We start from the raw sequence: 53,830 nt of genomic DNA, 5'->3' as shown, positions 1-53,830 counted from the left end.
GGCTCAGAACTCCAGATCTTTTTTGGCCTCGTCCTTCGAAGTTCCGTCCCCGGTCGCTGCGTACTCGACGGCCTTGCGCGCGTTCTCCAGGTGTCCCAACGGTTTCCCTGGCTTGACTGGCAGGTCGGGATCGTTCTTGTCGTGGCTTCGGAGCCCGACCTGCGACCGTGCCTCGTCCAGCAGCTTCCCGCCGGCGGTTTTCCCGAAACCGTCGGCGGCCCGCTTCGCGGTGGTCTTGCCGCCGTCCACGGCCATCTTGGCCACCGCGTCCTTGGCCGCCTTGAAGAACGTCTGGAACCGCGCGATCAAGTCCTTGATCATGTCGAGCAGCTTCTGCAGCTTGCTGACCTGCTTCGTCGCCTTGCCCGCGGTAGACGCCGCGCGCACCCCGGTGGCCGTGCCTGCCGCCGCGGTGGACGCTCCGAACGACGGGACCGCGGCGGCCAATGCCGGGATCCAGATCATGATCAGCCAGGTGATCAGCTCGGTCAGCAGCGCCTTGATGAAGTCCTCGATGACAGTCATTGCCATGCTGCACACCTGCAGCATCGTCGCGATGTCACCGGCTTGGTCGGCGGTGCCGGTGATCCCGGTCGAGAACTTGGCCAGCTTCTCCGCCGCGGTTTCGGCCGCGCCGCCTTCCCACTGCGAGAGCGACGTCTTCGCCTGCTCGCTGAACTGGTGCGCGAACTGCTCCAGCCCGCGCCCGATCGCCGTGAAGTTCTCGGCCGCTTTGGACAGTGCCGGGCCGTCGCCGCTGACGAAGTGGATCGCGTCCTGGAGCGGGTCGCAGACGGCCAGCAGGAAGTTCAGTCCCTGACCGACCAGCCAGCCGATCGGGTCGGTGCTGATGCTCATCGCGGTTTCCGCGCACGACTGGACGAAGTTGGTGGTCTCGGAAACCACCCCGCTCAGCCCGGTCGCGGTGTCGCCTGCCTTGATCGCGTCGCTGGTGCCCGCGTCGTAGATCTTCACCGCGCCGCCCACCACCGGCAGCGCGTTGACGATCTTCTTGCCGGTGCCGTCCTCCGGCTTGATCTCGATCTTGCCCAACGGATCAGACATCCCGCCCCCTACTTCCGTCCGCCGCCGAGGTTGTCGATCTTGCCCATGACGTCTTTCCAGCTGCGGCAGTGATCCTCTTCGGTCTGGTCGTAGAACTGACCGGCGCGGTTGATCTTGTCGGACGCGGACTGCAGGCCGGTTTCCATCGCGGTCAGCAGGTCTTTCAGGTCGTCGACCATGCTCGTGTACTTGCTCTTGACGAAGATGCCGACGACGCCCCAGGACTCGTCGCCGACGTCGGCCTGGGACACCTTGCCCTTGACCCCGGCGACCGAGGTCTTGTTGCCCGCCAGCTGGCGGGAGTAGTCGTAGAGCTTCGCCGTCTGCACCTGGTAGCCGGCCATCAGCGGTGGTCCTCGTCGTCGAACAGGTTCTTCAGGAAGTCGTCCCCGGCGGACCCGGCCGAGGACGGCGGTGGCGGCGGGGGAGGGGTCTTCTCCGCGGGGTCGGCCAGCAGTTCGCGCTCGGAAAAGTCCTCGTGCTGTTCTTCCTCGACGCTCTGCTGCGGCGCGGGCGCGCCCCGCTCCATCGCGGCACGCAATTCCTCGACGTCGGTGCCCAGCAATTCGGCCTGGGTTTCCAGCACCTGCTCGGTGAGCTGCATCGAGTTGCCCGTGTGCTGGTCCACCAGCACGGCCTGCTGCCGCGCGGACTCGGCGACCGCCTGCCGCAGGGTAGCCATCACCATCCCGGACAACTCCGCCCCGCCGTGGCGCAGCGCGGCATCGGTGACCCGGATGTCCTTGATCGACCCGCCCGGACCGGCGACCACGGTGACCGACTGGTCCGGCGACGTCGCTGTCGCTTCGAGCGCGACCAGTTCCTCCTGCATCTGGGCGATGCCGGAGAACTGGTCGTCCACCCGTCGCAGCCTTGATTGGAACCGGTCGAACTCCGCGACCAGCCGGTCGAACTCGTCGGACATACCGTCTCCCCTGTGCTCGGTTGCCTGCCGTTATGACCCAAACCAGCATTTTACGGACGGTGTCTGGCTAAACACGCAAACTGCGAAAACCGCTGCCGCGCGGCCTCCTGGCCACGGTTACGGTGCGTAACGAGTCCGGAGACGGCACTTGTACGGTCGTGCCTCTTCTTCGGCTGGCTTACGTTCGCGCGCGTGGCTGATGTCGTGCCGTTCACGGACAACTTCTCGGATCTCTCCAATGCCCAGGGCTACCAGTTCGAGTTCAGCTGCGAGCGCTGCGGGAACGGGTACCGCTCGGCGTTCCAGCGGGACGCGATGGAGACTGGGCGCAGTATGTTGCGCGCGGTGGGCTCGTTTTTCGGCGGGACGCTGCAGCAGCTGAGCAGTTCCGCGGACCAGTGGAAGTACGACCGCGCGACGAACTCGTCGGCGAAGGACCGCGCGCTGACCGCGGCCGTCGAAGAGATCACGCCGCGCTTCCGGCAGTGCCGCGGCTGCGGCGACTGGATGTGCGCGGATCAGTGCTGGAACGAGGAAATCGGCCAGTGCCTGCGGTGTTCGCCGAGCGTGGCCGAGGAGATGTCGCGCGCGCAGGCGGCGGCGCAGCGGGACCAGATCTGGGACGAGGCCCGCGAGAAGAACTGGACCAAGGACCTGGATCTGGGCACCCGCACGAAACTCACCTGCCCGGACTGCGGGCTGAAGGTGGCAGGCGGAAAGTTCTGCACGGGCTGCGGGAGTTCACTGGCCCCGACTGTCCATTGTGGAGAGTGTGGCAAGGAATCCAAGGCGGGCGCGGTGTTCTGCGCGGAGTGCGGGCACCGGCTCTGACCGGTCCGGGCGCGGCCGGACTACCCGGCCGCGCCCGTTCCCTTACATGTCCAGGTTTTCCTTGGTGTCCTTGGCGGAATGCTCCCCGGCCTCGTCGCTCGCGCCCTGGGATTTGGTGATGTCCCGCGTATTGCTGATCGTCTTGTCGACGAAGTCGAAAGCGCCCTTGCCGACGTAAGACGAGCCCTTGCTGAGGTCGGACGGGTTCACGCCGATGACCTGCTTGACCGCCTCGCCCGGGGCGTTCTTCAGCGCGTCGACCGCCGCGGTGCCGAAGGCGCTGCCCTTCGTCCCGGTGGCGTTGGCGACCGCGCCCGCGAGCGCCTTTTCCGTGCCGGGGGTGATGCGGGCTCCGGACGGGGTGAGCTTCGAGCCCTGCTTGATCATCTCGTCGGCCCACTTGGCGAGGAACGTCAGGAACTTCTCGATCAGCTGGCCGAGTTTGCCGAGGTGGCGCGTGACCCGGCTGACCGTGCTGGCCACCCGGGCGACCGACGCGGTCATCGCGGCCGCGACCGACGAGCCGAGGCTGACGACGGACGCGGCGAGCGCGGGCAGCCACAGGTAGATGAGCCAGCTGACCAGCTCCGAGATCAGGGCCTTGACGACCTCTTCGATGACCGTCATGACCATCGACCACATCTGCAGGGTCTCGGCCACCGCGCCCGCGCTGGAGCCGATGCCCTTGATGCCCTCGGAGAACTGGGCCAGCGCCTTCTTGGCCGCGTCGCCGCCTTCGCCCTGCCAGTCCTTGAGAGCTTCGTCGCCCTCCTTGACGAAGTTGTCCGCCAGGGTGACGAAGCCCTTGCCGATCTCGACGAAGTTGCCGGAGGCTTCCTTCAGGGCAGGACCGTCGCCGGTGACGAAGTGCAGGGCGTCCTGCAACGGCTGGATCAGTTCGATCAGCATGTTCAGGCCGTTGCTGACCAGCCAGCCGACCGGGTCGAGCGCGAAGCTCGCGAGGTCCACCGCCGCGCCCGCGACGAAGCCGGCGCCGTCCTGCACCAGCTGGCCGCTGGCCGAGGCGAAGTCGCCGAAGCTCTTGGCGTCGCCGTAGTTGTCGATGGCGCCGGAGATCGTGTTGACGCCCTTGCCCACGAACGGCGTCTTCTTGGCCGCTTCGAGCGCGTCGTGGCCGAACCCGTCTTCGTGCTTGATTTTTACGCCGTCGGCGACGCTGTCCTGTCCCATGAGTTCCCCTTGCTCAGAGCGGTCCGTCGATCTTCGCGTCGAACTTGCCGAAGGTCATGACGGTGTCCTTCTCGTGCCCGTCGTAGATCTCCGCGGCTTTGCCGAGCTTGTCCTGAAACGTCTCGACGCCGCTCTTCATCGCTTCGAGCAGCTGCTTCAGCTCGTCGAGCTTGCTCGTGTAGGTCTGCTTGGCGACCAGCCCGATCAGGCCCCACGATTTGTCGCCGACGTCGGCCTGTCCCACGAGGTTGCCGAACTTGCCCGCCTCGGTCTTGTACTGGTCGAGCCCGGTGGAGTACTTCGTGATGGCCGTGGTTACCACGCTGTGGGTCATCGGTGGTCCTCCTCGTCATTGAACAAGTTCTTGAGGAACTGGTCGCCCGCCGAAGCGGAAGGCGGCGGGGGAGCCTGCGCCTGCTGCTGCTCGGCGCGCAGCAGGTTGTTGTTCGCGAAGTCCTCCTCGTCGCGAACCGGCGCCGCCAGCCGCTGCGGCTGTGCCTCCGGGAGGTTCGACTCCAATTCCTCCACCGTGGTTCCCATGCCGGCGGCTTGGGCTTCGAGAACCTGGTCGGACACGTTCAGGCCGAAGGCCGTGCCCACCGCCTCGTCGACGATCCCGGCCTGCTTGCGCGCGGATTCGGCGACCGCCTGGTGCAGGGTCGCGAGGATCGTGGCCGCCAGCTGGTCCGGCTGCTGGCGGAGCGCGTCCGGGGAGAGCCGGAGGTCCTTGACCGAACCGCTCGGGCCCGCGATCACCGTGACCGACCGGTCCGGCGACATCACCTGCGCTTCGAGCGCGTTCAGTTCCTCCTGCATGTCGCCGACCTTCGCGAACTGCGCTTCGGCCTGCTTGAGCTTCGTCTGGAACTTCTCGAACTCCGCGACGAGTCGGTCCATCTCATCGGACACGGCGGTCACACCTTCCCTGCACCTCGCTGATGCCGGGGATTATGCCGCTTCTGTCGCCTTCGTGCTTCAAGAGCGCGGAATCCGGGGCGGGTGATCACCGCAGGTCAGCAATCCGGCACGGTCAGGACGCGGGCGGTCCGACGTCGATCTGCCGGGATTCGCGGATCTCGCGCAGGATGCGGACTCGCCGGGGAGCCCTCGGCCGGAAGATCGTCTTGAAGAACAGCAGCCCGAGCGCGACCGGGGCCAGCGCGGCCAGGATGGTCAGCGCGACCGCGTCGTTGCTCTGAAAGACCGTGTTCCACCAGATCGGGCCGATCCGCACGTCGGCGACGTCGCCGCGCTCGGGCAGCCGGCCGACATGCCAAGTGGTGACGACTTCGTGGGTCTCGCCGCCGTCCTGGTAAGTCCCGCGGACCGCCGGGGACTGGCTGTCGCAGATTTGGGTGCGGTTGAGCCCGCCGCAGGAGCGGCCGGGATCGCCCGCGGTGGAATCAGTGACGGTGAGCTGAACTTCGGTGGCGAGACCGGCTACCGCGGCCACGCCATTGATGATCGGCAGCAGGCCGAGCACCACCATGGCGGTGGCGAGCAGGGTGCGGGTGAGCACCGTCGTCGGCGAGAGCGGTTGGCGGTCCATCGCTTCGCGGTAGCGATTCACCCGGGTCCGCACGAAACCTCGGTGCTCGCCGAACCACTGGTCGTAGCCGGTCTCGGCGCGGGCGGTCACCCGGGCGAACTCGGTGGCCGGCCAGAGGTTCGGCGTTAAGGCGGTGGCGAAGATCGCCAGCCGGCGGGCGTTGCCGAGGAGTCGTTCCTCGTTGAGCCCGTCCGCTTCGGCGGTCCACAGCGCGTCGCGCTCGAGTACGACCTCGTGGACCCGGAACCACAGGTCGCCCAGGATCAGTTCGCGCACTTCCGGGGTGAGCACCCGGGCGGCGAACTCCGGGTCCGCGGCGGCGACCTCGAACCGCCGGTCGAATTCCGGGTCCACCGCGACCTTTTCCAGCTCCGCTTGGGTTTTCGGGGTGCCGACCTGTATCCGGGTGATCCGGGCGTCCTCGAACGGGGTGGGGTGGTCCGGCTCGAACGCCCCGGTGCGCGGGGTGATCCGCAACGTCGGACTCTCCGGGATCCGGAGTTCGGTCAGCGTGTAGATGCCGCCGATGCGATCAGCGACCCGGTCGGCGGCGGAACCGCGCTCGGTGAGCGGGTACTCGACGCCGAGGAGCTGATGTCCTTGGTAGCCGAGTTCGACCACCCGGCGCAGCGACAAGCTGTCCTGCCGGTCGAACGCCACGGTGCGGCCGCCCTGGGGAAGGACCCCGAACGTCGCCTCGCCGGTGGCGCCAAGGCGGCGCAGCCGGTCGCGCTGCCGGGCGGATTGCCCGAGCACGAAGGCGATGAACACCACCGGCGGAGCGATCCAGACCGCCAGCGGCGCGTGGATGTCCATGCTGACCCGGAACCAGGCCATCGTCGTGCCGAAGAACGCCAGACCGGTCGCGATGTTGCTGAGCGCCGAGGCGGCGGTGCCGCCGCCCTCGACCCGGCCCGCTATCCACAGCAGGACGAACCCGGCGAGGTAGCCGACGGCGATGTACCAGGGGAACGGGTCTGCCATTGAGCGGATTATGCCGCTTGAGCCCGGTTCGCGCCCTCGAGTCGCGGCCCCGTCGGCGGCGAAGAGCCGGAAGTTCCCGGGATTCGATCACGAAAAGGTAACGAACATAACGGGCGAACAGCCCCGTCCCGGACGCCGAAGTGCCGAACATACTTTGGGCCGAACGGAGCATCGCAGGTCAGCGCGGCGGACTCCGGCGATCGGCCGCGCGGGGCGCGGCAAGTCGGCCCAGTTTGTGGGATATTCACCCCTTCGGTCGATGTTCTCACGATTGATCACCGCATTGACAGTGCGTGCGGTTCGCCAGAGTATTTCGCGCATGTCCTTTCCGGTTGCCCTGGTGTGGCGCCTGCACGTTGATCTGCGGCAGCAGGCCAGCGCGCTGTGTAGGAATTCCTGACTTTTTCTCCCGGCCGCGCTCGGCTGGCTGATTTCTCTTGCCCCGCAACGGGTTTCGAACGCCCTAGGGGATGAACGCTTTCCTTGTTCCGGGCGGGTTTCGTGCTGCCCGCGGAACGGGGAAAGAAGTGCCTTCGCGGGCGCTTCACGGGAACACGAACAGGGAGACACAATGCGATTCAGCTCCTCCTCGGGCGCCCCGCCCCGATGGCGGAAAGTGCTGACCGTCGCCGGTGCGGCCGCGCTCGCGGTCGGTGCGGTGACTTACACCGGGTCCAGCGCCTACGCCGACGTCCAAGTGGTCACCGACGCCAAAACCGCGTCCGACGGCAAGCAGTACTGGGTGCAGAACCACCTGGTCGGCAAAGACCTTGCCGCGCAGGCGCGTTCGGCCGACGGCACGCCGAAGAAATGGCTGCTGGTCTGGGCCGGCGACGAGAACATCGCCGACACCGCCGTGAAGGACGTCAAAAACCTGCCGGGTTCGCTCGGCGGCGGCCTCGGCAAGATCAAGAATGCCTTGCCCGGTCCCGATTTTCTCGCGGTGATCGACGCGACGCAGGGCTCGCCGACGTACGGCAAGGTGGTGAACACCGCGACCGTCGGGCCGCTCGTCGAGAACGAGCCGCACCACATGCAGTACGTGTGGCACAAGGGCGACACGATCTACGCGGGTGCGTTGTTCGCCGCGGCGACGTACGCGTTCGACGTCAGTGCGTTGCCCCAGTTGAAACTCAAGGGCATCAGCCTGCCGACGCAGACGCTCGGCGGTTCCGTGCCTGACGCGTACTGGGTGCTGAAGGACGGCACCGCGTACGGCACGTACATGGGCGGCCCGGTCGTGCCCGGTCCGTACGCGTATCAGGACGGCTCTACGCAGATCGGCAACGGCTTCGCCGGCAGCCCCGGTGAGGTTGTGCGCTTCGACCAGAACGCGCAAGTGCTGTCACAGAGTCCGGCAGCGACACCGCAGGGCGACAACGCGAAGCTGTGCGACAACCTGCCGCAGCTGGGCAAACCGTCCTGCGCGAACCCGCACGGCGTCCAGGCGCGCGAGGACCTCAACACCCTCGTCACCAGTGACTACGCCGAACCGCGCAACATCATTCTCGACCCGGTGAAGCAGCCGTCGCCGTACCTGCGCCGTCCGACGATCCGCACCTGGGACATCTCCGACCGCAATCACCCGAAGCTGAAGGCGGTGTCCTATCTGCAGGACGGTCCCCGGGCGAACCCGGCGGACCCGCTGCACTCGGAAAGCCGCGCGGTCATGGAGACCACGGTGACGAACCTGCCTGGCCACAAGGGCGCGTTCGCCGAAACGATGCAGGGCGGCGCGATCTTCTACACGCCGGACATCACCGCGAAGGATCCGCACTGGATCGAGGTGTTCGACGACGGGACCGCGGGCAAGCCGATCTACTCGCAGAACGACTCGAACGGAGCCAGCTCCAACGGCGGCTGGCTGCAGACCAGCCCGGACGACCGGTTCCTGTACCACGCGGTGCAGGGCAGGCAGAAGGGCGCGCTCGGCCCGGACGACCCCGGCACCACCGGCGGCGTCTACGTGCTCGACATCCAGAAGCTGGTCGCCGCGGGCGACAAGGTCGAGGACATCAAGGGCCGCGTCGACACCAAGGAAAAGGCGCAGCAGGGCGGCGGGGGAGACCTGCCGACCGTCGTCGGCTCCGCGCCGATCAACCCGGGCGTGCCCGGGGCTGGCCCGCACTGGGGCGCGTACGACAACTTCGCGCTCGGCCAGGACGGTTTCTACCACGAAACCCAGCAGCCGCAGCACATCGCGGTGTCGAACTACTTCGTCGCCCGGTCCGGTTTGGACGGTGACCACAAGGTCAACCTGCTGAACCTGGCTCCGGACGGGAAGGTCGCGGTCGATCCGAACTTCCGCGACGAGTTCACCGGGCAGGTCGGCATCAACTTCAACCGCAAATCGTGGCCGCACGGGGACTTCGGCAACGCCAAGCCGCACTCCGAGCTGTTCGTGGTCGCCGACCAGCACGTGAAGTAACTCCCGCCGGGCAGCTGTCCGTGAGGGGAACCCTGAGGGACTCAGAGTCCGTGAAGGTTCCCCTCACGGACCGGCCCGGGACAAGACTGGAAGGTCTCCATGGATCACCACGTCACTCCGGCCGCCACTGGATCGTCCGGTGTGGACAGTGCGGCGCTCGTGCTGCGGCTGATACTGCTGCTGGCGACGGCATTCCTCGCCGGTACCGGGATTCTGCGCCCACTTGTCGGTCCGCTGCCGCGCAAGCTGTGGGTCACCACCGGGGTGCTTGGCGCCGGGTCGGCGGTGCTGGCCGCGGTGTCGGCGGCGACGGTCGACGTCAACCTCGTCGCGTTGATCGTCCACGTCGTGCTCGCGCTGGCGGTCCCGGTACTGCTGCGCTGGCCCTCGGCCGGCCGTTGGGCTTCGCTCGCGCTGGTCGTGCTCGTGGTGCTGGAAACCTCTGTCGACGGCACGGGCATCTCCTTCGCCATCGACACCGTGTACGTCGCCGCGGCCGCGCTGTGGTTCGGCGTGACGCTGCTGTCGGCGTGTGTGCCGGTAGAGCAGTGGCGGTCGACACCGTTGCGTGTCGGGCCGCTGTCGGTCAGCCTCGCCGGTCTGTTGACACTCGCGGGCGTCGTGCAACTCGGCGTCTCCGGGGTCGCCTTCGACCGACGGCTGTACGAAACGCTCTTCGGCGTCTCGTTGATCGTGGTGGTCCTGCTTCCGGCAGCGGTCACCGTGGTATCGGCGATCCTGTTGTCTCGCAACGCTTCTATTCGCGGCTACCGCTACGGCGTCGCCGGGGTCGCGCTCGGTTTCGTCGCGTGGAGTGCGCTTGCCGCGGTGCCGCAACCAGCGCCGTTGCCCGTGCCCGGCGTACCGGTGCTGGCGGACGCGACAGTCGGCGGCGCGACCGTGCCGGTGCTGGTCAGTCCGCACCGGCCAGGGCGCAACCTCGTGCACTTTCCGGCCAGCGCGGGCACGGAGCTGTCCGCGGGCGTCGAGGGCGGGATCGTGACCACCGCGGCGGCTCGGGCCGGTGCGGAAGGCAGCTGGGCTGAGGTCGAGCTGCCACCGGGACGCAGCACTCTCGTGGTGCGCAAGGGCGACGCGACCACGACGGTCGACGTCGACGCGGGCACCGAAGCGGGCCCGGCGGTGTCGGACGCTGACGCGCCGGAATGCGCGGAAGCCGCGCTCGGCGGTCTCGTGGCGCAGAAACGCGACGTGCTCACGAGCTGCCCCTCAGCCGCGCTGTCGCCGGAGGACCGCGGTTCGCTGGTGAAGCTGGTCGAGTTCCTCGCCTCGCGGAAGCCGTCGGCGATCACGCTGGTCGAGGACAAGTCGCCGCGTGGCGTCCAAGCGGCGCAGCTCGTCCGCGAAACCGCCGCGCGCGCCGGTCTGCCGGTGCGCCCGGATGCGGCAGCGGACACCGCGCTGGTGGTCGTCTCCGGCTGGAGCGACGGGTACCTCGCGATGAGCCGCGCCGCCGAATCGCAGCGGCTCAAGCCGACCCACCAGTTCGGCCTGTACCTCGCGCCGTGGCTGCTCAACGGACCCATCGTCAACACCGTGGCCAGCGCGGCCATGCCGCTGCGCTTCGACCCGCGCGACCAGCTCGCGGTGAGCTACGCGGTGGCCGTCGGCAACAGCTTCGGCGGGGAAAGCCCGTCGCTAGGCGGTTTCCGGACCTGGCTCGGTCCACAGTGGACAGCGGTGAACGGCGAGGTGCAGCTGTTCGCGGCCGCGCAGGTCAACGCGATGCCGATGTACCCGAACGAACCGCACGCGCCCGGCATGCAGGCCGCGCGCGACTACGCCGGGCAGTGGATCCCCGACGGAACCATCGTCCCGATCAGCGGCGCGCTCCGCTGACCACAGTTCCCCGAAGAAAGGAAAACCCCTGATGAAACGCATTGCCGCCCGGATCCTGCTGCCGCTCGCCGCGGCCGGGGCGTTCGCCGGATTCGCCGGGGGAGCGGCCAGCGCCGCCACCCCCGGCACGTTCGCCGCCGGCCAGCCCGCCGCTGGCTTGCCGTCCCTGCCGACCGGCGGGTTGCCGTCGCTCCCGACCGGCGGGCTGCCCTCGCTGCCCGGCGGCCTGCCGACCCCGAACCTGCCCGGCGTCCCCGGAGCACCGACCGGCGGCGGCCCGTCGGTCTGGGTCGTCCCCGGCCTCGACGCGGGCAGCCTCCTCGGCCCGACCACCCAGGCTCCGGCGCAGCTCCTCGCGCCGGTGTTCAACCTCGTCACCGCCGTTTCCTGAGCACTGAAGGAGAAACCCGTGAAGAAGACTGTCGTCCGAGCTATCGCCGCCACCGCGCTCGCCGGAGCCGCCGTGCTTGGCGCCGCCGCGCCCGCGCTGGCCGCCACGCAGGACCAGCCCGGCGTCACCGTCGTCGACGAGCCGGACACGTCGAACCTGAACAACATCTGGACGTTCGCGCCGCTCGGCGTGCCGGTGCTGGGCCTGATCCAGTCGCTGAACGGCGTCCCCGGCCGGATCCTGCCCGGCTGACCCCGACTCCGCCGGTGGTTCCCCTCGTCCCCGGGAACCACCGGCGGTCTCCTGGAAAGAAGAAACATGGACAGACAGCTGATCGGCCGGCTCGGGATCGCGGGAATCGCCGTAGCCGCCGTCGCCGCGGTGGTAGTGATCCTCGGCACTGGCGACGACCCCGCGCCCGCTCCAGCCGCCGTGGCCGCGCCAGTGACCTCGGTGCCGCAGCGCGCCCCGGACCGCACCGTCACCCGTACGCTGGCCCCGACGACCTCCACCGCCCCGGCCGCGCCCGCTCCGTCCAGCTGGCAGATCACCTACGAACTCGGCGGCTCCGGCACCGCCACCGTGGTTTACGACGACAACGGCCTCGGCCTGGTGCATCAGGAACTGTCCGTGCCGCTGCCCTGGCGCAAGACCCTGACCTGGCCGAAGACCGCCGTCGCGCCGACCGTGCAGCTGATGGGCCAGTCAAGCGGCCCGGTCGAATGCCGGGTGTCGGTGAACGGCGTGCTCGCGCGGTCCGCGAAAGCCACTGACGGGGAGGTCGCCAGCTGCGCGGGACGGCTCAGCTGAGGTCCTTGGAGAACCAGTGCTCGGCGTACTGGTCGTCGTTGAACGCCTCGACCTCCGCGTAGCCCATCGACGCGTACAGCGCGCGGGCCTCGACCAGGTCATCCCGGGTGTCGAGCCGCATCCGGGCCGCGCCCAGCCGCTTCGCCGCCTCTTCGGCCGCCGCGACGATCAGCTTGCCGCCGCCGTGCCCGCGATGCTCCGGGCGCACGTACACCTTCGTCAGCACGCTCAGCCCCGGCTCCACCAGCCGGACCCCGACACAACCGGCCGGTTTCCCGTCGCGATAGGCCAGCAGGAACGCGCCGGTCGGCGCGACCAGGCCGTCGCTCGGCTCGTCGGCCAGCGCCTCGTCCACCTCGGCGGGCGTGGCCGGGCGGCCGTAATACCGCGACGCCAGCTCGTCCATGTACTCGCGCAGGATCGCCGTCGCGTCGGGGTGTTCGGCCGGGGTTTCGGTGATTTTCCAGTCCACGTCCCTCATCTTGGGGAGCCCGTCCACCGAATTCCCCGGCAGGTACCGTGCAGAACGGCAGGGGAACCGAACGAGGAGGCGACATGGACGGCAGCGAGAACGTCGACCAGCCGGGGGACAAGAAGACCGGCGGCAGCCATGCCGCGCCGGAGGGGGCTGGAGTGCACCCGCTGATCGATCTGTCGCGCGACCCCAACCCGGGCAAGCCCGACCACGCGAAGCCGGACGAGGACTGACCCTCGGCCCGGCCCGGCGGGCGCGCTCCGCCGGGCCGGGTTCCGCTGCTCCGTCCCGATGAGGCGATCGTCACCCCGGGACGTGGTCCATTGTGGAACATCCGGCGGCTCTTCTCCTTGCCGCCGAAGAAATTCTCTCGCGTTCTTAACGCCGGTCGAGTCTCGTCGGCCGTGCCTGGGCCCTGGCGCGCGGTCCAGACGTCCGTGAGGGGAACCCTGAAGGAATCAGATTCCCTCAGGGCGGCCCTCGCAGACCTGCGCAACCGGTCAGGTGGGTATCAATCGGGCATTTCGGTTGCTCTGGCGTCCTTTGTGGACAGGTGGCTGGCGTGGGGTCGCGCAGCTGAGGCGCCTCGCGGGCGGCTGCGGGAGCGAGGCCGCGCGGGACCGTCTCGTCTCAGCCGCTGCCGGTCCATCCGTTGGTCGCCGCGTCCCGGCAGGCGGACCGAGAGCGCTCTGACCGCGGGAACCTCGCCGGGAATAGCGTCCCGGAGGCAGGCGTTCCCTCTCCCGGGAAGTCCCGCGCGGCACCGTCCCAACGCCCCGATCTGGGGTTACGATGACCGGTCGGCGACCGTAGCGACCCCCCGCCCGGACCGCTCCGCGAGTGGACGGGTATCTTTGGAGACCGTGCCCGGCAGGCGTCGGGCCGCTCCGCGTGCCGTTGGGCATGAGCGGGGTGCTTTTGCACCCGGTTCACCGGCCTCGCCACGTGGGGTTCCGACGGAAAATCCCTCCGGGAAGTTACCGGTCGCGAGACCGTGACGCGGGCCGACACGCCCGACCGCGGGGACCGGTGAAGACACGAAGAAGCAAGATCACGACAGGAAGCTGGTCCATTGCCCACGATCCAGCAGCTGGTCCGCAAGGGCCGCCAGGACAAGGCTGCCAAGCAGAAGACCGCGGCCCTCAAGGGGAGCCCGCAGCGTCGTGGCGTGTGCACCCGCGTGTACACCACGACCCCGAAGAAGCCGAACTCGGCCCTGCGCAAGGTTGCTCGTGTGAAGCTGACCAGCGGCATCGAGGTCACCGCGTACATCCCGGGCGAAGGCCACAACCTGCAGGAGCACTCCATGGTGCTCGTGCGCGGTGGCCGGGTTAAGGACCTGCCGGGTGTTCGCTACAAGATCATCCGCGGTTCGCTCGACACCCAGGGTGTGAAGAACCGTAAGCAGGCGCGCAGCCGGTACGGCGCGAAGAAGGAGAAGAGCTAATGCCTCGCAAGGGTCCGGCACCGAAGCGGCCGCTGATCTCCGACCCCGTCTACGCCTCCCCGCTGGTCACCCAGCTGGTGAACAAGGTGCTGAAGGACGGCAAGCGGTCCCTGGCCGAGCGCATTGTCTACGGCGCTCTCGAAGGCGCTCGCGAGAAGACCGGCACCGACCCGGTCGTCACGCTGAAGCGCGCGCTCGACAACGTGAAGCCCACCATCGAGGTGAAGAGCCGCCGCGTCGGTGGCGCCACCTACCAGGTGCCGATCGAGGTCAAGCCCGGCCGCTCCACCACGCTGGCGCTGCGCTGGCTGGTCTCCTTCTCGCAGCAGCGCCGCGAGAAGACGATGATCGAGCGCCTGCAGAACGAGCTGCTCGACGCGAGCAACGGCCTTGGCGCCAGCGTCAAGCGCCGCGAAGACACGCACAAGATGGCCGAGTCGAACAAGGCCTTCGCGCACTACCGCTGGTGATGACAGCCCGGCTGCCGATAGAAGCCATGCCGGGCCCCACGTTCGAGACAGGGGAACATTCTCGTGGCACGTGAAGTGCTGACCGACCTCAACAAGGTCCGCAACATCGGCATCATGGCGCACATCGACGCCGGTAAGACCACCACCACCGAGCGGATCCTGTTCTACACCGGGATCAACTACAAGCTCGGCGAAGTCCACGACGGCGCCGCCACGATGGACTGGATGGAGGAGGAGCAGAAGCGGGGTATCACCATCACCTCGGCTGCCACCACCACCTTCTGGAACGACTACCAGATCAACCTGATCGACACCCCCGGGCACGTCGACTTCACCGTCGAGGTGGAGCGCAACCTGCGGGTGCTCGACGGCGCGGTCGCGGTCTTCGACGGCAAGGAAGGCGTCGAGCCGCAGTCCGAGCAGGTCTGGCGGCAGGCGGACAAGTACGACGTCCCGCGCATCTGCTTCGTCAACAAGATGGACAAGCTGGGCGCGGACTTCTACTACACCCTGCAGACCATCACGGACCGTCTCGGCGTCCGGCCGCTGGCCATCCAGCTGCCGATCGGCGCGGAGAACGACTTCGAGGGCGTCATCGACCTGGTCCGGATGAAGGCCCTGGTCTGGCGTGGCGAGGTCCAGAAGGGCGACGACTACGCCGTCGAGGACATCCCGGCCGAGCTGGCCGACCGCGCCGCCGAGTACCGCGAGAAGCTGGTCGAGGCCGTCGCCGAGACCGACGACGCGCTGATGGAGAAGTTCCTCGAGGGCGAGGAGCTGACCCAGGACGAGATCAAGGGCGGCATCCGCCACCTGGTCGTCACCCGCGAGGCGTTCCCGGTCCTGGCCGGCTCCGCGTTCAAGAACAAGGGCGTGCAGCCGATGCTGGACGCGGTCATCGACTACCTGCCGTCGCCGCTCGAGGTGCCGCCGGTCGAGGGCCTGCTTCCGGACGGCGAGACCCCGGTCACCCGCCACGCGACGACCGAGGAGCCGTTCTCGGCTCTGGCGTTCAAGATCGCCGCGCACCCGTTCTTCGGCAAGCTGACCTACATCCGGGTCTACTCGGGCAAGGTCGCCTCCGGCGCCCAGGTCGTCAACGCGACCAAGGAGCGCAAGGAGCGCATCGGGAAGATCTTCCAGATGCACTCCAACAAGGAGAACCCGGTCGACGAGGCCCTGGCCGGCCACATCTACGCGGTCATCGGCCTGAAGGACACCACGACCGGGGACACCCTGGCCGACGCGCAGAACCCGGTCGTCCTCGAGTCGATGACCTTCCCGGACCCGGTTATCCGGGTGGCCATCGAGCCGAAGACCAAGGCCGACCAGGAGAAGCTGTCCCTGGCGATCCAGAAGCTCGCCGAGGAGGACCCGACTTTCCAGGTCCAGCTCGACGAGGAGACCGGTCAGACGATCATCGCCGGCATGGGCGAGCTCCACCTCGAGGTGCTCGTCAACCGGATGAAGTCCGACTACAAGGTCGAGGCGAACATCGGCAAGCCGCAGGTCGCCTACCGCGAGACCATCAAGAAGACGGTGGACAAGCTCGACTACGTCCACAAGAAGCAGACCGGTGGTTCCGGCCAGTTCGCGAAGGTCATCGTGAAGCTGGAGCCGCTCGAGCGCACCGACGGTGCTCTCTACGAGTTCGACAACAAGGTGACCGGTGGCCGCGTGCCGCGGGAGTACATCCCGTCGGTCGACGCGGGCGCGCAGGACGCGATGCAGTACGGCGTCCTGGCCGGCTACCCGCTCGTCGGGTTGAAGTTCACCCTGTTGGATGGCGCGTACCACGAGGTCGACTCTTCCGAAATGGCCTTCAAGATCGCCGGCTCCATGGCGATGAAGGAAGCCGCCCGGAAGGCCGGCCCGGTCATCCTCGAGCCGATGATGGCCGTCGAGGTCACGACTCCCGAGGACTACATGGGTGACGTGATCGGCGACCTCAACTCCCGCCGTGGCCAGATCCAGGCCATGGAGGAGCGCGCCGGTACCCGTGTCGTGAAGGCACTGGTCCCGCTGTCGGAGATGTTCGGCTACGTCGGCGACCTGCGGTCCCGTACCCAGGGCCGGGCGAACTACTCCATGGTGTTCGACTCCTACGCCGAGGTTCCCGCGAACGTCGCGAAGGAAATCATCGCGAAGGCGACGGGGGAGTAATCCCCTCCGCTCGCGGGCATTAAGGGACTCTCCTGAACGTCCGCAGCAACGACGAAGGAACATTCGCGGGGCGGCAGCCACGCTGCCCCGCGAGCACAAAGCAAATCCAGTCCAGGAGGACATTCCAGTGGCGAAGGCGAAGTTCGAGCGGAGCAAGCCGCACGTCAACATCGGCACCATCGGTCACGTCGACCACGGCAAGACCACGCTGACCGCGGCGATCACCAAGGTTCTGCACGACGCGTACCCGGAGCTGAACGAAGCCCGTGCGTTCGACCAGATCGACAACGCGCCGGAAGAGAAGCAGCGCGGTATTACGATCAACATCTCGCACGTCGAGTACCAGACCGAGAAGCGTCACTACGCGCACGTGGACGCCCCCGGTCACGCTGACTACATCAAGAACATGATCACCGGTGCCGCGCAGATGGACGGCGCGATCCTGGTGGTCGCGGCCACCGACGGCCCGATGCCGCAGACCCGCGAGCACGTGCTGCTGGCCCGCCAGGTCGGCGTGCCCTACATCGTCGTGGCGCTGAACAAGGCCGACATGGTCGACGACGAGGAAATCCTCGAGCTGGTCGAGCTGGAGGTCCGCGAGCTGCTGTCCTCGCAGGAGTTCCCGGGCGACGACGCGCCGGTCGTGCGCGTTTCCGGCCTCAAGGCCCTCGAGGGCGACCAGAAGTGGGCCGACGCCGTGCTCGAGCTGATGCACGCCGTCGACGACAACGTGCCGGACCCGGTGCGCGAGCTCGAGAAGCCCTTCCTGATGCCGATCGAGGACGTCTTCACGATCACCGGCCGCGGCACCGTCGTGACCGGTCGCGTGGAGCGCGGCCAGGTCAACGTCAACGAAGAGGTCGAGATCGTGGGTATCCGCGAGAAGTCGACCAAGACCACCGTCACCGGTGTCGAGATGTTCCGCAAGCTGCTCGACTCGGGCCAGGCGGGCGACAACGTCGGCCTCCTGCTGCGCGGCATCAAGCGCGAGGACGTCGAGCGCGGCCAGGTCGTCGTGAAGCCGGGCACCACCACCCCGCACACCGAGTTCGAGGGCCGGGTCTACATCCTGTCCAAGGACGAGGGCGGACGGCACACCCCGTTCTTCAACAACTACCGCCCGCAGTTCTACTTCCGCACCACGGACGTGACCGGCGTCGTGACGCTGCCCGAGGGCACCGAGATGGTCATGCCGGGCGACAACACGGACATCAGCGTCGTGCTGATCCAGCCGGTCGCCATGGACGAGGGTCTGCGCTTCGCCATCCGCGAGGGTGGCCGGACCGTCGGCGCGGGCCAGGTTACCAAGATCAACAAGTGACGTCGGCGCCCTGAATTCGGGTCAATACACCCCCGAGTTCAGGGCGTCAACTCACGTGTGCGACACTATTCAGGTTGCTCGTCCTGGGGCGGCCGAATCCTTATCGGTTTTCAATCGACTGGGTTCCGGCCGCCCTGGTATGAGCGGCCACGGTCCGTGGAGCTGTTCCTTCGGGTGAGGCTAGCGGGCAAAGGCCAGTAGGGACGACCCCGCGTCGGCCCGCGGCCTCCTCACGTAGAGGAAGACCAGGCAAGACGACGATCCTTAGGGATCCGTCTGTGCGGCGGGCGCGACACGCCCGACCGCGTGGACCGGGGACAGGGCCGTTGAACTGCTGAAACCCGGGCTCCGGCCCAGGTTGACGAGACAAAGCGGCACGAGACGACAAGGAACGCAGCCACCATGGCGGGACAGAAGATCCGCATCCGGCTCAAGGCCTACGACCACGAGGCGATCGACACCTCGGCGCGCAAGATCGTGGAAACGGTCACGCGCACCGGCGCCCGTGTTGTCGGGCCGGTGCCGCTGCCTACCGAGAAGAACGTTTACTGCGTCATCCGCTCGCCGCACAAGTACAAGGACTCGCGCGAGCACTTCGAGATGCGCACGCACAAGCGTCTGATCGACATCCTCGACCCGACGCCGAAGACGGTGGACGCGCTCATGCGCATCGACCTCCCGGCGAGCGTCGACGTCAACATCCAGTAAGCGTTGGGCGAGCGGCGGAGATAAGAACTCATGTCTGACAGGCAAATGAAGGGCATCCTGGGCACCAAGCTCGGCATGACCCAGGTCTTCGACGAGCAGAACCGGGTCGTCCCGGTCACTGTCGTCAAGGCCGGTCCGAACGTGGTGACCCAGGTCCGGACCACCGACAAAGACGGCTACGCGGCCGTGCAGCTGGCGTTCGGCGCGGTCGACCCGCGCCGGGTGAACAAGCCGCGCACCGGCCACTTCGACAAGGCAGGCGTGACCCCGCGCCGGCACCTCGCCGAGCTGCGCACCACCGACGCCGAGACCTACGAGGTCGGCCAGGAGATCACCGCCGAGGTGTTCGAGGCCGGGACCTCGGTCGACGTGACCGGTACCAGCAAGGGCAAGGGCTACGCCGGTGTCATGAAGCGCCACGGCTTCAAGGGCCAGGGCGCGAGCCACGGTGCGCAGGCCGTGCACCGCAAGCCGGGTTCCATCGGCGGCTGCGCCACGCCGGGCCGCGTGTTCAAGGGCCTGCGGATGGCGGGCCGGATGGGTAGCGACCGGGTCACCACGCAGGGCCTGACCGTGCACGCCGTGCGCGCCGAGGACGGCCTGCTGCTGATCAAGGGCGCGGTGCCCGGTCCCAAGGGCGGCCTGCTGTTCGTGCGCAGCGCCGCGAAGGGTGGAAACTGACGATGACGAGCGTCGAGCTGAAGACTCCGGCCGGTAAAGCCGACGGCACCGTCGAGCTCCCCGGGGAGATCTTCGACGTGCAGGCCAACGTCGCGCTGATGCACCAGGTCGTGGTGGGCCAGCTGGCCGCCGCGCGCCAGGGCACGCACGACACGAAGACCCGCGGTGAGGTCTCCGGTGGCGGCAAGAAGCCGTACCGGCAGAAGGGCACCGGTCGCGCCCGCCAGGGTTCGACCCGCGCGCCGCAGTTCGCCGGCGGTGGCGTCGTGCACGGCCCCACGCCGCGCGACTACACCCAGCGCACCCCGAAGAAGATGAAGGCCGCCGCTCTGCGTGGCGCCCTCTCGGACCGGGCTCGTGCGGGGCAGCTGCACGTCCTGACGGAACTGGTCACCGGCGAGAAGCCGTCGACCAAGACCGCCAAGACGGCGATCGCCGCCGCGACCCAGGCCAAGCGCGTTCTCGTGGTCCTGCACCGCGACGAGGAGCTCGCCTGGGTGTCCGCGCGGAACCTGCCGTACGTGCACCTGATCTGGGCTGACCAGCTCAACACCTACGACGTCCTGGTCAACGACGACGTCGTGTTCACCAAGGCCGCCTACGACGCGTTCGTGGCAGGTCCCGTCCGCGGGAAGGTCGTCAAGGCCCTCGCGCGTTCGAGCGAGGTTTCGGAAGGGAGTGACGAGAAGTGAGCTCGGTCGCCATTCCGGACCCCCGCGACATCCTGCTCGCGCCGGTGATCTCCGAGAAGTCCTACGGGCTGCTCGAGGACCACAAGTACACGTTCATCGTCCGTCCGGACGCCAACAAGACCCAGATCAAGATCGCGGTCGAGAAGGTGTTCGGCGTGAAGGTCGTCAGCGTCAACACGGCCAACCGCCAGGGCAAGCGGAAGCGGACTCGTACCGGCTTCGGCAAGCGCAAGGACACCAAGCGCGCCATCGTGACTCTTTCGCCTGAGAGCAAGGCGATCGAGATCTTCGGCGGACCCACCGCGTAAAGGACTGAGCTGACAATGGGCATCCGCAAGTACAAGCCGACGACCCCGGGTCGTCGCGGTTCGAGCGTCTCGGACTTCGCCGAGATCACCCGGTCCACGCCGGAGAAGTCGCTGCTGCGCCCGCTGAGCAAGACCGGCGGCCGCAACGCTTCGGGCAAGATCACCACCCGGCACAAGGGCGGTGGCCACAAGCGCGCCTACCGCGTGATCGACTTCCGTCGCCACGACAAGGACGGCGTGCCGGCCAAGGTCGCGCACATCGAGTACGACCCCAACCGCACCGCGCGCATCGCGCTGCTGCACTACGCCGACGGCGAGAAGCGCTACATCATCGCGCCGGAGAAGCTGAAGCAGGGCGACACGGTTGAGAACGGCCCCCGCGCCGACATCAAGCCGGGCAACAACCTGCCGCTGCGCAACATCCCGGTCGGCACCGTGATCCACGCGATCGAGCTCCGCCCCGGCGGCGGCGCGAAGATGGCCCGGTCCGCCGGCGCCCGCGTGCAGCTCGTCGCCAAGGACGGTCCTTACGCCCAGCTGCGTCTCCCCTCGGGCGAGATCCGCAACGTGGACGTGCGCAACCGCGCGACCGTCGGCGAGGTCGGCAACTCGGAGCACTCGAACATCAACTGGGGCAAGGCGGGCCGCAACCGCTGGCGCGGCAAGCGCCCGACTGTCCGTGGTGTCGTGATGAACCCGGTCGACCACCCGCACGGCGGTGGTGAGGGCAAGACGTCCGGTGGTCGCCACCCGGTGAACCCGAACGGCAAGCCCGAAGGCCGTACTCGCAAGAGCAAGCCGTCCGACAAATTGATCGTCCGCCGCCGGCGCACCGGCAAGAAGCGCTGAGCAGGGAGGTAGAAGCACATGCCACGCAGCCTTAAGAAGGGCCCGTTCGTGGACGACCACCTGCTCAAGAAGGTGGACGCTCTCAACGAATCGGGCAAGAAGACCGTGATCAAGACCTGGTCGCGGCGCTCCACGATCATCCCGGACTTCCTGGGACACACGATCGCGGTGCACGACGGCCGCAAGCACGTCCCGGTGTTCGTCACCGAGGCGATGGTGGGTCACAAGCTGGGCGAGTTCGCCCCGACGCGGACCTTCAAGGGCCACATCAAGGACGACCGCAAGTCGCGCCGCCGCTGAGCGGGCCAGAGAAAGTTAAGGGAAGCAGATGAACGCCCAGTCAAACGCCACGGCCGCAGCCGAAGAGCTGCCCTCGGCCGTCGCGCGGGCTCGTTTCGTCCGGGACTCGCCGATGAAGGTGCGCCGGGTGATCGAGCTCGTCAAGGGTCGTAGCGTCAGCGAGGCCTTGGCCGTGCTCCGGTTCGCGCCGCAGGCGGCCAGCACGCCGCTCGCGAAGGTCATCGCCAGCGCGGCGGCCAACGCCGAGAACAACCTCCAGCTGGACCCGGAGTCGCTCTGGATCAAGTCCGCGACCGCCGACGAGGGCCCGACCCTCAAGCGCATCCGTCCGCGTGCCCAGGGCCGTGCGTACCGGATCCGCAAGCGCACCAGCCACATCACCGTGGTGGTCGAGTCGCGGCCTGCGGAGAAGAAGAGCAACAAGAAGGCAGGTGGCCGGTAGTGGGCCAGAAGATCAACCCGCACGGCTTCCGCCTGGGTATCACCACTGACTGGAAGTCGCGCTGGTACGCCGACAAGCAGTACGCGGAGTACGTGGCCGAGGACGTCAAGATCCGCAAGCTGCTCTCCACCGGCATGGAGCGCGCCGGCATCTCCAAGGTCGAGATCGAGCGCACCCGTGACCGTGTCCGCGTCGACATCCACACCGCCCGGCCGGGCATCGTCATCGGCCGCCGCGGCGCGGAGGCCGACCGGATCCGCGGCGCGCTGGAGAAGCTGACCAAGAAGCAGGTCCAGCTGAACATCCTCGAGGTGAAGAACCCCGAGGCCGACGCGCAGCTGGTCGCACAGGGTGTCGCGGAGCAGCTGAGCAACCGCGTGGCGTTCCGCCGCGCGATGCGCAAGGCGATCCAGACCTCCATGCGCTCGCCGCAGGTCAAGGGCATCCGCGTGCAGTGCGGCGGCCGTCTCGGCGGTGCCGAGATGTCCCGTTCCGAGCACTACCGCGACGGCCGGGTCCCGCTGCACACGCTGCGCGCTGACATCGACTACGGCTTCTTCGAGGCCAAGACGACGTTCGGCCGCATCGGCGTGAAGGTGTGGATCTACAAGGGCGAGCTGGTCGGCGGCCTGAAGGCGCGCGCCGAGCGTGACGCCGCCGCGTCGGCCGCGGACCGCGCGCCGCGCCGCGACCGCGGCGACCGGCCGTCCCGCCCGCGCCGTTCCGGCGCGTCGGGCACGACCGCGACGTCGACCGAAGCCGGTCGGGCCGCCGCCCGAGAGGCAGACACCGGTGCCGCTGCTGCCGCGAAGAGCGGCGCGACTGAAGCGGCTCCGGCCGCCGAGACCGCAGAAAAGACGGAGGGCTGAGACGTGCTCATCCCGCGCAGGGTCAAGCACCGCAAGCAGCACTCCCCGAAGCGCCACGGCGCCGCCAAGGGCGGTACCAAGGTCAACTTCGGCGAGTACGGCATCCAGGCGCTTGAGCACAGCTACGTGACGAACCGGCAGATCGAGTCCGCTCGTATCGCCATGACCCGTCACATCAAGCGTGGCGGCAAGGTGTGGACCACGATCTACCCGGACCGCCCGCTGACCAAGAAGCCGGCGGAAACCCGCATGGGTTCCGGTAAGGGTTCGCCCGAGTGGTGGATCGCCAACGTGAAGCCGGGTCGCGTGATGTTCGAGATCAGCTTCCCGAACGAGGAGACCGCCCGCGAGGCGCTCCGCCGCGCGATCCACAAGCTGCCCATGAAGTGCCGCATCGTGACCCGGGAAGGTGAGTTCTGATGGCTAACGGAGCCGCACAGGCATCCGAGCTGCGTGAGCTCACCGCCGAAGAGCTCGTGCTGCGTCTGAAGGAGTACAAGGAGGAGCTGTTCAACCTCCGCTTCCAGATGGCGACCGGGCAGCTGGACAACAACCGTCGGCTGCGCACCGTCCGCACGGACATCGCGCGGATCTACACGGTCATGCGCGAGCGCGAGCTCGGCCTGTCCGTGGCGCCCGACGCCGAAAGTGAAGGTGCCGCATGAGCGAGGCTGCCACCGAGAAGACCGTCCGGAACTACCGCAAGGTCCGCGAGGGTTACGTCGTCTCGGACAAGATGGACAAGACGATCGTGGTCGAGCTCGAGGACCGCAAGAAGCACCCGCGCTACTCGAAGGTTCTCCGCAGCACCACCAAGGTCAAGGTGCACGACGAGAACAACGAGGCGGGCGTGGGCGACCGGGTCACCCTGATGGAGACCCGGCCGCTGTCGGCGACCAAGCGCTGGCGTCTGGTGCAGGTCGTGGAGAAGGCCAAGTAAGCAGGGCTCTTCAGGGAGTCCTTGGTTCCGCAAGGCTCGCGAGAGCGAGAACCAGCGCGACATACAGGAGTTGACGTGATCCAGCAGGAGTCGCGGCTTCGGGTTGCCGACAACACGGGCGCGAAGGAGATCCTTTGCATCCGCGTTCTCGGCGGGTCCGGGCGGCGCTACGCCGGCATCGGCGACATCATCGTCGCCACCGTGAAGGACGCCATCCCGGCCGCCGGGGTGAAGAAGGGCGATGTCGTCAAGGCCGTCATCGTCCGCACGGTCAAGGAGCGCCGTCGTCCGGACGGTTCCTACATCCGGTTCGACGAGAACGCCGCCGTGCTCATCAAGAACGACAACGAGCCCCGGGGCACCCGCATCTTCGGCCCGGTGGGCCGCGAGCTGCGCGACCGAAAGTTCATGAAGATCATTTCGCTCGCGCCGGAGGTGCTGTGATGAAGGTGAAGAAGGGCGACACGGTCGTCGTTATCGCCGGCAAGGACAAGGGCGCCAAGGGCAAGGTCATCCAGGCCTACCCGGACCGCGAGCGCGTTCTGGTCGAGGGTGTCAACCGGATCAAGAAGCACACCCGGATCACCCAGACCCAGCGCGGCGCGCAGTCCGGCGGCATCGTGACGCAGGAAGCGCCCATCCACGTCTCGAACGTGATGGTCGTGGACTCGGACGGCAAGCCGACCCGGGTGGGCTACCGCATCGGCGAGGACGGCAAGAAGGTCCGGGTCTCGCGCCGGAACGGCAAGGACATCTGACATGACCACCGCAGAGAAGATCGTGCCGCGTCTGAAGACCCGGTACCGCGAAGAGATCAAGGGCGAACTCCAGAAGGAGTTCTCCATCCCCAACGTGCACCAGATTCCCGGCGTCGTGAAGATCGTCGTGAACATGGGTGTCGGGGACGCCGCCCGGGACAGCAAGCTGATCGACGGCGCGGTCCGCGACCTCGCCCTGATCACCGGGCAGAAGCCGGAAATCCGCAAGGCCCGCAAGTCCATCGCGCAGTTCAAGCTGCGCGAGGGCCAGCCGATCGGCGCGCGCGTCACGCTGCGCGGCGACCGGATGTGGGAGTTCCTCGACCGGCTGCTGACCATCGCGCTGCCCCGTATCCGTGACTTCCGCGGCCTTTCGCCCAAGCAGTTCGACGGCAACGGCAACTACACGTTCGGTCTCAACGAGCAGTCGATGTTCCACGAGATCAACCCGGACGACATCGACCGCCCGCGCGGCATGGACGTCACCGTCGTCACGACCGCCACCACCGACGACGAGGGCCGGGCGCTGCTGCGCAAGCTCGGTTTCCCGTTCAAGGAGAACTGAGCCGATGGCCAAGAAAGCGCTAGTCAGCAAGGCTTCGAAGAAGCCGAAGTTCGCGGTGCGCGCCTACACCCGGTGCAACCGGTGCGGGCGTCCGCACTCGGTGTACCGCAAGTTCGGCCTGTGCCGGATCTGCCTCCGGGAGATGGCGCACGCGGGCGAACTGCCCGGTGTCCACAAGTCCAGCTGGTAAGGCTCGAAACTCTATTCCCAGTTCGCCACAGGCCCCGCCGCCCCGGCCGGAGACCTCTCCGGCCGGGCGAGGCGGGGAACCAGGCGAGAAAGGTTGACAGGTCACCATGACGATGACCGACCCGATCGCAGACTTCTTGACCCGTCTGCGCAACGCGAACTCGGCGTACCACGACGAGGTCGTGCTTCCGCACTCGAAGATCAAGGCGAACATCGCCGAGATCCTCAAGCGCGAGGGCTACATCGCGAGCTACCGCGACGAGCCGGGCGAGAAGCACAAGAACCTCATCGTCGAGCTGAAGTACGGCCCCAACCGCGAGCGGAGCATCGCCGGCCTTCGCCGCGTCTCCAAGCCGGGTCTGCGGGTCTACGCAAAATCGACCGAACTGCCGTCCGTGCTGGGTGGCCTCGGCGTCGCGATCATCTCGACGTCCGGCGGCCTGCAGACCGACCGGCAGGCCAAGCGCAACAACGTGGGCGGCGAAGTCCTCGCCTACGTCTGGTAAGGAAGGGGGCACAGACATGTCACGCATCGGAAAGCTGCCGGTCGCCGTCCCCTCCGGGGTCGAGGTGACCATCGACGGCCAGCACGTCAAGGTCAAGGGGCCGAAGGGCACCCTGGAGCACACCGTCGCCGAGCCGATCATCGTCGAGCGCGGCGAGGACGGCACGCTTCTGGTGAAGCGTCCGGACGACGAGCGCACGAGCCGGGCTCTGCACGGTCTTACCCGCACGCTGGTGAACAACCTCGTGGTGGGCGTGACCGCGGGCTACGAGAAGAAGCTCGAAATTCACGGCGTCGGTTACCGCGTGCAGGCCAAGGGCTCGGACCTCGAGTTCGCCCTCGGCTACAGCCACCCGGTCAAGATCGAGGCTCCGGAAGGCATCACCTTCAAGGTGGAGTCGCCCACCCGGTTCTCGGTCTCCGGCATCGACAAGCAGAAGGTCGGCCAGACCGCCGCGGTCATCCGCAAGCTGCGCCGCCCGGACCCGTACAAGGGCAAGGGCCTGCGCTACGAGGGTGAGAAGATCCGCCGCAAGGTCGGAAAGACGGGTAAGTGATGAGCGACACGACTACCACGAAGCGCAAGCCGGTCGGCAAGGACATCTCGACCCGCCGCCGCGTCGCCAAGACCCGTCGGCACTTCCGTCTCCGCAAGAAGATCAGCGGCACGCCGGTGCGTCCGCGCATGGTCGTCAAGCGGTCCTCGCGGCACATCACCGTGCAGGTGATCGACGACCTCGCCGGTCACACGCTGGCGTCGGCGTCCACCCTCGAAACCGACCTCCGGTCGTTCGAGGGCGACAAGAAGGCCAAGGCGGCGAAGGTCGGCGAACTGGTCGCTTCGCGCGCCAAGGACGCCGGCATCGAAGCCGTGGTGTTCGACCGTGGCGGCAACGCCTACCACGGCCGCATCGCCGCGCTTGCCGACGCCGCCCGCGAGGCGGGGTTGAAGTTCTGATGCACATGCTCGTGAATGGAAGGAAAGCCTGATGCCGGGACGTACACGGCAATTCGGCGGCGGCCAGGGCGGACCGGGTCAGGGCGGCAACGACCGCGGTGACCGTCGGGACCGTCGCGACCGGCGCGACGGCGGCCGTGGCGGGGCGGCCCAGGACAAGACCCCGCACCTTGAGAAGGTCGTGACGATCAACCGCGTCGCCAAGGTCGTCAAGGGCGGTCGTCGCTTCAGCTTCACCGCCCTGGTGGTCGTCGGCGACGGCGACGGTCAGGTCGGCGTCGGCTACGGCAAGGCCAAGGAAGTTCCCGCGGCCATCGCCAAGGGCGTCGAGGAAGCGAAGAAGAACTTCTTCCGCGTTCCGCGCGTCGCCGGCACCATTCCGCACCCGATCCAGGGTGAGGAAGCCGCCGGTGTCGTGCTGCTCCGTCCCGCCTCCGCCGGTACCGGTGTCATCGCCGGTGGCCCGGTGCGCGCGGTGCTGGAGTGCGCGGGCGTCCACGACGTGCTGTCGAAGTCGCTCGGCTCCGACAACGCCATCAACATCGTGCACGCGACCGTGGCGGCCCTGAAGGGGCTGCAGCGTCCGGAGGAGGTGGCCGCTCGCCGCGGTCTGCCGCTCGAGGACGTCGCCCCGGCCCGGATGCTGCGCCAGCGTGCCGGCCAGGGGGTCTGACATGGCTCAGCTCAAGGTCACTCAGGTCAAGAGCAAGATCGGCACGAAGCACGCTCACCGCGAGTCGCTGCGCACCCTCGGGCTGCGCAAGATCCGCCAGAGCGTCGTGCGTGAGGACACCCCCCAGGTGCGCGGCCTGATCCACACCGTCCGCCACCTGGTGGAGGTCGAGGAGGTCCAGGCATGACCGCCATCAAGATCCACCACCTTCGTCCGGCTCCTGGCGCCAAGCGCGACAAGATCCGCGTCGGCCGTGGTGAGGGTTCGAAGGGCAAGACGGCGGGTCGCGGCACGAAGGGCACCAAGGCCCGGAAGAACGTGCCCGCCGGGTTCGAGGGTGGGCAGATGCCCATCCACATGCGGCTGCCGAAGCTGCGTGGGTTCAAGAACCGGTTCCGCACCGAGTACCAGCCGGTGAACGTGGGCGACATCGCCCGGGTGTTCGCCGACGGTGGCAAGGTCGGTCCGGAGGAGTTGGCCGCTAACGGGCTTGTTCGCAAGGGCAAGCTTGTGAAGGTTCTCGGGAACGGGGACCTGAACGGGGTCAAGCTTGAGCTGACCGCGCACGCTTTCTCTGGCTCCGCCAAGGAGAAGATCGAGGCTGCTGGTGGTTCGGCCACCGTTAGCTGATCTGCGTTTGCGTTGATACGGGCTCGTCCGGTTTCTTACCGGGCGGGCCCGTTTCGTTTGGGGCTCGTCGCCTGGCGGCGACATTGCTGTGGTGATTGGCGGTGGGCACCCCGAAGCCTGAGTGTGCTGACGGTTCGGGGGTGTTTGTCAAGGCGGGAAAGATGCCTTGACAAACACCCCCGAACTGCAGGGAGGCTTCGTATCGGGGTGCGGGGGAGGGGCTGGGTGCACCGCTGGGTTGGGTGCATCGGCTGCGGGTCGCGGTGGGGAGTAGCGCCCCAATGTGGCATTGGGTGCATGCCGGCGGGCGGGGTTCGGTCCGTGAAGGACTCCTTGAGGGAATCTAAGTCCGTGAAGGGGCTCCTCACGGACGGGCGGGGTCGCCGAGGGTCGTGAGGGGAACCCTGGGGGAATCAGGGGCTGTGAAGGTTCCCCTCACGGACTTGGCAGCGGCCGTTTTCCGTGCTGTTGCGCCAAAGCCCGCCGAATGGTGCGGGCCGAACAGGTGATCATCTGTGCTCCGAGCGGCCCTACCTGCGGCTCTTCCGTGCCGTGCGGTCTCGCACTGAGACGTAAAACGCACACGCGCTGCGGGCGGCCCATGCGAAGCTGTTAGAGTCGGCGGCACGCTTCCGGGCCTGTTTGCCCTGAAGCGTTCCTGGCTTGCCAGTGAGTCAGACATCCCGCCGGTCTCGTACCGGCCAAGCCGATCGTCGGTTGGGACGACCGACGACGCCGAGGAGGTCCCCCGCGTGCTCAGCGCATTCCGCTCGGCTCTCGCGACGCCGGATCTACGCAAGAAGATCCTGTTCACGCTAGCCATCGTCGCGGTCTACCGGATCGGTGCAACCATCCCGGCTCCGGGGGTCTCGTTCGCCGCCGTGCAGGCCTGTACCGCACAGGCCGATCAGCAGGGCGTGTACCAGCTGCTCAACCTCTTCAGCGGCGGCGCGCTGCTGCAGCTGTCGCTGTTCGCGACGGGCATCATGCCCTACATCACCGCGAGCATCATCGTTCAGCTGCTCACCGTGGTCATCCCGCGGTTCGAGGAGCTGAAGAAGGAAGGCCAGTCCGGCCAGAACAAGCTGACCCAGTACACCCGGTACCTCACGATCGCGCTGGCGATCCTGCAGGCCACCGGCGTGGTCGCGCTGGCCGACCGCGGCACCCTGTTCCAGGGCTGCTCGCAGCCGATCATCCCGGACAACAGCATCTACTCGCTGACGCTGATCGTGGTCACCATGACCGCAGGCACCGCGGTGATGATGTGGCTGGGCGAGCTGATCACCGAGCGCGGCGTCGGCAACGGCATGTCGGTCCTGATCTTCCTGAACATCGCGGCCCGGATCCCGGCCGAGGGCGCCAACATCATCAGCAACGGCGGCGGCGTCGCGCTGGTCGTGGTCCTCGCGTTCGGCCTGGTGATCATCGCCAGCGTCATCTTCGTCGAGCAGGGCCAGCGCCGGATCCCGGTGCAGTACGCCAAGCGCATGGTCGGCCGCCGGATGTACGGCGGCACCTCGACCTACCTGCCGATCAAGGTGAACCAGGCCGGTGTCATCCCGGTCATCTTCGCCTCTTCGCTGCTGTACCTGCCGCAGCTGCTCAGCCAGCTGATCGGCGACCCGAACAGCAACGCGGGCTGGCAGGCGTTCATTCAGAACTACCTGGTCAACCAGAGCAGCTGGGTGCACATCCTGCTCTACTTCCTGTTGATCATCTTCTTCACCTACTTCTACATCACGATCACGTTCAACGTGGACGAGCGTGCGGAAGAGATGAAGAAGTTCGGCGGCTTCATCCCGGGCATCCGGCCCGGCCGTCCGACCGCCGAGTACCTCAGCTTCGTGCTGGGCCGGATCACGCTCCCCGGCTCGCTGTACCTGGGCATCATCGCGATCCTTCCGAACTTCTTCCTGTCCCTCACCGGCAGCGGGAACAACCAGAACTTCCCGTTCGGTGGCACGGCTGTGCTGATCATGGTGGGTGTCGGCCTCGACACCGTCAAACAGATCGAAAGCCAGCTGATGCAGCGCAACTACGAAGGGTTCTTGAAGTGACGCGACTGGTTCTCGTCGGCCCGCCCGGCGCGGGCAAAGGCACGCAGGCGGTTGCCCTGTCCGAGCAGCTGCGGATCCCGCACATCTCGACGGGCGACCTGTTCCGGGCGCACGTGGGCCAGGAGACGCCGCTCGGCCAGGAGGCCAAGCGCTACCTGGATTCGGGCGAGCTGGTCCCCGACTCGGTGACCAACGAGATGGTCCGCGAGCGGCTGGCCGAACCGGACGCGAAGGCGGGCTTCCTGCTCGACGGGTTCCCGCGCAACACCAAGCAGGCCGAGGTCCTCGGCGAGATGCTGAGCGAGTCCGACACCAAGCTCGATGCGGTCATCCAGCTCGACGTGGCCGAGGACGTCGTCGTCGGACGCCTCATGTCGCGAGGCCGCGCGGACGACACCGAGGACGTGATCCGCCGTCGCCAGCAGGTGTACGTGTCGGAGACCGCGCCGCTGCTGGAGTACTACGCCGACATCCTGGTGAAGGTGGACGGCGTCGGCGACGTGCAGGAGATCTCGGACCGCGTGCTGAAAGCGCTGCGCGACCGCACGTGAATCTCGGAGGATTGCGTGTTCTGCAAGTGCTCCGCCGCGGGCGCATGATCGAGGTCAAGACGCGCGGCGAGCTGGAGGCCATGCGGGCGGCCGGTCTCGTCGTCGCCCGCACCCTGGCCGCCGTGCGCGAGCGCGCGCGGCCCGGGGTCAGCACGGCCGAACTGGACGAACTGGCCGAGCAGACGATCCGCGACGCCGGCGCGGTGCCCTCCTTCAAGGGCTACCACGGGTTCCCGGCGTCGATCTGCGCGTCGGTGAACGAGCAGATCGTGCACGGCATCCCGTCGGCTGAGCAGGTGCTCGCCGAGGGTGACCTGATCTCGGTCGACTGCGGCGCGATTCTCGACGGCTGGCACGGCGACTCCGCGGTGACGCTGGAGATCGGCGAGGTCAGCGAGAAGGACCACGAGCTGTCCGCCGCCACCGAACGCGCGATGTGGGCCGGCATCGAGGCGGTCCGCGCGGGTTCCCGGCTCACCGACATCTCGTTCGCGGTGCAGACCGCCGCCGAGAAAGCGGGCCGGGAAGACGGCCGCGAGTACGGGATGATCCTGGAGTACGGCGGCCACGGCATCGGCCGCCAGATGCACATGGAGCCGTTCCTGCCCAACGTCGGCAAGCCCGGCAAGGGACCCCGGCTCAAGCCCGGCATGGCGCTCGCGGTCGAGCCCATGCTGACCGGCGGCAGCGGCGAAACCCTCGAACTGGACGACGGCTGGACGGTCGTCACCATCGACGGTTCGCGCGCCGCGCACTGGGAGCACACCGTCGCCATCACCGAGGACGGTCCCTGGGTGCTCACCCTGCCCGAAGAGTCCTGAGCGGCCACTCACACGGGTCTACTTGCACCCCGGCCGCCGGGCCATCGCACGGGTTGCGTACACTGTCAAGTCGGCGCGCTCATGCGCCGGTTCCAGCATGCTCGCGAATTCTCGCGAACCTCATGGACCCGGGGCCGAGTGTGGCCGAGCACCACCCAGTAAGCAAGGACTCGAGCTCAAAACCGATCACGCTGTGCACATCAAGCGTGCATCAGGGATTGCGGAGGACATGGCTAAGAAAGACGGGGCCATCGAGGTCGAAGGCCGCGTGGTCGAGCCGCTCCCCAACGCGATGTTCCGCGTCGAGTTGGAGAACGGCCACAAGGTCCTGGCACACATCAGCGGCAAGATGCGGCAGCACTACATCCGCATCCTGCCGGAGGACAGGGTTGTCGTGGAGCTGTCGCCCTACGACCTCTCCCGTGGTCGCATCGTCTACCGCTACAAGTGATCACGCCAGAGCCGAGCAGAGCAGGAAGCAGGAAGACGTGAAGGTCCAGCCGAGCGTCAAGAAGATCTGCGACAAGTGCAAGGTGATCCGCCGTCACGGCCGGATCATGGTGATCTGCGAGAACCTGCGTCACAAGCAGCGTCAGGGCTGACCACCGCACTGCAGCAGGCCGCTTGACGGCTAACCCACCCTCCCCGTACCTGCCGGACCGTGCGAACGGTCCGGCGCACCCCCGGACTTCAGGCCGGGGCCGGGACACCCGGGGCGCAAGCCACGGGCACGACAGGCGAGTCGGTTCCGGAACCGGACGGGGAGCAGACCTGAAGACGAACTCGAAAAAGGAGCACCAGTGGCACGACTCGCTGGCGTCGACCTTCCCCGCGAGAAGCGGTTGGAGATCGCGCTGACTTACATCTACGGGATCGGCCGTACCCGCTCGAAGCAGATGATCGCTGCTGCCGAGCTGAACGCCGACACCCGCGTCAAGGACCTCAGCGACGAGGATCTCGTCAAGCTGAAGGACTACATCGACGAAAACTTCAAGGTCGAGGGTGACCTTCGCCGTGAGGTGAACGCCGACATCCGGCGCAAGATCGAGATCGGGACCTACCAGGGTCTGCGCTGGCGTCGTGGTCTGCCGGTCCGCGGTCAGCGGACCAAGACCAACGCCCGCACCCGCAAGGGCCCGAAGAAGACGGTCGCCGGCAAGAAGAAGGCTGGCAAGAAGTGAGCACCCAGGGCAAGAAGGTCGTGCGCATGGGCGGTTCCGTCCGGCGCTCCGCGACCTGCGCTTCGCCCAAGGCGCTCTACGCCCGCCCGATGGCACTGCGCAACCTCTACACCGACGCCGGATCCATCATCCGCCGCGGGCAGCAGGAAGCGGTCGCCGCTCACCAAGAGAACGCGCGCTAACAGGAGATCCCTCAGAACATGCCACCCAAGAGCCGCACTGCGGGGGCCAAGAAGGTCCGCCGCAAGGAAAAGAAGAATGTTGCGCACGGTCACGCGCACATCAAGAGCACCTTCAACAACACCATCGTCTCCATCACGGACCCGACCGGTGCCGTGATCGCGTGGGCCTCCAGCGGCCACGTGGGCTTCAAGGGCTCGCGCAAGTCGACCCCGTTCGCCGCGCAGATGGCCGCCGAGAACGCCGCCCGCAAGGCGGCCGAGCACGGCATGAAGAAGGTCGACGTTTTCGTGAAGGGCCCGGGTTCGGGCCGCGAGACGGCGATCCGCTCGCTGCAGGCGGCCGGCCTCGAGGTCGGCACCATCCAGGACGTGACCCCGCAGCCTCACAACGGCTGCCGCCCGCCCAAGCGGCGCCGGGTCTGAGGAACGGGGAGGAGTACTAAGAAATGGCTCGTTACACCGGCCCCGCGACGCGTATTTCGCGTCGCCTCAAGGTTGACCTCATCGGCGGCGACCAGGCGTTTGAGCGTCGCCCCTACCCGCCGGGCCAGCACGGCCGCGGGCGCATCAAGGAGTCCGAGTACCTCCTGCAGTCGCAGGAGAAGCAGAAGGCTCGCTACACCTATGGCGTTCTCGAGCGCCAGTTCGTCCGGTACTACAAGGAAGCCGTCCGGCGTCCGGGCAAGACCGGTGAGAACCTGCTGCAGATCCTGGAGTCCCGGCTGGACAACGTGATCTACCGCGCCGGCATCGCCCGCACCCGCCGCCAGGCGCGGCAGCTGGTGAGCCACGGCCACTTCCTGGTCAACGGCGTCAAGGTCAACGTGCCGTCCTACCAGGTCACCAAGTGGGACATCATCGACGTCAAGCCGAAGTCGGCGGGCACCCTCCCGTTCGTCGCGGCGAAGGAAGCCTTCGGCGAGCGTCCGATCCCGGCGTGGCTGCAGGTCGTTCCGTCGACTCTCCGCGTGCTGGTTCACCAGCTCCCGGAGCGCGCGCAGATCGACGTTCCGGTTCAGGAGCAGCTGATCGTCGAGCTTTACTCGAAGTAACCGGTCTCTGCGACTGGTTACCGGGCGGCGGCGCCCACAGTGCGCCGCCGCCACGCCATCCCTTCGACGTCATATGGCGGGCGTCGTCTGGAAAGGAAACTAAGAAATGCTGATTTCCCAGCGGCCGGCTCTCGGCGAAGAGACGGTCAACGAGACCCGCTCCCGGTTCACCATCGAACCGCTGGAGCCCGGCTTCGGCTACACGCTCGGCAACTCGCTGCGGCGCACGCTGCTGTCGTCCATCCCGGGCGCGGCCGTGACGAGCATCCGCATCGACGGCGTGCTGCACGAATTCACCACCGTTCCCGGGGTGAAGGAAGACGTCACCGACATCATCCTGAACCTGAAGGAACTGGTCGTGTCCTCGGAAGAGGACGAGCCGGTCACCATGTACCTGCGCAAGCAGGGCCCGGGTGAGGTCACGGCTGCCGACATCGTGCCGCCCGCGGGCGTCACCGTGCACAACCCGGATCTGCACATCGCGTCGCTGAACGGCAAGGGCAAGCTCGAGATCGAGCTGGTCGTCGAGCGCGGCCGCGGTTACGTTCCGGCCCTGCAGAACAAGCAGGCGGGCGCGGAGATCGGCCGGATCCCGGTCGACTCGATCTACTCGCCGGTGCTGAAGGTGACCTACAAGGTCGAGGCCACCCGTGTCGAGCAGCGCACCGACTTCGACAAGCTGATCCTGGACGTCGAGACCAAGCCGTCGATCACCGCGCGCGACGCGGTCGCTTCGGCGGGCAAGACGCTGGTGGAGCTGTTCGGTCTCGCTCGCGAGCTGAACGTCGACGCCGAGGGCATCGAGATCGGCCCGTCGCCGCAGGAGGCGGACACCATCGCCGCCTACGCGATGCCGATCGAGGACCTGGACCTCACCGTCCGGTCGTACAACTGCCTGAAGCGCGAAGGCATCCACACCGTTGGCGAGCTGGTCTCGCGCAGCGAGGCGGACCTTCTCGACATCCGCAACTTCGGCGCCAAGTCGATCGACGAGGTCAAGCTGAAGCTCGTCGGCCTCGGCCTCGCGCTGAAGGACAGCCCGCCCGGGTTCGACCCGTCCGCGGCTGCCACCAGCTACGACGGCGAAGGCTGGTCGGAAGGGGTCGCCGGCATCGGCGGCGGGATTTCGGACGACGGCCACGACGATGGCCAGGACTACGCAGAGACCGAGCAGCTCTGAGGCCTCGTGCCCGGACGCTGTGAGCTGAACTAGGAGAAAGTCATGCCCACCCCTACCAAGGGAGCCCGGCTCGGCGGGTCTGCCGCGCACGAGCGGCTGATCCTGGCCAACCTGGCCACTCAGCTGTTCGAGCACGGCAAGATCACGACGACCGAGGCCAAGGCCAAGCGGGTCCGCCCGCTGGCCGAGAAGCTGATCACCAAGGCGAAGCGGGGCGACCTGCACAACCGTCGCCTGGTGCAGAAGGTCGTCCGGGACAAGGACGTCGTGCACAAGCTGTTCGCCGAGATCGGCCCGCACTTCGCGGAGCGCGCCGGCGGTTACACCCGCATCACCAAGACGATGCCGCGCAAGGGCGACAACGCCGCCATGGCCGTCATCGAACTGGTCGCGGAGAAGACCGTGACGTCCGAGGCCGAGCGCGCTCGCGGCACCAAGTTCGCCAAGGACGAGGTCGCCGCCGCTCCGGTCGCCGAGGAAGCCGCTGAGGCCCCCGAAAAGGTCTCAGCGACCGAAGAGGCCCCGGCCGAGGCTCCGGCCGCCGACGAGGCTGCCGCTTCGGACGACGCCGACGCCAAGAAGGACTGAGTCCTGCCGGCACTGTCTACATCGGACGAGCCCGCCGCTCCCCACGGGGAGGGCGGGCTCGTTCGTCTGCGCCTTGACGTCAGCTACGACGGCACGGACTTCTCCGGCTGGGCCCGCCAGCCCGGCCGGCGCACCGTGCAAGCCGAACTGGAGCAGGCGCTGCAGCGTCAGCCGCCGGGGGAGTCGGTGCCGAAGTCCGTGGTCGTCGCGGGCCGCACGGACGCCGGAGTGCACGCCACCGGACAGGTCGTGCATGTCGATGTGGTCCCGTTCGCGCCGGGCGCGCCAGGCCGGATTCCGGTGGACGAACAGGGAATCCCGGACCTGACCCGCATGCGCGGCCGCTGGAACAAGCTTCTGCCCGCCGACGCGCGGGTCCTTGAGGCCCGGGTGGCTCCGGATGGGTTCGACGCGCGGTTCTCCGCCATCCGGCGGCACTACCGTTATCGCGTCTCAGATGCGCCGTGGGGCGTAGATCCGTTGCGCCGCAACGACACGCTGGCTTGGGGTCGTCCACTGTCGACAGAGCGGATGAACGCTGCCGCCGCGGAATTGCTGGGCTTGCAGGACTTCGCCGCGTACTGCAAACAGCGCGAAGGCGGCACGACGATTCGTGAGCTGCAGCGTCTGGAGTGGACTCGGATCGACGAGCATCTGCTGGAAGTCCAGGTCAGCGCGGACGCGTTCTGCCATTCGATGGTCCGCAGCCTGGTCGGGGTATTGCTGCTCGTGGGGGACGGGCGGCGGGGAACCAGCTGGCCGGGCGAGGTTTTGGCGAGCGGGGAGAGGGACAGCGCGGTCGCTCCGGCGCACGGGCTGACGTTGACGGCGGTGGACTACCCGCCGGACGAGCTGCTGGCCGCGCGGGCGGAGCAGACGCGGAATGTGCGGTCGTCGACCGAGCTTTAGCCCGGGCCAGCCAAAAGAGCCGGACGTGCCTGATACCAGAGTGGTATCATCGGCGTCATGGCGATGACTCTGCGGTTGAACGACGAGCTGGAACGTGCGCTCGCGTTGCTTGCCGAAGCGGACGGGGTGAGCAAGCACGAAGCGGTAGTGCGGGCGATCGCGGACGCCGCGGCCCGCCGGGTCCGGGACGACCGGGTGCGCGAACTTTCCAGCGAAGGCCGTTCCCGCTACGCCTCCCTGCTTGATCGCCTGGCGCAGTGAAGTTCGAGTACCTGACGCTCGACGATCTGCTCCTGCTGTCGGCCGACCTCCGGGTGCCCGGGGTGCGCGACCTCGGCTTGCTCGACGCGGCGGCGCACCGGCCGCAGTCCTCGCTGATGGGGCAGGACGCTTATCCCAGCCTGCACGAGAAAGCCGCGGTGCTGCTGGAATCCATCGTCCGGAACCACCCGCTGATCGACGGGAACAAGCGTCTTGGCTGGATGTCGGTGTTCGTCTTCCACGGGCTGAACGGCTACGACCTGGACGCCCCGGAGGACGAGGCGTACGACCTGGTGATCGCGACCGCGACCGGAACTTTGCCGTATCAGTCGGTGGCCGAACGGCTGGCGGAGTGGTCTCACGCGGTGCGCACACCCGCCGAACACTGAAAACGGTGAAGGCCTCCTCGCGGAAATCCGCAAGGAGGCCTTCACCGGTTGACCGTGCTCAGTCGCCGCGCCGAACCGGCCCGAGCAGCTGCTGTTCCTTCTGCGTCGTAACCAGCCGCAGCGGACGCCACAGGTTCGTGCCCAGCGCCACGACCTGGTCGTCCTTCAGCGTGGTCAGCTGGCGCATCATCTGCGGCGGCAACCGCCAGATCCGGGCCGCCAGTTCGGCCTGTCCGGCGGGCAGCCGCTGCATCAGCACGAGGTCCGCGGCGTTCGCCGTGGTGCCTGCCTGCGGGTGCAGGTACGGCAGGACGTACACCGTCGTCTGCCACGGCGACCTCGGCGGGAAGAGGTCCTGCGGGGTCGGGCCGCCGTCGGTCACCACCAGCAGCGGGGCGTCCTCGGACGGGCGGGGCAGCTCGACCGGCGAAAGCCGGCGGATCTGCACCAGCGGCGACGGCCGTCCGTCGCGGCTTCCGGCGGCCTGCTGCAGTACCTGCCACGCGGCGGGACGTCCGGTGGCCACAACCACCCAGGCACCGGTCGCCATGGCACGCATCGCGACCTGACGGGCCAGGTAGAGGCCGCCGACGAGCACGATGCGGGTCGGCTGCGAGCGCAGCGCGGACACCGTCAGCGGCTCGCCCTTGAGGCCGGAGCCGAGGACGACACCGCCGCGGTCGCCGGACGGGCTGATCGCGTCGAGCATGGCCGGGTCGACCGTGAACTCCGGGGCGACGCCTGTGTTGGGCCCAGCGTCACGTACGCGGGCACTCATGCCGCTCATGCGGTCCCTCCGATCGGCAGCGTCGCGGAGAACGCCGAGACCTGCATGCCCTTCAACGGGGTCAGGTCGACGTCCAGCCGCTCCGCGATGCTCTGCAGCCGCTGGTCGGCGGCGTCCAGCTCACGCGGGTTGCGGGCACTGAGCCGCACCACGCCACGCAGGCCGATGCGGCCCTCGTCGGCGGACGGCGAGATCGCCATGGCGACCGTCGCGGACAGCGCGCGCACGCTGGTGAGCCCGTTGAGGCTGCCGCTGATCTTGCCCTTGGGCCAGCCGGTGATCGCGTAGCTGGAGTGCCCGATGCCGGCCGCGGTGACGCCGGTCCAGCTCTCCTGCAGGCTGACCTTCTCGTTCGAACCGGCGACCGCGGTGAGTTCGGCGGCCGAGATGCTGGCGCGCAGCAGTTCGTCCGGGTCGAGCGGCCGGGTCGGCACGCCCTGGGACTCCAGTGCGTTGCGCACCCGCGACAGCGCGCCGATCATCGCGCGGTGCGCGCCGACGACGCCGCCGCCGCGTTCCCGGATCGCCTCCGGGCAGCGCCGCGGGTCCAGCCGGACCGCGATCCACGTGGTCCGCCGGGCGGCCGCGGGCAGCGGGCCGAGCACCTCGAGATAGGAGCTGAGTGCCGGGGCGTCCGCGGGCATCGCGGCCGAACCCGGGTAGCTGTGCCAGATCATCTGGATGGAATCCAGCAGCACGCCGCGGTCTTCCAGGCACGGCGCGAGCGCGGACAGCGGAAGGCTGGGCGCGCCGCCTGCCTGGGAGATCATCGCCGGCATCGGCTCGACGAGCAGGACCGCGGTCCACGTGCCGTCGTTCCAGGCGATACCGACTTCCTGCCGTTCGTGGTCGACGGCGTGCGCCACCACGAGGTCCGGCACGGCCAGCCGCAGCAGGCTGACGCGGGCGTCCTCGGGACCGGTGACGGCGCTTTCCTCGGCGAGTTCCTCGATGCTGGTCGGCGGCGGCGGAGTCGCCACGCGGCCGTGCGCGCGGAACCGGTACCGCAGCGTCAGCGAGAGCCACTGGGTGAACCAGCGGCCGCCGACGCGCAGGAACGCGAAGATCAGGCCGAGCGCCGCGACGCCGATCGCGACGTACTTGAGCTGCATGTTGATCGCCAGCAGCACGAGACCGATCGCGACGCCGACTTCCAGCACGACGAGGTTGACCACCGGCAGCGGGCCGAGCGAGATGCCGCCGGAACGCCGCCGCGAGGGCGGGGCCATCCGGAGCGCGGTCGCGGTGCCGCCGCCGGTCGGGGCGGGCTCGCCGCTTTCCGGGCCGCCTCCGCTGTTCGGGCCGCCAGGTCCACCCGGGCCGCCGGGACCGCCGCCGCCAGGACCGCCGGGCCCACCGGGGCCGCCGCCTCCGGGGCCGCCAGGCCCGCCGGGGCCACCAGGTCCGCCAGGTCCGTTGCCGCCGGGACCGCCAGGACGGGGTCCGCCGGGGCCGTTACCGCCAGGACGTCCGGTCCGCGGGCCACCCGGTCCGCCGGGGCCGCCAGGACCACCCGGTCCGCCGGGCTTGGGTCCGCCGGGACCAGGCTTAGGCCCGCCGGGTCCACCGGGACCTCCGGGGCCGCCAGGCTTGGGTCCGGGAGCACCGGGCTTGGGAACGCCGGGGCCGGGAGTGACCGGTCCGCCAGGCCGTCCGGGTCCGCCCGGTCCGCCGGGACCTCCCGGCCCGCCAGGACCGCCGGGGCCACCGGGGCCACCGGGGCCGCCAGGACCACCGGGAGCACGAGGAGGCATGCCGGGGCCGCCGGGAGCCGCGCCGGGCCCGCCCGTTCTGCCGGGCCGCTGCGGCGGACCCGGGGGACGTCCCCCGGGAGGCGGTGGCGGTCCCTGCGGACCAGGCGGACGTGGAGGCGTGCTGACGGACATCCGCGCGTTCTCTTCCCCTCGTGAGTGCTGCGTACCCGGAAAGCCGGTCCCGGGATGCCTGACCCTAACCGGAGTTGGTAGAAACCCCACACCAGACGGTCCCCGTACGGCTATCCTGCGGAACCGTACCGCGACGGGGAGGACTGTAGGTCGAGAATGCCATCAACACCCACGACTAAGTCTCAGGTTCAGGCATACAAGTTCGTCCTGCGCAGGATGCAGTCCGCGCTGGTCCGCCGTGATGCGGTGATGCTGCACGACCCGATGCGCTCGCACGGGCGCGCCACCACGGTCGGCGTGATCCTCGGTGTCCTCGGTGCCGTCGTCTTCGTGCTGTGGGGACTGCTGAGTCCCGCGCCTTCGGTGCCGTCGTCGGACAACATCGTGATCGGCGAGCAGTCCGGCACTGTGTATGTCGTCACGGGCAACCCGGCGCGGCTGATCCCCACCTTCAACCTCGCGTCGGCGCGGCTGATCCTCATGGCGCAGAAGCAGCAGGGCGGCCAGGGGCAGGCGCAGGGCCAGGGCGGCCAGCAGCAGGCGGCGGAGGCGAAGAACCCGACTGTCGTCTCGGATGAACAGTTGAAGAACATGCCGCGCGAGAAGCTCACCGGCATCCCGGACGGCCCGCAGCTGCTGCCGTCGGCGGACCAGCGGATTTCACCCAACTGGGCGGTCTGCGACGAGGTGGTGCTCGATCCGTCGCTGCCGCAGCAGGACTCGGTGAACAAGACCAACACCGACGTCATCGCCGGCATCGACAAGCTCGGCGGCGAACTGCGGGAGGACCAGGCGCTGCTCGGCGACGCGGGCAACGGCAAGACCTACCTCATCTACCGGCTGCCGGCGACGCAGAGCAGGCCGAACGCGAACACCGTGCGCGCCGAGGTGCCGTCCGGCAGCAGCGACCCGGTGCGGTCCGCGCTGCATCTGCCGACGAAGTCGCGCAAGGTGTCGCAGGCCTTCCTGAACGCGATCCCCGAGGTCACCAAGCTGACGCCGCCGCTGGTGGACGGCGACAACACGACGCCGTCGAGCAGCTTCGACGGCCTGACCGTCGGCAACGTCTTCTCGACCCAGCCGACCGGCGGGGCGCAGGAGTACTGGCTCATCGCGAAGAACGGCATCCAGAAGGTGTCGCCCGCGGTCGCGGACATCGTCCGCACGGCGAAGACCAGCGGCACGGCCACCACTCCGACGCTGGGCCTCGACAAGATCAACAACGTCAAGGTGCTGCAGCCGGGCGACCCCGGCTACGTGAAGGTCGACGACTACCCGAAGATCGTGCCGACCGTCCTCGACGCCACGCAGGGCTCGCCGGTGGCGTGCCTCGGCTGGTCCCTCAACGCCGACCACAGCCAGGCGCACACCTCGGTCTACATCAACAAGCAGATCCCGGTGGAGAAGAACGCGGACGGCACCTCGAAGATCATCAACGTCAGCAACACCGGCCCGAACGGCGTGCCGATCACCGGCTTCTACATGCCGACCGGGTACGGCGCGGTGGTGCAGTCGGCCACCGAATCGGAGAAGACCTTCGGCAAGGGCCCGATCCAGCTGATCTCCGACCGGGGCATCCGGTACGGCGTGCCGGACGCGGCGACCGCGGACGAACTGGGGCTGAACAACCGGCTCCCCGCGCCGGAATCGATCATCGGGCTGCTGCCGACCGGTGCGTCGCTGAACGTGCAGAACGTGATGAAGCAGTTCGACTCGGTGCCGATCGACCCGAACGCGGGCTCGTACAAGCAGGCGGCCGGACAGCAGCAACCCGCCGGGAACTGACTGCGGGTTCCGTCCGTCACACTCGGACATAGCCGGGTGAGCGGAGGGAACAACGTGGCAGCGCCGGGAAGCAGTCCGGGAACAAGCGCCGTGCGGATCGAGGGCGCGGTCGTCGGCGGCTACGCGGCGAAAGTCGCGCAGGCGGCCGACGAACTGGAGACCGCCGCGGGCGAGGTGGGCGCGAAAGCGACCACCGCTGAGGCGTACGGCGAGATGGCCGCGCGGCTGGGCGTGCCGGAGTCGTACGCACAGGCGTCGCAAGCGCTGCGCGGCCAGCTCACCACCGGGGTGGCCGCGCTGCGGTCGGTCACCGCGGCGCTGGAGCAGCTCACCACCGGCCACGCCGAGCGGGACGCCGACGCGGCCGAGCGGATCGAGCGCGCCGGGAGGATCTCGTGACGGAGCCGTCTCTGGCGTACGTGACCGATCTCGCCCACGAGCTGGGGGTGACCGATCCGGTCGCCACGTACTACCGGCCGCTCACCGGCCGCTGGGAGGAGCTGGACGCGGAGGCGGAAAGCCTGCGCGCCGCGGCCCGCACGGCGGCCAGGGTGTCCACGGATCTCGCGGAGGACCTCGGCCGGATCGACGCGTCGTGGTCCGGTCCCGACGCGGACGCGTTTGTCGCCTACCTGGGTGAAATCCGCGCCGCGAGCGAGGGCGCGGAGGACGCGCTCGACGCGCTGGCCGGTTCGCTCGACCAGCTCACCGAATCGCTGCGCAAGATCGCGGGCGCGGCGGAGGAGGTGCTGGTCGACGCGGCCGATCTGCTGTCCGAATCGGCGATGCTGCCCAGCGGCGGGGCTTCCCGGGCACGGTCGCAGATGCGCGAGACCGAGCAGTCGCTGAAGTCCTTGCACGAGGCGGCGGAGGACGTGCTGCGCGAGTTCGGCCGGTTGTGCGCTGGCGTGGACGCACCGGCCGGGGCGCCGTCGAGCATTGAGCTGCGGCACCACTATCCGGCGCAGCAGTTCCGGCTGCACGACGCTGATTCGCCCGCGCCCGCTGCGGGGGCCAGCGCCGAGGCCGGAGAGTCCACAGCGGCCTCTTCAGCGTCCTCTTCGGACGATTCGGTGAGCCCGTCCGCCGCGGAGAACTCCCATCACCCCAAGGAAACCGCCGCCGACCCGCGGCTGGAGCAGGGTCAGGCGGGCATTCCGCCAGCCGAGCCGATCGCTCCGGCCCCGCAGCCCGCGGCGGCGAACCAGGGCTCGGGCACGTCGATGATGCCGATGATGGGCTTCGCCGGTATGGGCGGCGGAGGCGGTGGCGGCGGCAGTGCGTCGCACAAACCGAAGCAGCGTACGGCGGCGAAGACGTCCGAGATCTTCGGCGAGCCCGCACAGGTGACTCCGCCGGTCATCGGCCAGGACCCGCCCGCGAAGCGGCCTGAGAAGGACGGTAAGCCGCCAAAACCCGCAAAGTGACCTCGTGAGTGGCTACGCCGGTTAGAACCGGCGTAGCCACTCACGACAGCAAAAGGGCCGCCCCCCGCAGCGATCGCGAGGAGGGCGGCCCTTTTGCGTAGCTACCGGGGCGGTGCGGTCCCGGACCGGTTCCGCCGGATCGTGTGCACCACGAACAGCGTGATCAGCAGCGCCGCCACGCCACCGCCGGTGCCGGCGAGCGCGACGATCATCGGCGTCGAGCTGATGCCGTCGGCCGGGGGCAGTTTGGCCTCCTGCACTACCGGCTTCGGCAGCGCGAGGTTGCCGGTGTCGCCCGGCAGGTTCGCGGTGAGCGCGGCCACCGGGTCGATCACGCCGTAGCCGACGAAGTTGTCGCGTCCGCCGGGAGCGGCCGGGTGCTGCGCGGTCGCCTTGAGCCGCTTCACCACGTCGCGCGCGGGCATGTTCGGGAACATCGAGCGGACCAGCGCGGCGACGCCCGCGACGTACGGCGCGGCGAAGCTGGTGCCCTGGATCGGCGACGGGGTGCCGTTCGCGATGGTCAGGTTCGCCAGCCCGGTCGAGTGCTCCGCCGGGTCGAGCGAAATGATCTTGGTGCCCGGCGCGGCGACGCCGACCCACGGGCCGTGCACGCTGAACGGCGCGATGCCGCCGTCCTCCTGGATGGCGCCGACGGACAGCACGTCGTCGGAGAACCACGGCGGCGTGACGACCGACTTGGGCTTGTTCGGGTCGCCCTGGTCGTTCTGCGGGCAGCTTTCCGAGACGTTGCCCGCGGCCGCGATGACCACGATGTTGCGCTCGGCCGCGTAGTGCACCGCGGCCTGGACCTTGCGCTCGCCCTCCTGGATGTCGCCAGGAGCGGTGCCCGCGCGGCAGTGGTCGACCGACATGTTGATCACGCCGGCCCGTTCGCTGTCGGCGATGCCGCGGATGATCTGCGCGAGCGTGTTCAGCGTGCCCGCGGTGCCCTCCTTGGCCAGCTGCCGGTTGTCGCCCTTGTTGTCCTGCTGCGGCGACGTGCCGCCCGGCTTCTCGCCGCCGGTGCCGGTGCCGCCGCCGGACGACGGCGGGAGCTGGTTGTTGCTGCTGCCCGGCGGCTGCTCGGTCCCGCCCGCGGGCGGCTGCTCGGTCCCGCCGGACGGGGGATTCGCGGGCTGCTGCGGGCTGTCGTCCTTGGCGTAGTTCTCGCTCAGCTGCCGGTAGGAGACGATGCGCGCTTCCGGGGCCACGCCGATGAAGCCGACCTTCGGGTCCTGCGGGTTGCCCGCGATGATCCCGGCGACCTCGGTGCCGTGGCCGTCGCAGTCCTGCAGGCCGTCCGGCGCTCCGTTGTCCGGATGCGCGACGTAGTCCCCGCCGCTTTCCACCCGGTCCTGGAACCACGGATGCGGCGTGACGCCGGTGTCGATCACGGCGACCTTCTGGCCTTTTCCGACCGATCCGGTCGCCGCGCGGACGATCTCCTGCGCCCGCTGCAGCTGCAGGTACTCCTGGCCCCACGGGCGGGTGTTGATCTCGACGTTCTGCCCGAGACTGCGCTGCACGCAGTCGTTTTTCTTCTTGTACGTCGTGTCCGGGCCGTGGGTGTCGGCCGGCGGCTGATCGCCGGGGCCCAGCGGCGGCGGAGTGGCCCAGGTGCCCGCGGGCGCGGTGACCGTCTGCGCGGACGCGGGCGCGGCGGCGAACGGGGACATGATCCCGAGCCCGGCCGCGAACAGTGCCACCCCGGTCCGGCCGGGAAGGCCGAGCTTGCGGGGGAAAGAACGGCGGGAGCCCATGGCGCGGCTCACTTGAGGTTGAGGTGGCGCAGCGTCGAGTAGAGGTCCATCACGCCGAGGGCGAGCGGCAGCACCACGGCGATGCAGATCGCCTCGATGATCTCCACGGTGCGCCGCAGCGGCGGCGAGAAGCGCTGGTCCGGGAAGACCACGCCGACCACGAGGGCGGCCGCGGCGATCAGGATCAGCGCGCCGAAGACGTACAGCAGCCGCTGCTCGGCGGTGGCCGAGAAGAACAGCCAGCCGAGCAGGATGCCCGTCGCGGCGACCATGCCGGTGGTGAGCAGCGCGATGGCCTGCGCGCCGTTGGCGTAGGCGCGGGCGCGCAGCAGCAGGACCAGCGTGGCGATGACGCCGAGGATGATGCCGAAGACGTTCGGCGCGGTAGCCGCGAGAACCGCCGCGATCGCCGTGGTGGCTCCGCATCCGATCATCAGGCCGGTCATGTAGTCGTGCGCGACCGCGGTGCGCTGCTCGATCGCCTTGTAGTCCGGGAAGCCGGTGTCTTCCTTCAGCTCTTCGGCGGTGCTCGGCACGTACGGCAGCGGCAGCTTGGCGAGCCAGATGGTGGCGCGCGGCAGGAACGAGATGCAGCCAAGCGCGACGGCGACCGTGCCCGCCGCGACCGACGCGGTGTCGGCATTGGTCACGAGCGTCGCGATGAGGAAGGCGAGCGAGCCGAACACGCCCGCGGTGGCGGTGGCGATGAACACCCGGATGCCGGTGCCGACGACGAGGATGCAGACCGCCGAGACGATCAGCACGAGCACCGCGCCGAGCAGCAGGTTCGCGCGGACCGACAGCCCGGGCACGATGTAGAACCCGCTGACGAACGCGAGTGGCAGACCGCCCGCGGCGGCGATCAGCACGCCGGTGGCCTCGGCCTGATAGGCCTTGGCGAGCGTGGCGCCGACCGCGACGCAGGCGATCGCGCCGAGGCCGCCGGCGATCGCCGGGCCGAGCGCGGACCCGCCGTAGAGCGAACCGCTGAAGAACAGTGCGAGCGCGGAGAAGAACAGCGCGAGCCCGCCCGCGACGTGCCCGAACCGGCGCGCGGTTTCCTTCGTCCATGGCCGGAAGGTGTCCGGGTCGGCCTCCGCGATGGCGTCGACCACGTCGTCGTACAGCGGCGGCGGCGGGTTTTCGTTCCGCTTGCGCAGCTGCAGCAGCTCGCCGTCGACCACGCCGAGGGACGCGAGCGTCCGGCTCGGGTCGAGCGGGGCGTCGCCGAGCTTGGCCAGTGCCCATCCGCCGTGCCGGGCCCCGCCGTCCGGAGTGACCTCTTTGGCCATCTCCAGAAGCATGGGCAGCAGATCGGCCACCGCCACGTCGGCCGGAAGCGCGACGTCGATGCGTGTCGTCGGTGCGACCACCGTGACCCTGCTGAATACCGTCGTGCCCGTTGCCACTAGATCCCCCGCTCTGAAGAGTCAGCTCCCGGGGGAACTTATACCGAACCTGGTGACAGGTTTCAGCGCGTGTCGGCAAATCGTCGGCGAAAATACCCGTCCAGGCCGGTTTAGGCCAGATCGACCAGCGGATTCGTCCTCCTGGTCCGATAACTGTCGGTGGTGGTCCTTACACTCGGGCGCGACGGAGGACGGGTCCTGGCCGGGACCCGAGGAGGGGTGTGCGATGCCGATCCTGGCGTTGGCCGGATTTCCGGGGCGACGTTCGATAGGTTGTCCCGCGCACCCGGGTGCAGGCGTCGAGCAGGAATAGAGGGGTCCCTTCGATGAGCACGCTGCAGTTCAAGAAGTCGCCGCGGCTGGCCGCGCCGCGCCCGCCCGGCGGCGAGGTGCATCTCGAGCCGCCGCCCGAGGTGCCCCGCACGATCCCGGGAAGCATCGTCGCCAAGGCGATTCCGGGCGTGATGATCTTCGCGTCGCTCGGGATGATGGTTTTCATGTTCACGGCGGGCGGCGCGAAAAACCCGACCACGATCATGATGAGCGGCATGATGCTGATGGGCACCGTCGGCATGCTCGCCGGAGGCGGCGGCAAGGGCGGTGGCCAGAAGAAGGCCGAGATGGACGAGGACCGCAAGGACTACCTGCGGTACCTCGGCCAGATGCGCGACCGGGCCCGCGAGGCGATGGTCGACCAGCGCGCCGCCCTGGAATGGGTGCACCCGGATCCGCAGTCGCTGTGGTCGCTCGCGGCCAGCCGCCGGATGTGGGAGCGCAGGCAGAACGACCAGGACTTCCTGCACCTGCGCGTCGGCCGCAGCTCGCACCGCCTCGCCACCCGGCTGGTCCCGCCCCAGACCGGCCCGGTGGACGAACTGGAGCCGATCGCCACCCTCGCGCTGCGCCGGTTCGTGCGCGCGCACTCGATCGTGCCGGACCTGCCCACCCAGATCACCCTCCGCGGGTTCGCGGCGGTCAGCATGCAGGGCGAGCGCCACCGCACCCGGGCGCTGACCCGCGCGATGCTGGCCCAGCTGGTCGCCTTCCACAGCCCGGACGACGTCATGATCGCGGTCGCCACCGCGGGCCGGGCGAAGGAGGAGTGGGAGTGGGCCAAGTGGCTCCCGCACACCCAGCACCCCACGCTGTCGGACGGCATCGGCCAGCTGCGCATGATGGCCGGTTCGCTCAAGCAGATCGAAGACTGGCTGGACGAGGAGCTGCGCGACCGGCAGCGGTTCTCCCGCAACGCGACACCCGCCCCGGACCAGCCGCACGTCGTGATCATCGTCGACGACGCGGAGGTCACCCGCGAGGAGCAGATCATCCTCGAGGAGGGCCTGGTCGGCGTCACCCTGGTCGACCTTTCCGATTCGATCGGCAACCTCGCCGCGCGGCGAGGCCTGCGGCTCGTGGTCGAGGAAGACCGGCTCGGTGCGCGCAGCGCGGGCGGGGTCGAGTGGTTCGGCCGTCCGGACAAGCTGAGCGTGGTCGAGGTCGAGGCGCTGGCCCGGCTCATCGCGCCGTACCGCGTCGGCGGGGGCGGCGGGCAGGACGTCAGCGAGGAAGAGCCGCTGCTGTCCAACCCCTCGCTGCTGGAGCTGCTCGGCATCCCGGGCGACCCGATGACGTTCGACGTGCAGCAGGCGTGGCGGCCCCGGCCGATCCGCGACCGCTACCGCGTCCCGTTCGGCGTCGGCGAGTACGGCCAGCCGGTCGAGCTGGACATCAAGGAGGCCGCGGCCGAGGGCATGGGCCCGCACGGCCTGTGCATCGGGGCGACCGGTTCCGGAAAGTCGGAGTTCCTCCGCACGCTGGTGCTGGGCATGCTGGCCACGCACTCGTCGAGCACGCTGAACTTCGTCCTGGTCGACTTCAAGGGTGGTGCGACGTTCCTGGGGCTGGACAAGGCCCCGCACGTGTCCGCGGTCATCACCAACCTCGCGGACGAGGTCACGCTGGTCGACCGTATGAAGGACGCGCTGGCAGGCGAGATGAACCGCCGCCAGGAAGCGCTGAAGAACGGCGGCAACTTCAAGAACGTCTGGGAATACGAGAAGGCCCGCGAGAACGGCGCCGACCTCGACCCGCTGCCCGCGCTGTTCATCGTCTGTGACGAGTTCTCCGAACTGCTGGCGGCGAAGCCGGACTTCATCGACCTGTTCGTCGCCATCGGCCGGCTGGGCCGGTCGCTGCAGATGCACATGCTGCTGGCGTCGCAGCGGCTGGAAGAGGGCAAGCTGCGCGGTCTCGACTCGCACCTGTCCTACCGGATCGGCCTGAAGACGTTCTCCGCGGCGGAATCCCGCGCGGCGATCGGCGTGCCGGACGCGTTCGAGCTGCCGTCGGTCCCCGGTGGCGGTTACCTGAAGTACGACACCTCCACGCTGGTGCGGTTCAAGGCTTCCTACGTCTCGGGCCCGTACCGGCCCGCGGGCATCAAGGCGGCCGGTCCCGCCGCCACGGTGGTGCGCGCCGACAAGCGGCCGCAGCTGTTCGTGCCGGACTTCGTGGAGCTGCCGAAGGAACCCGAGCCGGAACCGGTCGTCGAGGAAGAAGAGGCTCCGAAGAAGCCGGAGTCCGAAGAGGCCGTCGAGCCCAGCGAGCTGGACGTCATCGTCAGCCGCCTGATCGGGCAGGGCCCGCCGGCGCACGAGGTGTGGCTGCCGCCGCTGAACGAGCCGAACTCGCTCGACACGATGCTGCCGAACCTCAACCCCACCGACGACCGCGGCCTGTCCCCGGTCGGGTTCTTCGGCAACGGCAGGCTGCAGGTGCCGATGGGCATCGTCGACCGGCCGTACGAGCAGCGGCGCGACCTGCTGTGGGCGGACTTCGCCGGTGCGCAGGGCCACGGCGTCATCGCGGGCGGTCCGCAGTCGGGCAAGTCGACCATGCTCCGGACGCTGATCATGTCGATGGCGCTCACCCACACCCCCGAGGAAGCACAGTTCTACTGCCTCGACCTCGGTGGCGGTACCCTCGCCGGTCTCGCCGACCTGCCGCACGTCGGCGGGGTCGCGGTGGCCCGGCGCGAGCCGGACAAGGCGCGGCGGATCGTGGCCGAGCTGACCACCCTGCTGACCGAGCGGGAAGGCCGGTTCGGCGCGCTGGGCGTCGACTCGATGACGGAGTTCCGCAACCGGAAGCGCCGCGGCGAGATCACGCCGGAGCAGGACGCGTTCGGCGACGCGTTCCTGATCGTGGACAACTGGCGGGCGCTGCGCGACGACTTCGAGGAGCTGGAGACGTCGATCACGCGGCTGGCCACCCAGGGTCTTGCCTACGGCGTGCACGTGATCATCTCGGCCAACCGGTGGGCCGACCTGCGGCCCGCCATCAAGGACATGCTCGGCACCCGGTTCGAGCTGCGCCTCGGTGACCCGACCGAGTCCGAAATGGACCGCCGGATCGCGGTCAACGTCCCGGCCGGGCGGCCGGGCCGCGGTCTCACCCGGGACAAGCTGCACCTGCTCACCGGGCTGCCGCGGATCGACGGGTCGAGCGATCCGGACACGGTCGCGGCGGGCGTCGCGGACGCGGTCGCGAAGATCCGCGGGGCGTGGCGCGGCCGGGTGGCTCCGCAGGTACGCCTGCTGCCGGAGATGATCACCTACGAAGAGGTCCTGCAGATCGACCAGAAGCGGGACAGCAAGCTCGTCCCGATCGGCGTCAACGAGGAAGACCTGCAGCCGATCTACCTGGACTTCGACGCGGACCCGCACTTCTTCGCGTTCGCCGACGGCGAGTCCGGCAAGACGAACCTGCTGCGGCAGATCGCGCGCGGCATCACCGAGCGCTACACGCCGCAGGAGGCCGTGATCCTGCTGGTCGACTACCGGCGCACGATGCTCGGGTTCCTCGAGGGTGATTCGCTGCTCGGCTACGCCGTGTCGTCGGCGCAGCTGGACAGCATGGTCCAGGACGTGCACGGGTCGATGACGCGGCGGCTGCCGGGTCCGGACGTCACCCAGGAGCAGCTGAAGACGCGGTCCTGGTGGACCGGCCCGGAGCTGTTCGTCCTGGTCGACGACTACGACCTGGTGGCGACGCAGTCCACCAACCCGCTCAAGCCGCTGTCGGAGTTCCTCGCACAGGCGAAGGACGTCGGCCTGCACTTGATCGTGGTCCGGCGCACCGGTGGTGCGTCGCGGGCGGCGTACGACCCGGTCATCGGCAAGCTCAAGGAACTCGCCGCCACCGGCATGGTGATGAACGGGTCCCGCGACGAGGGCAACCTGATCGGCAACATCCGGCCGAGCGCCATGCCGCCGGGCCGGGGCAACATGCTGAGCCGCAAGAACGGGAAGCAGCTCGTGCAGGTGTCGTGGATCCAGCCCGACTGACCGGCCGGGGAGGAGCCGTCGCACCTGACGGAGGGGGTGCCCGGTGACGGTGCGGGTCGCGGTCGACTTCGGGACCTCGAGCACCTGCGTCGTCGTGTCGGTCAACGGCCGCGAACCGCAGGTCGTCGTGATCGACGGGCAGCCGCTGATGTCGTCGGCGGTGTACGCGGCGTCCGACGGCACCCTGTTCGTCGGCCAGGAGGCCGAGCGGCAGGCTGCCGTCGATCCGTCGCGGTACGAGCCGAACCCGAAGCGGCGGATCGACGAGGGCGATCTGCTGCTCGGCGATTCGGTGCTGCGGGTCATCGACGTCGTGCACGCGGTGCTGGACCGGGCGGTCGCGGAGGCGCGGCGCGTCGCCGGCGACGCCGAGGTCGATCTGCTGGTGCTCACCCACCCGGCGGACTGGGGCGCGATCCGCACCCGGCTGCTGCGCCAGGCCGCGGGCCGGCTGGCGCGCGAGGTGGCGCTGGTGCCGGAGCCGGTGGCCGCGGCGGTGTACCACGCGGCCACCTTCACGCCGACGGCCTCGGCGGGTGATCGGACGGTCGAGTTCTCCGGGCGTCCCGGCGACGCGCTGGCGGTGCTCGATCTCGGCGGCGGGACGGTCGACGTCAGCGTCGTCCAGCGGTCGCCGGAGGCCGCGCGTGCGGCGCGAGTGCCGGGTGCGCCGCCGCGACGGGGCGGATTCCAGGTGCTCGCCACCCGCGGCGACCCGAGTTTCGGCGGGGCCGACATCGACCAGGCGCTGCTGGAGCACGTCGGGTCGCTGGTGTCCGGCACGGATCCGCAGGCGTGGCAGCAGCTGGTCGAGGGCCGCGAGCTGGCGGAGCGCCGCCGTCGCCGGGTGCTGCGCCAGGACGTCCGCGGCGCGAAAGAAACGCTGTCCCGGCACACCTACACCGACGTGCCGCTGCCGCCGCCGTTCGCGGACGCGCATGTCACCCGCGTGGACCTGGAACGGCTGATCGGGGCTCCGCTCGGCCGGGTGGTCGAGCTGACCAGCGGCGCGATCGCCGATTCCGGCCTGCGGCCGAAGCAGCTCGCGGCGATCTTCCTCGTCGGCGGTTCGAGCCGGATCCCGATGATCTCCCGGCTGGTGCACGAGCGCACCGGCGTGGTGCCGACGAGCCTCGACCAGCCGGAGACGGTCGTCGCGCGCGGCGCGCTCCGGGCGGTCCTGCTGGAACCGGACCGCACCGGCGTGCTGCCGGGTTCGTCGATCCCGGGGCAATCCGACCATCGCACCGAGATCGTCCGGGGGGACGCGCCGACCCGGCGCGCCCTTCCGCCGGTGCCGAACGCGCGGAACGCTCCGGCACAGCCGCCGCGCGGGTTTTCGCCCGCCGATCCGGCCAGGGGGCCGCAAAGCGGTCCGTTCATGGCGGCGGGGCCGGGCGGCCCGAGTCCACTGCGGACTGGTCCGGGCCAGAACGCGTTGGGACAGAACGGTTCCGGGAACGGGGTGTTCGCCGTTCCCAGCGCGGACGCGCCGGGCGATTCCGGCGGCAACGCGAAGAAACGCCGTCAGCTGTGGCTGGTCGTCGCGGCGGTGGCGGTCGTGGCGCTGATCGCGGGCGGAGTCGTGTACTTCGTCAACCGCGGCGGGAACGATCCCGATCAGGGACGTTCGTTCTCCCAATACGATTTCAGCCTCGTCGCGCCGAACGACTGGGTCCAAACCACCGACGAGGTCGCGGACCGGCAGGTGATCCTGCACCCGCAGGACGCCGAGCGAGGCAACGATCTCGTGCTCGCGCAGGAGTTCGTCATGGACTACGACGCGACCGCGGACCGGCGGAAACTCGTCGACGCTTTGCAGTCCGGGGTCTCCGGAAACGCGAACTACACTGCGTTCCACCCCGATCTGACTTACGGTGGCCGGAGCGTGATCGGCTACGTCGAGAGCAAACCGGAACGGATTACCGTCCGCTGGTATGTGCTCGTACAAGGGCGGATCCGGGTGCACGTCGGCTGCCAGTACCAATCGCCGGCGATGCAGCAGCGCGTCGACGCCGCGTGTGAGCAAGTGGTGCGCACGCTGAAGATCACCAGCTAAAGGAGCACCCGTGGCCTCCGAACCGGAATCCGCGCCGGCGGCATTCACCCGAGCAGGCCAGGACGCTGTCACCTTCTCGCGCCGCGTCGCGGGCACCGCGCTCGCCCGCAGCGAACGGCGGCGCGGCGAAAACCGGGAACTGCTGAAGGAGTTCGGCAGGCGCCGTCTTTCCGGCGCGCCGGAACCCGCGCCGTCCGCGTTGCGCGGGGCCGCCCGCCGGTTCCGGGCGGCCCGCGGATTGCCGATGCCGACGGAACCGGCCGCTCCCGAGCCGGTTCCCGTTAGTCCCAAGATTTCGCCCGAACAGACACGGACGAGTGAAGAGGACGAGGACTTTTCGCAGTCGCGAATCATGAGCCGGGACGCCTGATACTTTCCGGGAACCGGCTGTGCGTGTGCTAACCACGCTGGTGGACAAGGTTTTTTCCGGGGCGCCGGGAGATCGTTCACCCGGCCGTTGCCGACCGGTTCCCTGAGCTGGCGTTCACGCAAGCAACTACTTGCGAAGAAGTCGCGACAAGCGTGAACCGAACTGGCAATCTCTTCGTCGTAGGTGCAGTACCGGATACACCAGCCGGTGCGCACAACCACTGACGAAGGGGGTAGCTCCCATGGCTGCTGGCGGTTTCACTGGGGATCCGAAGGAATTCACCGCGGCGGAGGGGCGCGTCGTCGACGCGACCAGCCGGATGAACAAGAACCTGAGCGACCTGCGCTCCAACATCGAAGCGACCCGCGCGGGCTGGGAAGGCGACGCGCAGCGTGCCTTCGACAACGTCATGCGCCGCTTTGACGACTGCGGTCGTGGCCTGAACGACGCGCTGCACCGCATCGGTGAGCTGCTCCAGGAAGCGGGTTCCACCTACGCCAAGAGCGAGGCTGCGCAGCACGAGCAGATCAACTCGCTCAACAAGGGCTTCGGCGTTCTCGGCTGATCCAGTCTTTTCGTTCAGATTCGCCTTTTTCTTCCATTTCTTTCTTCTGACAGGAGTTCGACATGCCTGACGGCCGCATTGTTGTTGATCCGGGTACCATCCACCGCGCCGCGGAGGACTGCACCGCCACCGGTGGCGAACTGAGGACGCTCTTCGACAACCTGCAGAGCGACCTCGCCCCGCTGACCAACAGCTGGACCGGTGAAGCGAAGGACCAGTACCACCAGGCCCAGAACGAGTGGAACCAGAAGTTCGAGGAGTTCGGTCAGCTTCTCGCGCAGA

The 53,830-nt window shown here is 68.7% G+C and carries 66 protein-coding genes (1 of these 66 running past the window's edge); 54 read left to right on the top strand and 12 right to left on the bottom strand.

All coding sequences use genetic code 11. From position 1 onward, the window contains the following. Positions 1-3: 3 nt before the first annotated feature. Genes ACFSVL_RS05575 through ACFSVL_RS05565 form a run of 3 tightly spaced genes read right to left on the bottom strand, consistent with a single transcriptional unit; the run spans position 4 to position 1,990 of the window. The gene (locus ACFSVL_RS05575) at positions 4-1,065 is read right to left on the bottom strand and encodes a hypothetical protein (protein WP_378301056.1); all 1,062 of its coding nucleotides are present in this window, start codon (positions 1,063-1,065) and stop codon (positions 4-6) included. An 8-nt stretch (positions 1,066-1,073) separates the two neighbouring features. After that, positions 1,074-1,409 (bottom strand): hypothetical protein, encoded by a 336-nt coding sequence (locus tag ACFSVL_RS05570; protein WP_378301054.1) that lies wholly within the window; start codon positions 1,407-1,409, stop codon positions 1,074-1,076. Beyond that, positions 1,409-1,990 (bottom strand): YbaB/EbfC family nucleoid-associated protein, encoded by a 582-nt coding sequence (locus ACFSVL_RS05565; RefSeq protein WP_378301052.1) that lies wholly within the window; start codon positions 1,988-1,990, stop codon positions 1,409-1,411. Before ACFSVL_RS05565 ends, ACFSVL_RS05570 begins: the two co-directional genes overlap by 1 nt. A 192-nt stretch (positions 1,991-2,182) precedes the next feature. On the opposite strand from ACFSVL_RS05565, the gene ACFSVL_RS05560 reads away from it, so the two are divergent. Next, a complete protein-coding gene (locus ACFSVL_RS05560; protein WP_378301050.1) occupies positions 2,183-2,821 on the top strand; it encodes a zinc ribbon domain-containing protein in 639 nt (212 codons plus the stop codon). 42 nt (positions 2,822-2,863) lie between these two features. Here ACFSVL_RS05560 and ACFSVL_RS05555 read toward each other — a convergent pair whose 3' ends face one another. From ACFSVL_RS05555 to ACFSVL_RS05540, 4 genes are all read right to left on the bottom strand, one after another. Further along, positions 2,864-4,012, bottom strand: a complete 1,149-nt coding sequence (locus ACFSVL_RS05555) for a hypothetical protein (protein WP_378301049.1) — start codon at positions 4,010-4,012, stop codon at positions 2,864-2,866. 13 nt (positions 4,013-4,025) lie between these two features. Next, on the bottom strand, positions 4,026-4,346 hold the full coding sequence (locus tag ACFSVL_RS05550; protein ID WP_378301047.1) for a hypothetical protein: 321 nt from the start codon (positions 4,344-4,346) through the stop codon (positions 4,026-4,028). Beyond that, positions 4,343-4,921 carry a YbaB/EbfC family nucleoid-associated protein gene (locus tag ACFSVL_RS05545; protein WP_378301045.1) on the bottom strand — a complete coding sequence of 193 codons (579 nt, stop codon included), beginning with the start codon at positions 4,919-4,921 and terminating at the stop codon, positions 4,343-4,345. The genes ACFSVL_RS05550 and ACFSVL_RS05545 overlap by 4 nt, the downstream gene beginning before the upstream one ends. A gap of 121 nt (positions 4,922-5,042) precedes the next feature. Continuing rightward, entirely contained in the window at positions 5,043-6,545 is a 1,503-nt protein-coding gene (locus ACFSVL_RS05540; protein ID WP_378301043.1) for a hypothetical protein, read from the bottom strand. Between the two features lie 571 nt (positions 6,546-7,116). Between ACFSVL_RS05540 and ACFSVL_RS05535 the strand changes: the two genes are divergently transcribed. From ACFSVL_RS05535 to ACFSVL_RS05515, 5 genes are all read left to right on the top strand, one after another. After that, on the top strand, positions 7,117-8,973 hold the full coding sequence (locus tag ACFSVL_RS05535) for a hypothetical protein (protein WP_378301041.1): 1,857 nt from the start codon (positions 7,117-7,119) through the stop codon (positions 8,971-8,973). Positions 8,974-9,072: 99 nt separating this feature from the next. Then, positions 9,073-10,833, top strand: coding sequence for a hypothetical protein (locus ACFSVL_RS05530; protein ID WP_378301039.1), 1,761 nt, complete (start codon positions 9,073-9,075; stop codon positions 10,831-10,833). Between the two features lie 31 nt (positions 10,834-10,864). Then, positions 10,865-11,224, top strand: coding sequence for a hypothetical protein (locus ACFSVL_RS05525; RefSeq protein ID WP_378301037.1), 360 nt, complete (start codon positions 10,865-10,867; stop codon positions 11,222-11,224). 18 nt (positions 11,225-11,242) lie between these two features. After that, complete coding sequence (locus ACFSVL_RS05520; protein WP_378301035.1) at positions 11,243-11,476, top strand: hypothetical protein; 234 nt, start codon at positions 11,243-11,245, stop codon at positions 11,474-11,476. A 66-nt stretch (positions 11,477-11,542) separates the two neighbouring features. Beyond that, the gene (locus ACFSVL_RS05515) at positions 11,543-12,034 is read left to right on the top strand and encodes an MmpS family transport accessory protein (protein WP_378301033.1); all 492 of its coding nucleotides are present in this window, start codon (positions 11,543-11,545) and stop codon (positions 12,032-12,034) included. Here the strand turns inward: ACFSVL_RS05515 and ACFSVL_RS05510 are convergent. Continuing rightward, a complete protein-coding gene (locus ACFSVL_RS05510; protein WP_378301031.1) occupies positions 12,027-12,506 on the bottom strand; it encodes a GNAT family N-acetyltransferase in 480 nt (159 codons plus the stop codon). The two genes, ACFSVL_RS05515 and ACFSVL_RS05510, sit on opposite strands and share 8 nt — an antisense overlap. A gap of 83 nt (positions 12,507-12,589) precedes the next feature. Between ACFSVL_RS05510 and ACFSVL_RS05505 the strand changes: the two genes are divergently transcribed. The 40 genes from ACFSVL_RS05505 to ACFSVL_RS05310 all read left to right on the top strand — a co-directional run bounded on the left by ACFSVL_RS05505 (position 12,590) and on the right by ACFSVL_RS05310 (position 37,151). Continuing rightward, a complete protein-coding gene (locus tag ACFSVL_RS05505) occupies positions 12,590-12,742 on the top strand; it encodes a hypothetical protein (RefSeq protein ID WP_101436018.1) in 153 nt (50 codons plus the stop codon). An 839-nt stretch (positions 12,743-13,581) separates the two neighbouring features. Beyond that, complete coding sequence (gene rpsL, locus ACFSVL_RS05500; protein ID WP_003102113.1) at positions 13,582-13,956, top strand: 30S ribosomal protein S12; 375 nt, start codon at positions 13,582-13,584, stop codon at positions 13,954-13,956. Further along, entirely contained in the window at positions 13,956-14,426 is a 471-nt protein-coding gene (gene rpsG, locus ACFSVL_RS05495) for a 30S ribosomal protein S7 (protein ID WP_009072291.1), read from the top strand. The genes rpsL and rpsG overlap by 1 nt, the downstream gene beginning before the upstream one ends. A 63-nt stretch (positions 14,427-14,489) precedes the next feature. Beyond that, a complete protein-coding gene (gene fusA, locus ACFSVL_RS05490; protein WP_344270144.1) occupies positions 14,490-16,589 on the top strand; it encodes an elongation factor G in 2,100 nt (699 codons plus the stop codon). Between the two features lie 127 nt (positions 16,590-16,716). Next, positions 16,717-17,910: an elongation factor Tu gene (gene tuf / locus ACFSVL_RS05485; RefSeq protein WP_037816270.1), complete on the top strand. Its 1,194-nt coding sequence runs from the start codon at positions 16,717-16,719 to the stop codon at positions 17,908-17,910. Between the two features lie 402 nt (positions 17,911-18,312). Beyond that, positions 18,313-18,618 (top strand): 30S ribosomal protein S10, encoded by a 306-nt coding sequence (rpsJ, locus tag ACFSVL_RS05480; protein WP_003102098.1) that lies wholly within the window; start codon positions 18,313-18,315, stop codon positions 18,616-18,618. Between the two features lie 30 nt (positions 18,619-18,648). Further along, positions 18,649-19,299 (top strand): 50S ribosomal protein L3, encoded by a 651-nt coding sequence (gene rplC, locus ACFSVL_RS05475; RefSeq protein WP_378301028.1) that lies wholly within the window; start codon positions 18,649-18,651, stop codon positions 19,297-19,299. 2 nt (positions 19,300-19,301) lie between these two features. Next, positions 19,302-19,991: a 50S ribosomal protein L4 gene (gene rplD, locus ACFSVL_RS05470; protein WP_378301026.1), complete on the top strand. Its 690-nt coding sequence runs from the start codon at positions 19,302-19,304 to the stop codon at positions 19,989-19,991. Then, complete coding sequence (gene rplW, locus ACFSVL_RS05465) at positions 19,988-20,299, top strand: 50S ribosomal protein L23 (RefSeq protein ID WP_009072304.1); 312 nt, start codon at positions 19,988-19,990, stop codon at positions 20,297-20,299. The genes rplD and rplW overlap by 4 nt, the downstream gene beginning before the upstream one ends. Before the next feature lie 15 nt (positions 20,300-20,314). Beyond that, positions 20,315-21,148 (top strand): 50S ribosomal protein L2, encoded by an 834-nt coding sequence (gene rplB, locus ACFSVL_RS05460; RefSeq protein ID WP_037816266.1) that lies wholly within the window; start codon positions 20,315-20,317, stop codon positions 21,146-21,148. A gap of 18 nt (positions 21,149-21,166) precedes the next feature. Continuing rightward, positions 21,167-21,448, top strand: a complete 282-nt coding sequence (gene rpsS, locus ACFSVL_RS05455) for a 30S ribosomal protein S19 (protein ID WP_003102083.1) — start codon at positions 21,167-21,169, stop codon at positions 21,446-21,448. A 28-nt stretch (positions 21,449-21,476) separates the two neighbouring features. Beyond that, positions 21,477-21,890: a 50S ribosomal protein L22 gene (gene rplV / locus ACFSVL_RS05450; protein WP_378301024.1), complete on the top strand. Its 414-nt coding sequence runs from the start codon at positions 21,477-21,479 to the stop codon at positions 21,888-21,890. After that, complete coding sequence (gene rpsC, locus ACFSVL_RS05445) at positions 21,890-22,759, top strand: 30S ribosomal protein S3 (RefSeq protein ID WP_378301022.1); 870 nt, start codon at positions 21,890-21,892, stop codon at positions 22,757-22,759. Before rplV ends, rpsC begins: the two co-directional genes overlap by 1 nt. 3 nt (positions 22,760-22,762) lie before the next feature. Continuing rightward, positions 22,763-23,179, top strand: coding sequence for a 50S ribosomal protein L16 (gene rplP / locus ACFSVL_RS05440; RefSeq protein WP_009072313.1), 417 nt, complete (start codon positions 22,763-22,765; stop codon positions 23,177-23,179). Then, on the top strand, positions 23,179-23,424 hold the full coding sequence (rpmC, locus tag ACFSVL_RS05435; RefSeq protein WP_009072314.1) for a 50S ribosomal protein L29: 246 nt from the start codon (positions 23,179-23,181) through the stop codon (positions 23,422-23,424). The genes rplP and rpmC overlap by 1 nt, the downstream gene beginning before the upstream one ends. Further along, positions 23,421-23,699, top strand: a complete 279-nt coding sequence (gene rpsQ / locus ACFSVL_RS05430) for a 30S ribosomal protein S17 (protein WP_067583685.1) — start codon at positions 23,421-23,423, stop codon at positions 23,697-23,699. Before rpmC ends, rpsQ begins: the two co-directional genes overlap by 4 nt. A gap of 75 nt (positions 23,700-23,774) precedes the next feature. Further along, positions 23,775-24,143, top strand: coding sequence for a 50S ribosomal protein L14 (rplN, locus tag ACFSVL_RS05425; RefSeq protein WP_004558867.1), 369 nt, complete (start codon positions 23,775-23,777; stop codon positions 24,141-24,143). Then, positions 24,143-24,457 (top strand): 50S ribosomal protein L24, encoded by a 315-nt coding sequence (rplX, locus tag ACFSVL_RS05420; RefSeq protein ID WP_009072317.1) that lies wholly within the window; start codon positions 24,143-24,145, stop codon positions 24,455-24,457. Before rplN ends, rplX begins: the two co-directional genes overlap by 1 nt. Position 24,458: 1 nt before the next feature. Continuing rightward, positions 24,459-25,022 carry a 50S ribosomal protein L5 gene (gene rplE, locus ACFSVL_RS05415; RefSeq protein WP_037816262.1) on the top strand — a complete coding sequence of 188 codons (564 nt, stop codon included), beginning with the start codon at positions 24,459-24,461 and terminating at the stop codon, positions 25,020-25,022. Between the two features lie 4 nt (positions 25,023-25,026). Continuing rightward, positions 25,027-25,212, top strand: a complete 186-nt coding sequence (locus ACFSVL_RS05410; RefSeq protein ID WP_020662790.1) for a type Z 30S ribosomal protein S14 — start codon at positions 25,027-25,029, stop codon at positions 25,210-25,212. 106 nt (positions 25,213-25,318) lie between these two features. Then, the gene (gene rpsH / locus ACFSVL_RS05405) at positions 25,319-25,717 is read left to right on the top strand and encodes a 30S ribosomal protein S8 (protein WP_116204586.1); all 399 of its coding nucleotides are present in this window, start codon (positions 25,319-25,321) and stop codon (positions 25,715-25,717) included. A gap of 16 nt (positions 25,718-25,733) precedes the next feature. Further along, the gene (gene rplF, locus ACFSVL_RS05400; protein ID WP_378301018.1) at positions 25,734-26,273 is read left to right on the top strand and encodes a 50S ribosomal protein L6; all 540 of its coding nucleotides are present in this window, start codon (positions 25,734-25,736) and stop codon (positions 26,271-26,273) included. Beyond that, positions 26,273-26,674, top strand: coding sequence for a 50S ribosomal protein L18 (rplR, locus tag ACFSVL_RS05395; RefSeq protein WP_116204588.1), 402 nt, complete (start codon positions 26,273-26,275; stop codon positions 26,672-26,674). The genes rplF and rplR overlap by 1 nt, the downstream gene beginning before the upstream one ends. Positions 26,675-26,705: 31 nt before the next feature. After that, positions 26,706-27,347, top strand: a complete 642-nt coding sequence (gene rpsE / locus ACFSVL_RS05390) for a 30S ribosomal protein S5 (protein ID WP_009072328.1) — start codon at positions 26,706-26,708, stop codon at positions 27,345-27,347. A 1-nt stretch (position 27,348) separates the two neighbouring features. Beyond that, positions 27,349-27,534 carry a 50S ribosomal protein L30 gene (rpmD, locus tag ACFSVL_RS05385; protein ID WP_004558875.1) on the top strand — a complete coding sequence of 62 codons (186 nt, stop codon included), beginning with the start codon at positions 27,349-27,351 and terminating at the stop codon, positions 27,532-27,534. Next, positions 27,531-27,977, top strand: coding sequence for a 50S ribosomal protein L15 (gene rplO, locus ACFSVL_RS05380; protein ID WP_009072329.1), 447 nt, complete (start codon positions 27,531-27,533; stop codon positions 27,975-27,977). Before rpmD ends, rplO begins: the two co-directional genes overlap by 4 nt. A 752-nt stretch (positions 27,978-28,729) precedes the next feature. Further along, a complete protein-coding gene (gene secY / locus ACFSVL_RS05375; protein ID WP_378301016.1) occupies positions 28,730-30,037 on the top strand; it encodes a preprotein translocase subunit SecY in 1,308 nt (435 codons plus the stop codon). Further along, on the top strand, positions 30,034-30,588 hold the full coding sequence (locus ACFSVL_RS05370; protein WP_378301015.1) for an adenylate kinase: 555 nt from the start codon (positions 30,034-30,036) through the stop codon (positions 30,586-30,588). The genes secY and ACFSVL_RS05370 overlap by 4 nt, the downstream gene beginning before the upstream one ends. 44 nt (positions 30,589-30,632) lie before the next feature. Then, the gene (gene map, locus ACFSVL_RS05365) at positions 30,633-31,409 is read left to right on the top strand and encodes a type I methionyl aminopeptidase (RefSeq protein ID WP_378301986.1); all 777 of its coding nucleotides are present in this window, start codon (positions 30,633-30,635) and stop codon (positions 31,407-31,409) included. Positions 31,410-31,638: 229 nt separating this feature from the next. After that, positions 31,639-31,860, top strand: a complete 222-nt coding sequence (infA, locus tag ACFSVL_RS05360) for a translation initiation factor IF-1 (RefSeq protein WP_004558881.1) — start codon at positions 31,639-31,641, stop codon at positions 31,858-31,860. Between the two features lie 37 nt (positions 31,861-31,897). Beyond that, a complete protein-coding gene (gene rpmJ / locus ACFSVL_RS05355; RefSeq protein WP_004558882.1) occupies positions 31,898-32,011 on the top strand; it encodes a 50S ribosomal protein L36 in 114 nt (37 codons plus the stop codon). Positions 32,012-32,209: 198 nt separating this feature from the next. Continuing rightward, positions 32,210-32,590 (top strand): 30S ribosomal protein S13, encoded by a 381-nt coding sequence (gene rpsM, locus ACFSVL_RS05350; protein ID WP_009072337.1) that lies wholly within the window; start codon positions 32,210-32,212, stop codon positions 32,588-32,590. Further along, positions 32,587-32,772, top strand: a complete 186-nt coding sequence (locus ACFSVL_RS05345; RefSeq protein ID WP_378301013.1) for a hypothetical protein — start codon at positions 32,587-32,589, stop codon at positions 32,770-32,772. The genes rpsM and ACFSVL_RS05345 overlap by 4 nt, the downstream gene beginning before the upstream one ends. Before the next feature lie 18 nt (positions 32,773-32,790). Continuing rightward, the gene (gene rpsK / locus ACFSVL_RS05340; RefSeq protein WP_009072340.1) at positions 32,791-33,195 is read left to right on the top strand and encodes a 30S ribosomal protein S11; all 405 of its coding nucleotides are present in this window, start codon (positions 32,791-32,793) and stop codon (positions 33,193-33,195) included. A 23-nt stretch (positions 33,196-33,218) separates the two neighbouring features. Continuing rightward, complete coding sequence (gene rpsD, locus ACFSVL_RS05335) at positions 33,219-33,824, top strand: 30S ribosomal protein S4 (protein WP_378301010.1); 606 nt, start codon at positions 33,219-33,221, stop codon at positions 33,822-33,824. Between the two features lie 106 nt (positions 33,825-33,930). Next, a complete protein-coding gene (locus ACFSVL_RS05330; RefSeq protein ID WP_009072342.1) occupies positions 33,931-35,004 on the top strand; it encodes a DNA-directed RNA polymerase subunit alpha in 1,074 nt (357 codons plus the stop codon). 42 nt (positions 35,005-35,046) lie between these two features. Next, complete coding sequence (rplQ, locus tag ACFSVL_RS05325) at positions 35,047-35,592, top strand: 50S ribosomal protein L17 (RefSeq protein WP_378301008.1); 546 nt, start codon at positions 35,047-35,049, stop codon at positions 35,590-35,592. 12 nt (positions 35,593-35,604) lie between these two features. Next, positions 35,605-36,501, top strand: coding sequence for a tRNA pseudouridine(38-40) synthase TruA (gene truA, locus ACFSVL_RS05320; RefSeq protein ID WP_378301984.1), 897 nt, complete (start codon positions 35,605-35,607; stop codon positions 36,499-36,501). A 57-nt stretch (positions 36,502-36,558) separates the two neighbouring features. After that, on the top strand, positions 36,559-36,762 hold the full coding sequence (locus ACFSVL_RS05315; protein WP_378301006.1) for a CopG family transcriptional regulator: 204 nt from the start codon (positions 36,559-36,561) through the stop codon (positions 36,760-36,762). Next, positions 36,759-37,151 (top strand): type II toxin-antitoxin system death-on-curing family toxin, encoded by a 393-nt coding sequence (locus ACFSVL_RS05310; protein WP_378301004.1) that lies wholly within the window; start codon positions 36,759-36,761, stop codon positions 37,149-37,151. The genes ACFSVL_RS05315 and ACFSVL_RS05310 overlap by 4 nt, the downstream gene beginning before the upstream one ends. 58 nt (positions 37,152-37,209) lie before the next feature. Here the strand turns inward: ACFSVL_RS05310 and ACFSVL_RS05305 are convergent, their stop codons facing one another. Beyond that, on the bottom strand, positions 37,210-37,929 hold the full coding sequence (locus ACFSVL_RS05305; RefSeq protein WP_378301982.1) for a hypothetical protein: 720 nt from the start codon (positions 37,927-37,929) through the stop codon (positions 37,210-37,212). 5 nt (positions 37,930-37,934) lie between these two features. After that, positions 37,935-39,167, bottom strand: coding sequence for a type VII secretion protein EccE (gene eccE, locus ACFSVL_RS05300; RefSeq protein WP_378301002.1), 1,233 nt, complete (start codon positions 39,165-39,167; stop codon positions 37,935-37,937). Positions 39,168-39,980: 813 nt separating this feature from the next. Between eccE and eccB the strand changes: the two genes are divergently transcribed. From eccB to ACFSVL_RS05285, 3 genes are all read left to right on the top strand, one after another. After that, positions 39,981-41,609 (top strand): type VII secretion protein EccB, encoded by a 1,629-nt coding sequence (eccB, locus tag ACFSVL_RS05295; RefSeq protein WP_378301000.1) that lies wholly within the window; start codon positions 39,981-39,983, stop codon positions 41,607-41,609. A gap of 90 nt (positions 41,610-41,699) precedes the next feature. After that, the gene (locus ACFSVL_RS05290; protein WP_378300998.1) at positions 41,700-42,008 is read left to right on the top strand and encodes a hypothetical protein; all 309 of its coding nucleotides are present in this window, start codon (positions 41,700-41,702) and stop codon (positions 42,006-42,008) included. Then, complete coding sequence (locus tag ACFSVL_RS05285) at positions 42,005-43,036, top strand: WXG100 family type VII secretion target (protein ID WP_378300996.1); 1,032 nt, start codon at positions 42,005-42,007, stop codon at positions 43,034-43,036. Before ACFSVL_RS05290 ends, ACFSVL_RS05285 begins: the two co-directional genes overlap by 4 nt. A gap of 101 nt (positions 43,037-43,137) precedes the next feature. Here ACFSVL_RS05285 and ACFSVL_RS05280 read toward each other — a convergent pair whose 3' ends face one another. Both ACFSVL_RS05280 and eccD read right to left on the bottom strand, forming a co-directional pair. Then, positions 43,138-44,799, bottom strand: coding sequence for a S8 family serine peptidase (locus ACFSVL_RS05280; protein WP_378300994.1), 1,662 nt, complete (start codon positions 44,797-44,799; stop codon positions 43,138-43,140). A gap of 8 nt (positions 44,800-44,807) precedes the next feature. Next, positions 44,808-46,208: a type VII secretion integral membrane protein EccD gene (gene eccD, locus ACFSVL_RS05275; RefSeq protein WP_378300993.1), complete on the bottom strand. Its 1,401-nt coding sequence runs from the start codon at positions 46,206-46,208 to the stop codon at positions 44,808-44,810. Positions 46,209-46,534: 326 nt separating this feature from the next. On the opposite strand from eccD, the gene eccCa reads away from it, so the two are divergent. The 5 genes from eccCa to ACFSVL_RS05250 form a co-directional block, all read left to right on the top strand. After that, positions 46,535-50,554 carry a type VII secretion protein EccCa gene (eccCa, locus tag ACFSVL_RS05270; protein ID WP_378300991.1) on the top strand — a complete coding sequence of 1,340 codons (4,020 nt, stop codon included), beginning with the start codon at positions 46,535-46,537 and terminating at the stop codon, positions 50,552-50,554. Between the two features lie 43 nt (positions 50,555-50,597). Next, a complete protein-coding gene (locus ACFSVL_RS05265) occupies positions 50,598-52,613 on the top strand; it encodes a type VII secretion-associated protein (RefSeq protein WP_378300989.1) in 2,016 nt (671 codons plus the stop codon). A 10-nt stretch (positions 52,614-52,623) separates the two neighbouring features. Then, positions 52,624-52,983 (top strand): hypothetical protein, encoded by a 360-nt coding sequence (locus ACFSVL_RS05260; protein ID WP_378300987.1) that lies wholly within the window; start codon positions 52,624-52,626, stop codon positions 52,981-52,983. Between the two features lie 241 nt (positions 52,984-53,224). Next, complete coding sequence (locus ACFSVL_RS05255; RefSeq protein WP_378300985.1) at positions 53,225-53,548, top strand: WXG100 family type VII secretion target; 324 nt, start codon at positions 53,225-53,227, stop codon at positions 53,546-53,548. 62 nt (positions 53,549-53,610) lie between these two features. Then, positions 53,611-53,830: the 5' portion of a WXG100 family type VII secretion target gene (locus ACFSVL_RS05250; RefSeq protein ID WP_378300983.1), read on the top strand. It continues 71 nt past the right edge of the window; the window shows 220 of its 291 coding nt (coding positions 1-220); its start codon is at positions 53,611-53,613; its stop codon lies off the right edge, out of view.

Origin of the sequence: Amycolatopsis silviterrae (assembly GCF_042684085.1) — a bacterium.
Taxonomy (GTDB): domain Bacteria; phylum Actinomycetota; class Actinomycetes; order Mycobacteriales; family Pseudonocardiaceae; genus Amycolatopsis; species Amycolatopsis silviterrae.
The sequence above is the reverse complement of the archived record's forward strand: the minus strand, read 5'-3'. Positions and strand labels throughout refer to the sequence as shown.

What these genes read in the sequence shown, in the direction of transcription:
- rpsQ (WP_067583685.1), top strand. Translation starts at nt 23,421, where the DNA reads ATGAGCGAGGCTGCCACCGAGAAGACCGTCCGGAACTACCGCAAGGTC.
- rplE (WP_037816262.1), top strand. Translation starts at nt 24,459, where the DNA reads ATGACCACCGCAGAGAAGATCGTGCCGCGTCTGAAGACCCGGTACCGC.
- ACFSVL_RS05505 (WP_101436018.1), top strand. Translation starts at nt 12,590, where the DNA reads ATGGACGGCAGCGAGAACGTCGACCAGCCGGGGGACAAGAAGACCGGC.
- eccB (WP_378301000.1), top strand. Translation starts at nt 39,981, where the DNA reads ATGCCATCAACACCCACGACTAAGTCTCAGGTTCAGGCATACAAGTTC.
- rplF (WP_378301018.1), top strand. Translation starts at nt 25,734, where the DNA reads ATGTCACGCATCGGAAAGCTGCCGGTCGCCGTCCCCTCCGGGGTCGAG.
- rpmD (WP_004558875.1), top strand. Translation starts at nt 27,349, where the DNA reads ATGGCTCAGCTCAAGGTCACTCAGGTCAAGAGCAAGATCGGCACGAAG.
- rplD (WP_378301026.1), top strand. Translation starts at nt 19,302, where the DNA reads ATGACGAGCGTCGAGCTGAAGACTCCGGCCGGTAAAGCCGACGGCACC.
- rplC (WP_378301028.1), top strand. Translation starts at nt 18,649, where the DNA reads ATGTCTGACAGGCAAATGAAGGGCATCCTGGGCACCAAGCTCGGCATG.
- ACFSVL_RS05535 (WP_378301041.1), top strand. Translation starts at nt 7,117, where the DNA reads ATGCGATTCAGCTCCTCCTCGGGCGCCCCGCCCCGATGGCGGAAAGTG.
- rpmC (WP_009072314.1), top strand. Translation starts at nt 23,179, where the DNA reads ATGGCTAACGGAGCCGCACAGGCATCCGAGCTGCGTGAGCTCACCGCC.
- infA (WP_004558881.1), top strand. Translation starts at nt 31,639, where the DNA reads ATGGCTAAGAAAGACGGGGCCATCGAGGTCGAAGGCCGCGTGGTCGAG.
- rplQ (WP_378301008.1), top strand. Translation starts at nt 35,047, where the DNA reads ATGCCCACCCCTACCAAGGGAGCCCGGCTCGGCGGGTCTGCCGCGCAC.
- rplX (WP_009072317.1), top strand. Translation starts at nt 24,143, where the DNA reads ATGAAGGTGAAGAAGGGCGACACGGTCGTCGTTATCGCCGGCAAGGAC.
- ACFSVL_RS05305 (WP_378301982.1), bottom strand. Translation starts at nt 37,929, where the DNA reads ATGAGTGCCCGCGTACGTGACGCTGGGCCCAACACAGGCGTCGCCCCG.
- ACFSVL_RS05315 (WP_378301006.1), top strand. Translation starts at nt 36,559, where the DNA reads ATGGCGATGACTCTGCGGTTGAACGACGAGCTGGAACGTGCGCTCGCG.
- ACFSVL_RS05530 (WP_378301039.1), top strand. Translation starts at nt 9,073, where the DNA reads ATGGATCACCACGTCACTCCGGCCGCCACTGGATCGTCCGGTGTGGAC.
- rpsH (WP_116204586.1), top strand. Translation starts at nt 25,319, where the DNA reads ATGACGATGACCGACCCGATCGCAGACTTCTTGACCCGTCTGCGCAAC.
- ACFSVL_RS05570 (WP_378301054.1), bottom strand. Translation starts at nt 1,409, where the DNA reads ATGGCCGGCTACCAGGTGCAGACGGCGAAGCTCTACGACTACTCCCGC.
- ACFSVL_RS05515 (WP_378301033.1), top strand. Translation starts at nt 11,543, where the DNA reads ATGGACAGACAGCTGATCGGCCGGCTCGGGATCGCGGGAATCGCCGTA.
- rpsD (WP_378301010.1), top strand. Translation starts at nt 33,219, where the DNA reads ATGGCTCGTTACACCGGCCCCGCGACGCGTATTTCGCGTCGCCTCAAG.
- rpsS (WP_003102083.1), top strand. Translation starts at nt 21,167, where the DNA reads ATGCCACGCAGCCTTAAGAAGGGCCCGTTCGTGGACGACCACCTGCTC.
- ACFSVL_RS05565 (WP_378301052.1), bottom strand. Translation starts at nt 1,990, where the DNA reads ATGTCCGACGAGTTCGACCGGCTGGTCGCGGAGTTCGACCGGTTCCAA.
- rpsE (WP_009072328.1), top strand. Translation starts at nt 26,706, where the DNA reads ATGCCGGGACGTACACGGCAATTCGGCGGCGGCCAGGGCGGACCGGGT.
- rplV (WP_378301024.1), top strand. Translation starts at nt 21,477, where the DNA reads ATGAACGCCCAGTCAAACGCCACGGCCGCAGCCGAAGAGCTGCCCTCG.
- ACFSVL_RS05555 (WP_378301049.1), bottom strand. Translation starts at nt 4,012, where the DNA reads ATGGGACAGGACAGCGTCGCCGACGGCGTAAAAATCAAGCACGAAGAC.
- ACFSVL_RS05525 (WP_378301037.1), top strand. Translation starts at nt 10,865, where the DNA reads ATGAAACGCATTGCCGCCCGGATCCTGCTGCCGCTCGCCGCGGCCGGG.
- rpsK (WP_009072340.1), top strand. Translation starts at nt 32,791, where the DNA reads ATGCCACCCAAGAGCCGCACTGCGGGGGCCAAGAAGGTCCGCCGCAAG.
- rpsG (WP_009072291.1), top strand. Translation starts at nt 13,956, where the DNA reads ATGCCTCGCAAGGGTCCGGCACCGAAGCGGCCGCTGATCTCCGACCCC.
- rplO (WP_009072329.1), top strand. Translation starts at nt 27,531, where the DNA reads ATGACCGCCATCAAGATCCACCACCTTCGTCCGGCTCCTGGCGCCAAG.
- rplR (WP_116204588.1), top strand. Translation starts at nt 26,273, where the DNA reads ATGAGCGACACGACTACCACGAAGCGCAAGCCGGTCGGCAAGGACATC.
- eccE (WP_378301002.1), bottom strand. Translation starts at nt 39,167, where the DNA reads ATGGCCCCGCCCTCGCGGCGGCGTTCCGGCGGCATCTCGCTCGGCCCG.
- ACFSVL_RS05410 (WP_020662790.1), top strand. Translation starts at nt 25,027, where the DNA reads ATGGCCAAGAAAGCGCTAGTCAGCAAGGCTTCGAAGAAGCCGAAGTTC.
- rpsJ (WP_003102098.1), top strand. Translation starts at nt 18,313, where the DNA reads ATGGCGGGACAGAAGATCCGCATCCGGCTCAAGGCCTACGACCACGAG.
- ACFSVL_RS05540 (WP_378301043.1), bottom strand. Translation starts at nt 6,545, where the DNA reads ATGGCAGACCCGTTCCCCTGGTACATCGCCGTCGGCTACCTCGCCGGG.
- ACFSVL_RS05255 (WP_378300985.1), top strand. Translation starts at nt 53,225, where the DNA reads ATGGCTGCTGGCGGTTTCACTGGGGATCCGAAGGAATTCACCGCGGCG.
- ACFSVL_RS05330 (WP_009072342.1), top strand. Translation starts at nt 33,931, where the DNA reads ATGCTGATTTCCCAGCGGCCGGCTCTCGGCGAAGAGACGGTCAACGAG.
- map (WP_378301986.1), top strand. Translation starts at nt 30,633, where the DNA reads ATGATCGAGGTCAAGACGCGCGGCGAGCTGGAGGCCATGCGGGCGGCC.
- rplB (WP_037816266.1), top strand. Translation starts at nt 20,315, where the DNA reads ATGGGCATCCGCAAGTACAAGCCGACGACCCCGGGTCGTCGCGGTTCG.
- ACFSVL_RS05280 (WP_378300994.1), bottom strand. Translation starts at nt 44,799, where the DNA reads ATGGGCTCCCGCCGTTCTTTCCCCCGCAAGCTCGGCCTTCCCGGCCGG.
- eccCa (WP_378300991.1), top strand. Translation starts at nt 46,535, where the DNA reads ATGAGCACGCTGCAGTTCAAGAAGTCGCCGCGGCTGGCCGCGCCGCGC.
- ACFSVL_RS05575 (WP_378301056.1), bottom strand. Translation starts at nt 1,065, where the DNA reads ATGTCTGATCCGTTGGGCAAGATCGAGATCAAGCCGGAGGACGGCACC.
- ACFSVL_RS05550 (WP_378301047.1), bottom strand. Translation starts at nt 4,346, where the DNA reads ATGACCCACAGCGTGGTAACCACGGCCATCACGAAGTACTCCACCGGG.